Consider the following 56775-nt stretch of genomic DNA (forward strand, 5'->3'; position numbering starts at 1 on the left):
CGGGGCGGTACGGGTGCCGCCCGGTCGCGGCGAGCAGCCGTCCCACCGGACCGTCGGTCGGAATGGGGTAGTGGCTGGGCACGACGGTCCGGAACCACAGGCGGCCCTCGTCGTCGGTCCGGAAGAGGCCGCGTCCGTTGCCCCGGGGCTGGACGTCGGGCTGCTGCACGTCGTAGAAGCCGTCCTCGGTGCACTGCCACACGTCGACGCTCGCCGCGGCCAGCGGGCCGCCGTCCGCCGACGTGACGCGGAGCGACACGACGCACGGCGTTCCGGTGCCCATGAGATCGACGCTGTCGCCGGCTGCGCGCTGCGGGGACTCCACGACGTGGAACGGGCCCAGGACCGTGCTCTCGGTGCCGCCGCCCTGCTCGTTGACCGTCTCGACCAGCATGGAGACGCCCAGCACGTCGGAGAGCAGGATGAACTCCTGGCGGGTGGCGTCGCACGTCTGCCCGACGGCGGTCAGGTAGTCCACGGCGTGCTCCCACTCCTGCATGGTGGGACGCACCTCACGGACGTAGTCGTGCAGGTGACGCACGAGCCCTTGGAGCAGGTCACGCAACCGGGGGTCCGGGGTGTCGCGGAAGCTGTCGACGACCGCGGCGGTGATGGCCTTCGCGGCTTCGTCGGTGCCGGGCATGACGTACCTCCAGTGGGGACGGGCGTTCTCCGGCCGGAGCGGTGCGGCGGCCCGAGGGTCGTCCGCGTCCGACCGGCTGAGGCAACACTACGAAGGTACGGCCGGACGCGGCAGGGCGGAGCGCGAGCGGCAGCCGGATCACGCGACGAGATCCCTCACCGACCTGCGTCCTGGCCCTGCTTGCCCTGCGGATGCAGCAGTCGGACGGGCACTGGTTTCGCCGTCACCGGACCACGATCCGGTGCGCCCCGCGTTCGAGACGGGGCACATCCCCATCCCGGCCTGCCTGACTCCCCGCCCCGCCCCGCCCCCGCACGGACCCCGTCCTGCGAGCCCCTCAGAGCCCGTCGGCGTCGGTCAGCGCCTCGGGCTCGTCGGCCTCCGTCTCGGCGAGCCTGGTCGGCCGTCTCACGACGAGGCTCTGGACCTCGTACGACATCTCCTTGACGTGGGGCGCCGGCGGTGGATGGTAACGGCCCGCGGAGACCGACAGGTTGACAATGAGGTAGGCGTGCCAGGAACGTCCGACCCCCTGCCGGTCGGCGAACACCCGGCTTCCGTTCACCCACCAGACCACGGACCTTGAGCCGAACTGGACGCGCAGATCGACCCATCCGCCCGGACGGACGGCGGGGTCGCGGTAGTAGGAGTTCCCGCCGCGGACGTGGTTGGTCAGCTCCAGCAGGTCGGGGTTGTCGGGGTGGTACTCGAAGACGTCGATCTCCTGACCGCCGTCCCTCCAGGTCCAGATGGCCGGCCAGGCTCCGGCCTCGTGGGGCAGTCTCACCCGCGCCTCGAGCACGTCTCCCGTACGGACGGTGAAGTCCTCCTCGCTCCCTTCCGTGGTGAGCAGCCCCGTGTCCCACCGGCCGTCCTTGCGCAGGGTGGCGCGGAAGGTGCCCGAGCGGCTGTAGGCGGGGTCCGCCGTCAGGTGGTCCAGTTTGTTGTCGCCGGGGTTGACGGGTCCGCCGTTGGGATACGCCCACGACCGCCCCGCCACCCATTGACGGGTGGACGCGAAGTCCGCTGTGAAGACGACCTCGGGACCGGATCCGATCCCCTCTGCCGACGGTGTTCCGTCGAATGCAGCATTCTCCATGCGCGGATGCTGCTCCGCATATGACCTCGGCATGCAGATGCCGGGAAAACCGCGGAAAGGACAACTCGGACGAGTGAATCCGGGGCTGCCGTCACCGGGCGTACCGGGGGCTCCACTGGGCCGCTTCCACTGCCGCGCGCAGCTGCTCCTGCGTGGCCTTCGGGGCGACGCCGTCCTCCACCGCCGCCATCGCGGCGGCCAGTGCGATCTCCCGGGCGGCGTCCCGCATCTCTCCCAGCGGCGGCAGCAGCGGTGCGGGGGCGCCGCCGCCGTCCGGGGCGGACCGGGCGGCGCAGTCACCGACCGCGCGGGCGGCGGCCACCATCATCCGGTCCGTCACCCGGGTGGCCCGGGACGCCGTGACCGCCAGGCCGATGGCCGGGAACACGTACACGTTGTTCGCCTGTGCGACCGGCGTCTCACGGCCGTCGACCGTCACCGGCGGGAACGGCGAGCCGGTGGCGATCAGCGCCCTGCCGTCCGTCCAGCGCACCAGGTCGGCGGGGTCGGCCTCGGAGTGGGAGGTCGGGTTGGACAGCGGGAAGATCACCGGACGGTCGCAGGAGGCCGCCATCCGCCGCACGATCTCCTCCGTGAAGGCGCCGTGCGCGGTGGACAGCCCGATCAGCACGGTCGGTTCGGTCCGGTCCACCACCTCGGCCAGACCGTACGACTCCTGTTCGTCGTCGCGGGCGTAGACCCGCTGCTCGTCGGTCAGCCCGTCCCGGGCGCCGGTCAGCAGCCCGTCGACGTCCACGAACCAGAAGCGGGAGGCGGCCTCCTCCTCGGGAACGCCGTCGTCGACCATGGCGATGCGGATCATGTCGGCCACACCGACGGCGGCGGAGCCCGCGCCCAGGATGACGATCCGCTGGTCGGCGAGCCGGGTCCCCGCCACCCGTGTCGCCGTGGTGAGCGCGCCGAGGGCGACGGCGGCGGTGCCCTGGATGTCGTCGTTGAAGGTCAGCAGCCGGTCCTGGTAGCGGCCGAGGATGCGCCGGGCGTGCGCCGTCGCGAAGTCCTCCCACTGCAGCAGCGTCCCCGGCAGTTCGGCCTCCACGGCCGCCACCAGGGCCTCCACCAGCTCGTCGTACTGGGCGCCGGTCACGCGGCGCTCGCGGCGACCCAGGTAGTGCGGGTTGTTCAGCAGCTCCTCGTTGTCCGTCCCGGCGTCCAGCAGGATCGGCAGCGTACGGGCGGGATGGATGCCGCCGATCGCCGTGTACAGGCTGAGCTTGCCGATCGGGATGCCCATTCCGCCCACCCCCTGGTCGCCCAGACCGAGGATGCGCTGGCCGTCGGTGACGACGATGACGGCCACGTCGTCGTGCGGGCGGTTGCGCAGGAGGTCACGGAAGCGGTGGCGGTCCTCGTACGACAGGAAGAGCCCGCGGGGGCGGCGGTAGATCTCGCTGAAGCGCCGGCACGCCTCGCCGACCGTCGGGGTGTAGACGACCGGCAGCATCTCCTCCAGGTGGCGCGTGACCAGCCGATGGAACAACACCTCGTTGGTGTCCTGGAGCTGGCGCAGGTAGATGTGCCGGTTCAGTGGCTTGTCGTAGCCGAGAAACGCCGCGTACGCGCGATCGGCCTGGTCGTCGAGAGTCTCCATGGCGGGCGGCAGCAGCCCGTCGAGGCCGAACTCGGCCCGCTCCGTCGCGCTGAACGCGGTCCCCTTGTTGCGCAGAGGGTCGTACAGGACGGCGGCGCCTCGGCCGGAATCGTTCACTGTCATGCCTTCCCGCCTGCCCCGCATGTCCTGTCCCGCACGCCAAGCCACGGACAAGGCGTCGGCAAGGAACGGTCACCGGGCGGCGGGTGAGGAGTCACAGGCCGGCGAAGAGGTCGTCCAGCGGGGCGGGCACCCGGCCCGGGGCGAGGGCTTCGGCCAGGACCCGTCCGTAACGGATCTTGCGCCCCTTCTTCGTGCTCATGAAACGCCGCAACTGCTGTTCCCTCGGCCGACCGTGCTGGGCGGGCTGGCGCACGAAGGTCCGCCAGGCGCGCAGCTCGTCCTCGGCCTCGACGAGCTGCTCGACCCGGGCAGCGCCCAGGGCTCGGATGAGTTCGTCCTCCAGGTCCGCCGTGCACACGTGGACGTGCGGCCGCGGCGTCCAGGACGGGTCGAGGCCCCGGTCGAAGAAAGGCTTCTCGCGCGCGTCGCACAGACCGATCAGACGGAGGCCGAGACCGGCCGGCCCCAGGAGCCCCGCATAGCGGCCGACGCTCATGGCCCCGCCCATCGGCATCACGCACACCCCCTCGGCCGCCAGGTCCCGGCCCCGTCCCGCGGCCAGCGCCTCGACGGCGGCGAGGTCGCTCAGCCCTTCCACCAGGACCGCCGTACGCACCCGCAACAGCGCGGCCAGCTCCCCTGCCGGTCCACCGGGCCCACCGGCGGCCCAGCCGGCGACCTCGTCCCGGAACGTGCGCATGTCGACCATGCCGGGAAGTCTGCTACGTCCGTGGACGACGACGCACGCGATATTCGACGGCGCACGCCGGCATCACCGCACCGCTGGGCGCCCGGCGGGTCGGTCAGGCGGCGTGGCACAGCGCCTTCGGATCGGCCGGTGCCACGGTGCGGTTCGTCGGCACGGGCAGGGTGGCGGGGACGGCGGCCACCCACCGGGAGCGATCGCGCGCGAAGACGACCAGACGCAGGACCGCGAAGCGTGCGACGCCGGCGAGCGCGGAGGCGGACAGGTACACGGCCTGTTCGCACACCGCGCCCGGGGACTCGACCGACGCCCGCAGGGCGATCATCGCCACGCAGGTCATCGCATACGCCGCCGCCGCGGATCCCGCCGACTGAGTGTGCTGACGCCAGGTCGCCCGTCCGCCTGCGCCGAAGGTGAAGCGTGCGTGGAGGTCGGTGGCGACGAGGGTCGAGACAACGGTGACCAGAGCGTTCGCCAGAGCCCAGGGAACCCAGGAGGCGAGAGCGGCCACGGCGAAGCTCGAGGCCACCCCCACTCCCCCGCCGCACAGCACGAAGCGGGCGAACGCCACGACGCTGCCGGGCACGACGCGTTGCCGACTCCGCACTGCCTTCATGACCCCGCCCGCCCCTCTGACCGCCCCACAGTTTCCGATGAGCGAAACGCTACGTTGCGTTCACATGTTCAACAACTCATTTATTGCCAGGAATCGCCGAACTCGCAGGCAGTGACGTGGATTTCGTTGCAATGGCCAGGCGGATAACGCAACGTTCCCGTCATGCATCGTTGCAATGGCTTGAGGGTGAACGCTAGAGCGGGTGGAGCAGCTCATCGCCCTGGTACGGCTTGCCGGTCAGCGGTCCGGCATGGACGTGCGCAGCCCGCATCGCGGACCGCCCGGTGACGACGTGGGTTGCGTGCGCCTCACGGCAAGCCGATCTCCTTGCGGGCCTCCGTCGCCCAGCGCAGCACTCCGTACGAGTCGGTGGTCCGGGCGAGCTCGGTCGCTTCTTCGAGCAGCGCCGCCGCCTCGTCCCGCCGCTCCTGCTGGGCGGCGAGGTAGGCCAGCCCGATCAGGTTCGCCGCCACCCCCGGCAGGAAGCCCAACTCCCGGCGGAGCCGGGTGGACTCCTCGAGGTGACCTCGCGCCCGATCGAGCCGGCCGGCCATGTGCTCGGCGAAGCCGATGTGCCGCAGCGCGTAGGACGTCGTCAGGCGGTCTCCGGCCCGGGTGGCGAGGTCGAGGGCGCGCTCGAAGGCCGGGACGGCGGCTTCGGCGTCGCTGCGGACCACCTGATGGAAGGCGCCGATCCAGAAGACCGCCTCGCCCTCGCCGCGTATGTCACCGAGTCGCGCGTACAACTCCGCGGCACGCTCGAAGAGTTGGAGTTCGCGCGGGTCCGCGGCCCGCTCCTCCAGGAAGCGGGCGTGGACCACTCGGCCGCGGGCCAGCGCGAGGTCCGCCTCGACCGCGTCGAGACTCTGATCGGCGGAGGCCGGCGCACTGCTGTCACCGCCGAACACGGCACGCTCATAGAGGAGTTCGGCTTGCGCGAGTCGCGGGTCTGCAGTCATGTCCGTGATCGTATCGACGGCGTGTCCCGCGTGCGCCGAACGGAGTCACGGGCCGCGCACGCGTCAGGCCCCGGAGCGGCAAGTGCTCCGGGGCCTGACGAGGTTCGAGATCAGGCAGGCGTGATGTTCTCCGCCTGCGGGCCCTTCTGGCCCTGCGTGATGTCGAAGGTGACGGCCTGGCCTTCCTGGAGCTCACGGAAGCCGGAGGCGTTGATGTTGGAGTAGTGGGCGAAGACGTCCGGTCCGCCGCCGTCCTGGGCGATGAAGCCGAAGCCCTTTTCGGCGTTGAACCACTTCACAGTTCCGCTGGCCATGCTGGTGCCTCCCAGTCGTTGTCGGGAACCGCACCGCGCGGCCCCGGAGGTGATCGCCCTGGTCCGGCACTGCACAGCAAAACGCCCACGCAACGGCGCGGGCAGGTACTGCGAACCACGACAGCTGACGATGACGCTACACGGCGAGAGCGGCCCCCACCAGAGAGCAACGGTCATGATCCGCCGCCTGAGCGACGCCGGAGCGCCCACTCGGGGCATGTCCCGACCGTCCGCCCCCTCCCGCACGCCTCGAAAGCAGCTGCGACCTCGAAGGGTTCCGTCCGGTCGCCGGCGAGGGTGTGCCACCCGATTCCGGCTCACCGACCGCCCCCGCCGTCTCCCCGCCGTCACCCGGTCGGCGGGTGATCGGCCGTCCCCGGCGACCGTCCCCCGGACGGCACGGTCAGACGGGTTGCCACAGCTCCACACGGTTCCCTTCGGGGTCGGTGACCCAGCCGAACCGGCCGACACCGGCCATTTCCTGCGTTTCCTTTTCCACGGCCGCGCCTTTGGCGCGCAATTGCGCGAGCATCGCGTCGAGATCGCGGACTCGGAAGTTGAGCATGGTCCGCTGGGCGCGGGATCCGAAGTAGTCGGTCTCGGACTCGAACGTCGCGAACACCGTCGGTCCGGCTCCCTGACTCCACAGGCCGTTGTCGTCGGCCTCCAGACCGAGGCAGTCGCGATACCAGGCGCTCAGGGCCGCGGGGTCGGCCGCCCGCAGGAAATATCCGCCGATTCCAAGCACACGTTCCATGCCGTCATTTTGCCAGGGCGGCGATTCGGCCGAGGGCAGACCACGACCCGATCAGGCGTCAGTTCTTCTTGAGCTCCTCGGCGAGCATCACGAGGATGCCGCTGGGGCCACGGAGGTACGTGAGCTTGTAGACGTCCTCATAGGTCGCCACACCGCGCAGCGGACGGCATCCGTGCCTCGCGGCTGCCTCAAGGGCCTTGTCGATGTCGTCGACCGAGAAGGCGACGCGATGCATGCCGATCTCATGGGGCTGCGTGGGCGTCGACTCGATGGCCTCGGGATGGATGTACTCGAAGAGCTCGAGGCGACCGTGGCCGTCCGGCGTCTGGAGCATCGCGATGTTGGCGTGATTCCCGTCAAGGCCGACGGCGATGTCGGTCCACTCGCCGCTGACCGTGTCGCGGCCGATGACCGTGAGGCCGAGGTCGGTGAAAAAAGAGATCGCCGCCTCGAGGTCGCGAACAGCGATGCCGACGTTCTCAAGTTTGATGGCCATGCGTCGCATGCTACCGAGCCGGACCGATCGCATGCTCACGGCAATGACGCGGCCGAAATACGATGGCGCCGTCGCGGTGGTGCGACATCGGGCTCTTGATCGTGATCACGGCGCTTCTGTTTGCACCATCTCTGACATGGTCATATGCTGTCCGTAAGTGACATTTCACGCCCCCGGAACCGCCTCGCATTCCATGGCAGCGCGGCCGGGAGGGTCCATGATCTCCTGTGTGTTCGTGTCCATCAGGGGAAACCCGTATCGGGATTATCGGGATATCGCCCCGTACCCGGAACCACGGTTATCACGTCTCGGCGACATCTCCTCCCGGTCGAATGTTCCGGCCGATCCGCGGTGCTCGGTCCGACGCCGTGCATGCGCCATGCGGCCATGGCTGCTGAATCGACCAGCCATTGGGGCACCGGAAGTACCAGTGGGGGCACCGGAAGTAAAGGGGTGTCAGAAAATGAGAATGAGCCTGACCGAGCTGCGCGCCCTCGCCACCCAGGCAGGGTTCACCGGCAATGACATCAAAGTCGCGGCGGCCGTCGCCATGGCGGAGTCCAAAGGCGACCCGGGCATCATCGGAGACCAGGGCCTGGTCGACCACAAGTGGGGACCGTCCATCGGCCTCTTCCAGATACGCTCCCTCAGGCATCCAGGGCAGTTCTCCCCACCGGACAAGCTCAGGGTCGAGGGAAAGCTCAAGGACCCGCTCTACAACGCCAAGACGGCGAAGGCCATCAAGGACGCACACAACTGGAACCAATGGTCCACGTTCGTGAACGGGGCCTACAAGCACTTCATGACCGGCGGGCCCGCCGGCGCCACCGGCTCCGAGCCGTTCCCCGGTGCGTCGTTCTTCCACACCGGACGGAAGTCACCGATCATCGCCGCCATGCACCATCGGCTCGTCGCCGAAGGCTGCAACCGGTACCAGTCGAACGCCGCCCCCGACGTATGGGGCCCCGGCGACGTGAAGTCCTACGCCGCCTGGCAGGCAAAGCTCGGCTTCACCGGTGACAACGCCAACGGCACCCCCGGAAAGACCAGTTGGGACAAGCTACACGTCCCCGACGTCTGACCGTCCTACACAGAGCAAGGAAACCGAAGGGGAGGTGTCATCCCATGCCCGAGCAGAACTTCGACGACGAGGACGTGAAGGCGGCCCTCGAGAAGACCGACACCGGCGACGGGCCCGGCACCGACGACCTTGACGCCCTTCCGGACAGCGACTTCGTCGCCTTCGCCACGGACGGCGTCGAGAACGGATCGGAGGTCCCCAAGTGACCGCCACCATCGCTTACGACCGCACCGTCTCCAACCTCATCGACGAGCTCAGCGCGACGGGCCACGTCACCCACAGGCCCTACCGGAAGACGTCGGTCACGCTGCACCACAACGGCGGCCGGCTTTCGCACCAGGGTGTGCTCGACGTCTGGAGGAAACGTCCGGCCTCGGCCCACTTCGACGTGGACGCCACCGGCGCCGTCGCCCAGTACGTCAAGGTGAACGAGTTCGCCTGGGCCGTCGGCGACACGGCCGGCAACCGGAGCACGATCAGCATCGAAATGGCGGACGCGACGCTCGCACCCGGCTGGACGATCGCCGAGACGACCTGGAAGAGCGCCGCACGTCTCGCCGGCTGGCACTTCGCCAAGGTGATCGGCGTACGCCCCAGCAAGAGCAACCTCTTCTACCACCACCACTGGTCCTCGACCGCCTGCGCCGGCCCGTACATGGACAAGATCTACGACAAGGTCCTCGCGGCGGCCCAGGATGCGTACGACCACTTCAAGGACGCACACCACATCCCCGGGCCGGTCACCGAGCCGTTCCCCGGTGCGTCGTTCTTCCACACCGGACGGAAGTCACCGATCATCGCCGCCATGCACCATCGGCTCGTCGCCGAAGGCTGCAACCGGTACCAGTCGAACGCCGCCCCCGACGTATGGGGCCCCGGCGACGTGAAGTCCTACGCCGCCTGGCAGGCAAAGCTCGGCTTCACCGGTGACAACGCCAACGGCACCCCCGGAAAGACCAGTTGGGACGAGCTGCACGTCCCCGACGTCTGACCGTCCCGCACGACCCCTCAAGACACGGCGGCGCTCGTCCGGGGCGCGGCGGCCAGTCGGGAGGCGGTGGCCGGGCCGCCGAAGCGCAGGACGTCCAGCAGGACCTGTTGCAACGTTTTCTTTGCAACAGGTCCTTTGCAAGGGTGGGACCGGGTTCAGGCAGACTCAGGCAGGGTCCAGGAAGCGCAGCAGTACCGCGGCCTCGGCGCGTAGCCGTGCGGCTCGGTCGGCGTAAGCCGGGGCGGTCAACTGCGCTGCGGCTTCGAGCCGTTCGGTCGCCTCGGCGCGCACGATGTCCGCCACGTCGCCTTCGCTCAGCTCGCGTCGAACCGCCTCGGTGGCCCCCACGCCGACCGGTGACTGTTCGAGGGCCACACCGCGCAGGCGGGCTTGGTCCACGGGCACGGCCTCCGCGTTGTCCAGTGCGCCGAGCGTCGCGCGCAGCGCGCTCACCGCGGCCTTGTCACGGGTGCGCATCGCTTCAGGAAGGGCTTGACGCATCAGAACACGTAGAGACATGCCGGGACCTTACGGCCGCGCCCCCGGCCCCACAACGGGATATCGCGGCAGGAGCCGGGATCCCGCAGACCGCGAGGAGCGTCTCCCCGGTCCCGGCTCCGCCCGGCTCCTACGGTGCACGGCACAGGTCATGCATGGTCCGCGTCAACGGCTCGTCAGGAGTTCGTGGTGAGCGGGTTCAGGAACGTCAGCACGGAGGCGTCCTCTTCGATCAGCGGGACGAGCTCGGCGTTGAAGGGGCCGCCGTACGGGGCGTTCAGGTGCGCCTTGAAGGCGTCCTCGTCCCGGTACACCTCGAAGATCCAGAAGGCGCGGGGGGCGGCTTCTTTGGTGTAGACGTCGAAGACGAGGTTTCCCTCTTCCTCGCGCACCTTCAGGGCGTACTCGCCGATGAGGCGGGCGACCTCGTCCTGTGCTCCCTCTCGGGCGGTGAACTCGGCGAGCAGGGTCTTCTTCATGGTCGTGTCCTTGATCGTGGAGGGCCGGCCGGCGGTGGGCGCGGACCGGACGCCGGGAACGCCGCTCGTCGGGACCGGTGATGTCATCGTTGACTTGTGTCATCGATGACATCGGGTGGCCCGATCATGGACGCAATGCCGCGCAGGAGTCAACGGTGCGGGCGGGCGCATTCACCGGCGGGGTCCGCGCGGACCCGGTCAGACGCCGCCGGCGGGCGTGAGCTGTTCCAGCTGATCCCGCCACGGCGGGTTGGGACCGGCGACCGAGCAGGTCAGGGCCGCGACCCGGGCGCCGAACCGGCAGGCTTCGGCGACCTCGTCCAGGCTCAGGCCGTCCAGCCGGCCACCGAGGAGGCCCTGAGCGCCGAGATGGTGCAGCAGTCCCGCCGTGAAGGAGTCTCCCGCGCCGACCGTGTCGACGACCCGTGCGGCCACCGCGGGCACCCGGAGCCGTTCGCCGTCGAGCGAGGCCAGGGCGCCGTCGGAGCCGAGGGTGATCACGACGAGCCGCACCCCCGCCGCATGCCAGAGGTCGCATGCCTGCTCGGGCGCCACGCCGGGCAGCAGGAGTTCCAGGTCGTCGGCGCTCAGGCGCAGGATGTCGGCCAGGGCGCACCAGCGGGCCATCCGGGCGCGGTAGGCCTCGGGGCGCACCAGCAGCGGCCGGACGTTGGGGTCGATGCTGACGGTGGCCTGCGGAGCCGCTGCCGCCAGGAAGTCCTCCACCACCGCCCCGCCGGGCTCGCGGATCAACGCCAGCGAGCCGGTGTGCACACAGGCCGTGCCGGACAGGTCCACCCGCGCCAGTTCCGCCGGCGTCCACTGCCAGTCGGCCGTGTTCTGCGCGTGGAAGGAGAACGCGGCCTGTCCGGCCGGGTCCAGCTCGGCCACGGCGAGCGTGCTGGGCTCGGCGGCGTCGACTGCGTACGACAGGTCGACGCCGGACGCCTCGAGGTGTGCCCGGAACAGGCGCCCGAAGACGTCGCCGGACAGACGCGCCAGGAAGCGGGCCGGCGTACCGAGGCGGGCCAGGGCCACAGCCGTGTTCGCAGGTCCGCCGCCGGGAAGCACCCGCAGGGCGAGCTCGTTCGCGGCGGGCGCCGCTTCGGTGAAGGCGTCCGCGACGCACTCTCCCACCACGGTGATCTGACGCGGGTTCATGGGCTGCTCTCTCTCGAAAGGGCTCGGAAAGACCGGGCGAGGGGCGGTGCGGTGACACAGCCCTGACCGGCTGCGCGGAGGCGGCGGCTACGGACGTTGCCGATTTGTGACGAGTGGAAGGCATTGACGTTGCCGGGATCCGGAGTCCATCATCCTCGCCAGGCAGTGTCAACGATGACATAAGTCAACGATGACACCCCCCGGGCGGCACGCTCTCCTCCCAACCCCGGTGCCGCCCGCTATCCCACAGGAGTCGATCATGTCTCGCACCACTCGCCTGTCCTCCTCCCTCCTCAGAGCAGCTGCGGTCACGGGCGTCGCGGCCCTCACCCTGACGGCCTGCGGTTCCGGCTCCGGCTCGGGCTCCTCCGGTTCCGGCTCGGGCAGCGTGAAGGTCGGTCTGATCACCAAGACCGACACCAACCCGTTCTTCGTGAAGATGAAGGAGGGCGCGGAGAAGGCCGCCAAGGAGAACGGCGCCGAACTGTCCACCGCTGCGGGCAAGTTCGACGGGGACAACGCCGGGCAGGTCACGGCCATCGAGAACATGGTCGCCGCCGGCGTCAAGGGCATCCTGATCACCCCGAGCGACTCCAAGGCGATCGTGCCGGCGATCCAGAAGGCCCGCGCCAAGGGCGTCCTGGTCATCGCGCTGGACACCCCGACGGAGCCGCAGAGTGCGGTCGACGCCCTCTTCGCCACCGACAACCTCAAGGCCGGCCAGCTGATCGGCGAGTACGCCAAGGCCGCCATGAAGGGCAAGACGGCGAAGATAGCCGCCCTCGACCTGGCTCCCGGCGTCTCCGTCGGCGTCCAGCGGCACGACGGCTTCCTCAAGGGCTTCGGCGCCACCGAGAAGGACGTCGTGTGCGCCCAGGACACCGGCGGCGACCAGACCAAGGGTCAGACCGCGATGGAGAACTGTCTGCAGAAGTCGCCCGACATCAACGTCGTCTACACCATCAACGAGCCGGCCGCTCTGGGCGCGTTCACCGCGCTGAAGGCCAAGGGCCGCGAGAAGGACGTGCTGATCGTCTCCGTGGACGGCGGCTGCACCGGCACCCAGGCCGTCAAGGACGGCAAGATCGCCGCGACGTCGCAGCAGTACCCGCTGAAGATGGCCGCCCAGGGCGTCAAGGCCGTCGTGACGTACGCCAAGGACGGCAAGAAGGCGTCCGGTTACACCGACACCGGCGTCACGCTGATCACCGACAAGGCGCAGGCCGGGGTCACGTCGAAGGACACCGCCTTCGGCCTGGAGAACTGCTGGGGCTGAGCCCTCCCCGGCCCGCACTACACCGTCACTCCCCTCGGCGGGGCGGTCGCCCCACCTCCCGGACCAGGGACGACCGCCCCCCTTGTCCCGGCGGCAAGGGTTTCGGCCCTCGTCCTCCGCCAAGGACATCTGTCTTCCGACAAGGACTTCGCATGACAGCCACGACCACGCCGTACTCGGAGCTCAAAGCGCCGACCACGGTCCGCAGACTGCTCACGGCGCCGACCACCGGGCCCCTGGCCGCTCTCCTCCTGGCCTGCGCCTTCTTCTCCTTCTCGACCGACCAGTTCCTGACCGGCGGGAACTTCTCACTGATCGTGCAGCAGGTCATGGTCGTGGGCACCCTCGCCATCGGGCAGACCCTGATCATCCTCACGGCGGGGATCGACCTGTCGTGCGGGGCGGTGATGGCCTTCGGCAGCATCGTGATCGCCAAGACGGCGGCCGAGGGCTCGGTCCCGCCGCTCGTGGCGATCGCGCTCGGTCTGGCCGTCTGCGGCGGCTTCGGGCTGCTCAACGGGTTCCTCGTGCAGAAGATCCCGCTGCCGCCGTTCATCGTGACCCTCGGCATGCTCAACGTGGCCTTCGCACTGACCCACATCTACTCCGCGGAGCAGACGGTCACCAGCCTGCCCGGCCCGCTGACCGCGCTCGGGGAGACCTTCCCGATGGGGCACACGGACATCACCTACGGCTCCCTGGTCACCATCGGCCTCTTCCTCCTCCTCGCCTACGCGTTGAGCAGCACCGGCTGGGGCCGGCACGTCTACGCCCTGGGCAACAGCGCCGAGGCCGCCCGGCTGAACGGCATCCGCACCTCCCGCCTCACCATCGGCATCTACACGGTGGCCGGCCTCCTGTACGGCATCGCCGCCCTGCTGCTCATCTCCCGCACCGGGGTCGGCGACCCGCAGGCCGGGCAGACCGACAACCTCGACAGCATCACCGCCGTGGTGCTCGGCGGCACCAGCCTCTTCGGCGGCCGGGGCTCGGTCCTGGGCACCTTCATCGGCGTCCTCATCGTGGGCGTGTTCCGCAACGGCCTGCAGCTGATGGGCGTCGCCTCCATCTACCAGACCCTGATCACCGGCATCCTGGTGATCCTCGCGGTGACCGTCGACCAGATCTCCCGGAAGAAGGCCCGATGAGCGCCCCCTCCTCCCCCACGCCCGTGCTGCAGGCCCGCGGTCTGGTCAAGCGGTACGGACACGTCACCGCCATCGACGGGGCCGACTTCGACCTGATGCCCGGTGAGGTCCTCGCCGTCATCGGCGACAACGGCGCCGGCAAGACCAGCCTCATCAAGGCCCTCACCGGCGCGGTGGCCCCCGACGAGGGCGAGATACGCCTCAACGGTGAGCCCATCACCTTCTCGGGCCCGCAGAGCGCACGGGCGCACGGGATCGAGACGGTCTATCAGGACCTGGCCGTGGCCGCCTCCATGGACATCGCCTCGAACATGTTCCTCGGCCGCGAACTGCGTCGGCCGGGAGTCCTCGGCAGTGTCTTCCGCATGCTCGACAAGAAGCGCATGCGCCAGGAGGCGGCGGAGCACATGGCGGACCTGAAGATCGGTCTGCGCTCGCTGACGCAGTCGGTGGAGACGCTCTCCGGCGGACAGCGGCAGGCCGTCGCGGTCGCCCGTTCCGTCGCCTGGGCGCGATCCGTCGTCGTGATGGACGAACCCACCGCCGCCCTCGGCGTCAAGGAGTCCGGTCAGGTCCTGGACCTCATCCGCCGGGTCCGCGACAAGGGCATGCCCGTGGTGCTCATCAGCCACAACATGCCGCATGTCTTCGAGATCGCCGACCGGATCCATGTGCACCGGCTGGGCCGGCGCGCCGCCGTGATCAAGCCGTCCGACTACTCCATGGCCGAGGTCGTCGCCATCATGACCGGCGCTCTCACGGTCGACGCGGCCGGAGATACTGTCGTAGCGGATTCCGAGGCCGCCAAGGCCGCCGGAGTCCAGGCCACCTGACAGCTCGACCCCGCTCTCACAGTTTCCGGCCGAGGCCGCGGCCGGGAACGAGAGCCCTCAGGAGACGGTTTCCTCCATGGCAGCGAACCGCCGCCCCACCCTGGCCGACGTCGCCCGAGAAGTGGGCGTCAGCGCCAAGACGGTCTCCCGAGTCCTCAACGAGGACGGACCCGCCTCCGCTCAGACCAGGGAACAGGTACTGGCCGCCGTGGCCAAGCTCGGCTTCCAGCCGAACCTCATGGCCCGCAACATCCGCGTCGGCGGCCCCGACACCACCATCGGCCTGGTCATCCCCGACCTCGCCAACCCCTTCTTCGGAGCCGTAGCGCGTTCCATCGAGGACACCGTCCGCGAACGGGGACTGACGCTGCTCATGGGCTCCTCCGCGGACGAGCCCGACCGTGAACGCGCGCTGACGGACAAGTTCCTGGCCCGTCGTGTCAGCATCCTCATCGTGGTGCCGTCCGTCGGCGCCGACCACTCCCACCTCAAGTCCCACCGTACGGCGGGCCTGCCCGTCATCTTCCTCGACCGGCCAGGAGTCGGACTCGCCACGGACAGCATCGTCAGCTCCAACCGGGCCGGAGCCCACGACGGCGTCGCGCACCTCGTCGCCCACGGGCACCGGCGCGTCGGCTTCGTCGGCGACCTGCCGCTGAAGCTGTACACCCGTCGGGAACGTCTGGCCGGCTATCGCTCGGCACTGCAGGAAGCCGGCCTCCCCCACGACAGGACGCTGGTCACCAACGCCCACGACCAGCAGGGCGCCGAGGCCGCGACGGCCCGGCTCCTCGCTCTGGCCGATCCTCCGACGGCCCTCTTCGCCGGGAACAACATCATGGCGCTGGGCATAGTGGCCGAACTGGCCCGCAGCGGACGCAAGGACGTCGCCGTGGTCGCCTTCGACGACCTGTCGCTCGCCGAGGCCCTCGAACCCGCGCTGACCGTCGTCGCCCAGGACCCGGAAGAACTCGGCAGAACGGCGGCGACCACCGCGCTGACCCGTCTCGACGGCGACCGCTCCCGGGCCCGCACCATCACGGTCCCCACCCGGCTGATCGTCCGCGGTTCGGGCGAACTCCCGGTCGCCGTGCTGCAGGAGGCCTGAGCGGGCAGCCGTGCGCCGTGCCCACTCGCCCCGTGTCACGGACCGGACGCCGGTCCGGACGCCGGTCCGGACTCGGTGTCGCCTCAGCCCGTGAGGAGGGACCGGGCCCCGGGTCGCCTCAGCCCGAGTGGAGGATCCGGAATCGATCGGGGTGTGCCGGATCGCGGTCGACGACCTGGATCGGGGGCCAGGCCCATTGCCACACGCTGATGCCGTTCGTGCGGGAGAACCGGATCTGCCCGCGGGTGCCTTCCACCGCGACGCGCGGCCAGGAATCCGCGGTGCGCGCCCGGTCGACGCCATGCGAACGCAGCACGTCGGCGAGGACGGCGATCGTGTCGTAGCCCTCGTAGGCGACGAAGGACGGCGCTTCGCCCAGCCGCTCGCTCAGGGCCGTCCCGACCCGTGCTCCGAGTGGGCTCGGGCGCTCGGGGAGGTAGCGCAGGAAGGGGACGGCCGAGCCGTCGTCGCCCAGCGACGTGGCCCACCCGGAGAACTCCGGCTGTCCGGCCGGGGCGCCGATCAAGATGTCGGCGAGGCGCCGGTCCCGGCGGACGGACCTGACGATCGGCACGGCCGGGTCCGGGTGGCCGACGAGCAGGAGGAGGGCGGTCGCGCGCTGGTCGACGAGCCGGTCGCACACGGCCGTTGGCGCGAGCGCACCCACGTCGAGTTCCACGACGGCGCCGCCGCGAGGAGTGAGGCGGTCCCGCAGGATGCGGACCCCGGACGCCCAGTAGACACTCGGCTGGGTCGCCACGGCGATGCGGCGGTGACCCGCGCCGAGAAGGAAGTCCGCGAAGATCCGCCAGCCGCGGGACTGCGCCGGAGCGAGGCGCGCGACCCATCGCGTCGGCTGATCGGTCAGCGCGTCGAGCACCCCGGACGAGCAGAGGAACGGCAGGCCGAGCGCGTCGGCACGGGCGGCCGCGGCACGGGCGACGACGCTGTGGTACTCCCCCGCCAGGGCTGCCACGCCCATGCGGGCCAACTCGTCCACGGCGGCCGCGGCCCGCTCCGGGTCGGCCGCGGTGTCACGGACCACCAGTTCCAGCGGCCTTCCGGCGACCCCGCCGGCGTCGTTGACCTCGCGAACGCCCAGCTCGAGTCCGGCGAGCAGATGCCGGCCCGCCTCGACCCAGCCGGGCCGCGTCAGCGGCGCGAGAGCGCCGATCAGGACGGCCGGCCCGTCAGCCCGCTCCCCTTCCGGTCGCGACGACCGCGTGTTCACCCGAGTGCTCATGCCGGACATTGCATCCACGGGTCTCGCCGGCAGGCAACCCGTTTTCGCGAGGCGTCGCCGTCCCACGGGTGGCGGTTCGGCGCGCCGGAGTCGTCCTGGCCGACGAACGGCGGAACGCGCAGCACACTGCCCGCGCCGGACGGGAACGGCGTTGCCCCGGCCTGTGACGGTCACTAAGGTCGGTGGGGTGACTGCCGGGTCGGCCATGTGCCACGCACGAGTGAGGTTCCCGGCCTCGGCGTGAGCGCGAGGCGGGCAAGAGGCCCGCCCCCGACTCCGTGTCCTTGCTCCCGGCGCCGTCCACGGCGCCTCACCCCTGCGGATCCAAGACCCGGAGACACACCACTGATGCCCCATGCCCCTCAGTATCCGTACGAGCCCGAACGCCCACCTGTGGCAGTCCAGTTGAACCACACCGCTGTGTACGCCCGCGACCAGCGGCTGTCCGCCGAGTTCATCGCCGTGATCCTGGGCCTCGACGTCGGCGCCCCGTTCGGGCCGTTCCTGCCCGTCGACCTCGGCAACGGCGTGACGCTCGACTACTACGAGAAGCGCGACGAGCCGATCCAGACGCAGCACTACGCCTTCCTCGTGCCCGACGAGCAGTTCGACCTAGTGATCGCCCGCCTGGAAGCGGTGGGGGTCACCTATTACGCGGACCCCCGTCAGACCGAACCGGGGCGGATCAACCGTCTGTTCGGCGGTCGCGGCGCCTACTTCGCCGACCCGGCCGGTCACAACATGGAGATCATGACCCGCCCTTACGACCGGCCTTAGCGAGGCACGTTGCCGTCGGAGCGCCGGTCCAGGTCCCTCCGACGGCAACGTCGCCCCGCCACACGGCGTTTGGCCGATCTGCCCCCTGGCCCCGGCCCTGCGACGCGTCGCCGGACGACGCCAGGTCGGCTTCTTGATCGCTTTCCTTCGGTCCGCCGTGACTGGCAGCATCATGGGTGCCGACCACGTCGTCGACGGCGGAGCGATCCGCCTCGCCGGCTCAGCCCCGCCATCGCCACCGCCCTCGAAGGAGACAGGACATGACGGACGCCCCTCGCACGGCCGCCGCCGCGTTCGCGGAGATCCCCGTCACCACTCTCGCCGACGTCGTGGGTCGCGGGCAGGTCATGGACATCGGCATGCGCCCACTGTGGTCGCCGGTGCCGCGCGTGGCCGGGGCGGCATTCACCGTGAGGTGCCCTCCCGGCGACAATCTCATGCTGCACGCTGCCATCCACCGCGCGGAACCGGGCGCGGTCATCGTCGTGGAGTCGGGCGACCTGGACTACGCGCTGGCCGGCGGCAACGTGTGCGCGGTCGCTCAGCGGCGGGGCGTCGCGGCCTTCGTCGCCGACGGGGTCATCCGCGACCTGGCCGAGGTCCGGGAGCTGAGGTTCCCCGTGTTCGCCCGAGGGGTGATCCCCGTTCCCGGGAGCAAGAAGGCGGTGGAGCCGCTCAACGCGCCGGTGCGGTGCGCCGGAGTCACCGTGAACGCCGGTGACATGGTCGTCGCCGACGAGGAGGGCGTGGTTGTCGTCCCCGCCGCCCGCGCCGAGGACGCGCTGACCGCCGCCCGGGCCGGACTGGCCGAGGAGGCCGACGAAACCCTCGACGACTGGGAGAAGGCCCACCGCACCCGCATCGACGAGATCCTGCGCGCCCAGGGCTTCGAGGTGTGACGTGTCGGGCCCGGGGCGCCACCGTGAGCACCGCGGGTCATGTCAGGGATGCCCGGGCGTACGTCCCGGCCCTCGGCGGACACGTGTCCCACATCTCCATCGACGACCCGGCCGCCCGGTTCCCGGGAGTCGGCGAATGCTGAGCGGCCGGGCTCGTCCGGCGACGGATGGAGCGCCGCCGGCCGAGGCCGCCGGTCACGGGCTCGCGGAGATCACGTCCCGCACCGGCGGCGAGGCGGCTCAGCCCTCCGAGCGAACCGGCAGCCGCCATCCCGGGCGCGGGAAGTGGCAGGTGTAGCCGTCGGGGTAGCGCTCCAGGTAGTCCTGGTGCTCGGGCTCGGCCTCCCAGAAGGGGCCGACCGGCTCGACCTCGGTGACGACCTTGCCCGGCCACAGTCCGGACGCGTCCACGTCCGCGATGGTGTCCTCGGCGACCCGCTTCTGCTCGTCGTCCACGTAGTAGATCGCGGAGCGGTAGCTGAGGCCGATGTCGTTGCCCTGGCGGTTGCGGGTGCTCGGGTCGTGGATCTGGAAGAAGAACTCCAGGATCGCGCGGTAGTCCGTCTGCCGGGGGTCGAAGTGGATCTCGATCGCCTCGGCGTGCGTGCCGTGGTTACGGTACGTCGCGTTCGGCACGTCGCCCCCGGTGTATCCGACCCGGGTCGCCGTGACGCCCGGGAGCCGGCGGATCAGGTCCTGCATCCCCCAGAAGCATCCCCCCGCGAGCACGGCCCTCTGCGTCTGCGCTGCCATGTCGGCTCCTTCCCTTCCGTGGCCGCGGCCACCCTGTGCCGGTGGCCCGGGCCACCCTGCGCTGTCGCGCACATCCTCGGCCTCTCGGCCTTTGTCGCTACAGCGCGTACAACCCGCACGACCCCCCAACAATTCCACGCCCTCGCCACCGGCGCGCCCCTGCCGACGCGCTCCGGTCGCCGACCTCGGCCCGCGGCCCTCCCCCGGAGTTGACGTCGTCCCCTTTGAACACACATCAGGTCCCAGCCGACCGCTTCAGCGGGCCCGCCGTGCCGACGGTGGCCACCCCGCTCGACGCGGCGGGCATGCGTGACCGGGCCGGGGTCATCGGGCGCCGTCAGGCGTCGGGGGCCGCGTGGACGCGCGCTCCTTCCACGAAGGTCTCCAGCACCCGGGTGGTCGCGATCTCCTCGGCCGGTCCCGTGAACGGGTCGCGGTCGAGGACGACCAGGTCGGCGGCCTTGCCCACGGTGACGCTGCCGGTGTCGGCGTCGAGACCGTTCACATACGCGCTGCCCGCCGTGTAGGCGGCGAGGGCGGCGCCGAGGTCGAGGCGCTGTCCGGGCAGGAAGGCCGGGGTGCCGTCGGGGGCGTCCGGGGAGCGCCGGTTGACGGCGACATGGATGGCCTGGAGCGGGTCGGGGCTGCTGACGGGCCAGTCGCTGCCCGCAGCGAGCGTCGCCCCGGCCCGCAGCAGATCACCGAAGGGGTACTGCCGGGCGCCGCGTTCGGGGCCGAGGAAGGGCAGGGTGAGTTCGTCCATCTGCGGCTCGTGGGCGGCCCACAGCATCTGCAGGTTGGCGGTGGCGCCGAGGGCCCGGAAGCGTGGTACGTCGTCGGGGTGGACGACCTGGAGGTGCGCCAGGTGGTGGCGGGTGTCGTGGCGACCGTTGGCGGAGCGGGCGGCCTCGACGGCGTCGAGCGCCTCGCGTACGGCACGGTCGCCGAGGGCGTGGAAGTGGACCTGGAAGCCGAGGGCGTCGAGTTCGGTGACGTACTTCTTCAGCTCGCCGGGTTCGACGAAGCTGATGCCACTGCCGTCCGAGGCGCAGCCGCAGCCGGTGAGATAAGGGTCGAGCATGGCGGCGGTGTGGTTCTCGGCGATGCCGTCCTGCATGATCTTCACCGTGCCGGCGCGGAACAGGCCCCCGCTCAACTCTTCGCGCCGTGCGAGGAGTTCGGAGATCTGCTCGCCGCCGCGTCCACGGTCCCACCAAAGCGCGCCGACCACGCGGGCGGTGAGCAGTCCTCGGTCCTGGGCCGTGCGGTACGAGGGCGCGGGGTCGGTCATGTTGGCGTAGGCGCCGACGATGGCGTCCTGCCAGGCGGTGACGCCGTGGGAGTGCAGCACGGCCTGGGCGCGCAGCAGGGCGGCCAGTTGCTCCTCGGGGGTGGGGGCGGGCACCAGCCGGCCCACGAGGTGGACGGCGCCCTCCTGGAGCATGCCCGTCGGACTGCCTCCGGCGTCGCGTTCGATGCGGCCGTCGACAGGGTCGGCGGTGCGTGCGTCGATGCCGGCCCGTTCCAGCGCGAGGGTGTTGACCCAGGCGCCGTGGTGGTCGCGGTTGGGCAGGAAGACGGGCCGGTCGGGGACGACCGCGTCGAGGGCGGCGGCGGTGGGGGCGCCGCCGGGGAACGCCTCCAGGGACCAGCCGCCGCCGGTGATCCACTCGGCGTCCGGGTTGCCGTCCGCGTACGCCTTGATCCGCCGCAGGTACTCGGCGGGGTCGACGGTGTCGGCGAGGTGGCACAGGCCGAGTTCCAGGCCCGCGCCCTGCGGATGCACATGGGCGTCCTGGAAGCCGGGGATCAGCAGCTTCCCGGCCAGGTCGACGACCTCGGTGCCCCGCCCGATCAGGGCGTGCACCTCGTCGTGGCCGACGGCCGTGATGCGCCCGCCGTGGACGGCCACGGCGGTGGCACGGCTGCGGGCCGGGTCGACGGTGTGGACAGAGCCGCCGGTGAAGACGACGTCGGCGGGGCCCGTGGCCCGGGACTGCGGCATGGGGGTGAACTCCTGGGAGGGGGATGCGGACGGGTGCGGGCGGGCTCAGACGGCGGCGCGGTCCATGGGCAGGGCGATGGCCTCGGCGTCGGTGCCGTGGCCCGTGGTGAAGTACGGGGAGCGGCGGACGTACTTGGCGACCGCGGCCATGCCCAGGCCGGCCAGCACGATGACGGCGGGGAGGGAGAACATGAACCAACCGTTGTCGGGACTGAGGGCGAAGTGGTCGCTCTTGGTCAGGTAGGAGTAGCCGAGATAGGCGCCGAGGCCCAGCAGGACCGAGCCGGACACCGCCGGGACGGCCACGGCGAGCAGGGCCGTGCGGATCCCTTCGCGGCGGTCGGGCCAGAAGCGGACGGCGCACGCGATCGCGGTGAGGCCGTAGTAGAGGGCGACGAGCAGGCCGATGGAGTTGACGGCGGCCAGCAGCATGTCGCTCAGCCGCGGGATGGCGACGGCCAGCAGGGCGATCACGACGGCGATGGACAGGACGACGACCGTTCCCGCCGCGGGGGTGCCGTACCGGCGGTGCACACGGGTCCACACCGGCCCCATGGTGCGGTCCCGGCCCATCGCGAGCAGCCCGCGGGCCGTCGGGATCAGCGTGGACTGGACCGAGGCGGCGGCGGAGAACATCAGGGCGATCACGGGCAGGGTGGCCCAGGGCTCGGCGGCGAGCTTCTCACCGAGGTAGGGCAGGGCCTGCGGGCCGTTCTTGATGAGTTCGGTCAGGCTCATCTCCCGCTGGAAGGCGACCGAGCCGAAGAGGAACAGCCCCAGCATCGCGAACAGGGCGATCAGGCCGCCGCGGGCCGCGTCGCCCGGCCTCCTGGTCTCCTCGTTGACGCTGAACGCCGCGTCCCAGCCCCAGAAGAAGAACACCGCGAGGACCAGGCCCTGGGCGAAGGCCGTGCCGTCGGCGATCGCGAACGGGTTGAACCAGGAGAGGGAGAAGGACTGTTCGCCGGTGATCAGGGCCCAGCCGCAGAACCCCAGCAGCACGGTGTACTCGAAGACCAGCAGCACGGACTGGAATCGGGTCGTCGCACGCGTGCCGGTGACGGCGAGGGCGGTGAGGCCGACGAGCAGGACGAGTCCGACGCCCGTGGTGACACCGGTGGACGACGGATCGAGGGCGATGCCCGCCACGGTGTGCAGGCCGGCTCTGTTGGCGAAGATCAGGACGACCGAGCCCATGACGGCGCTGGTGTAGGCGCAGAAGATGACCGATCCGACGACGGTGACCCACCCGGTCAGGAAGCCGGGCCAGGGCCCGAGGGCCTTGCCGACCCAGGTGTAGCCGTTGCCGCAGTTGGGTTCCGAGCGGTTGAGGCGGGCGTAGGCGGTGGCGATGCCGAGCACGGGCAGGAACGCGAGCAGCAGCAGCGCGGGCGCCTGCAGCCCCACGATGGTGGCGATCGTGCCCATGCCGATGGCGATGCTGGTGGTGGCGGCCGTGCTGGAGGCCGCGATCGCGACGCCGTCGACGACGCCCAGAGATCGGCGCAAGGGAGTGGATGACATGGAAGGCTCCTCGCGGAGAGGGGAGGAAGAGGGAAGAGCCGCGCGGAATGCGATGGAACACGTGGCCGCCGCATTGCGTCAATCCTGTTGACATAAGGCCGCGGGGGCCCCTTCACTGCTGGAGCGCCGCCACACCGCCCGCAATGACAGGAGCCCCGGAATGACCACTCGTGTCCCGCGGGAGCGCAGACGCCGCCGCCCCACCCGCTCGGGGCTCCTGCTGTCGGAGGACCTGATCGTGGAGACCGCGCTCCGGCTGATCGGCGAGCACGGCCCGGAGGCGCTCAGCGTGCGGCGGCTCGGCACCGCCCTGGGCTGCGACCCCAGCGCCCTCTACCGCTACTTCCGCGGCACCGACGACCTAGTGCTCGCCATCGCCGACCGCATCATCGGCGACGCCATGGCGGGGTTCGCGCCGCGGGGCGACTGGGTGGCCGACCTGCGCGAGATGGCGGTGCGGGTGCGCGCCGGGTACCTCGCACACCCGCGCGCGGCGGCCTTCGCCTCGTACCGGGTGACACGGCGCCAGAACGAGATCCGCGCCGTGGACACGGGTGTGAGCCTGCTGCTGTCCGCGGGCTTCGAGCCCGTCGAGGCGGCGCGCCTGTATCTGACGTTCATCGACACCGTGCTCGGCCATGCCGCCATGGACGCCGCGTTCCAGGCGCTCCCGGCCCGGCAGCGCGAGGCCGACCGCCGGGCGTGGCACCAGGTCTACCAGCAGCTGGACCCGGCCTCGTATCCTGCGCTGTCCACGGTTCGCCAGGCGCTGCCCACCATGGGGAACAGCTCCTTCGAGGAGGCCGTCGACCTCATGCTGGAAGCCCTGGCCGCCCGCGCCGTGAGGGGGGCCGAGGGACGCGCAGTGCCCGGCGCGGCCCATTGATCAGCGCGCCGTCGCCTCACGGTGCCGCGGAGGCGGCGATGCGCCCGGGGCGGCGCGCCGGTCCGCGCCGGACGGGTTGCGTGCCGCCCGGCGCGTGAGGCCGTCACCCTCGGTGCCGACGCCCGTGGTCGCCCTTACCGGACTCCCGCGACGGCGCAGGTCGTGCCGTTGAGGGTGTACGCGTCCGGCGCGGCGCTGTCGCCGGTGTGGGTGGCCTGGTAGCCGATGGTCACGGACGCGCCGGGCGCGATGATCGCGTCGTGGGACAGGTTCCGGGCCGTCACCCGGCCGGATGCGGGCGCGTATGCGGCGTTCCAGCCGGAGGTGATGGTCTGCCCGCCGGGCAGGGTGAACACCAGCGACCAGCCGTCGATCGCGGTGGCGCCCGTGTTGGTGACGGTGATGTTCGCGGTCAGGCCGGAGTTCCACGCGCTGACGGCGCCGCTGACCCGGCAGTCCGCGTGGTCCGGCGGCGGGGTGGAGGTCTGGAACTGCGTGAAGAACTTCCACACCTCGGCCGGCAGCCAGGTCCGCGAGCCGCTGTCTCCGGGGGCCCCGTCCTGCGGGGCGGCGATGTGCCCTTCGTCGAACGCCGCCCAGACGACCGGATGCCCGGCCGAGCATCCGGAGTAGGCGGTGATCCGATGTGTCAGGCTGCCCTGCGCCGGCTCGGCCGGGTTCTGGGCGGCGCAGCCGTTGTTCCTGACGAACCGGTCACGCAGGGCGCGTCCGCCGGCGATGCCGAGGACGCCGTCCCTGACACCGTGCACGCCGAGGTAGGCGATGGGCTGGGTGCCGCCGCTGCAGCCGCTGAGCTGCCCGCCGCTCTGCACGGCCACCGCCCGGAAGACCGTCGCCCGGGAACAGGCGAGCGCGTACGACATGGCGGCGCCGTAGCTGAAGCCCACGGCGAACCGCTGTGTCGTGTCGACACAGAGGTCCGACTCGACCCGCTTGAGGATGTCGTCGACGAGGGTGACGTCCTCGCCGCCGGCGTTGCCCCAGCCGTTGTCGAGGCCCTGGGGGGCGATGAAGACGGCGCTGCCGTTCGCCAGGCGTTGGAGGCCGTAGTAGGCCCAGGTCCCCGTCTCCACCGTCCGGCCCGTCGCCACGTCGTTGGCGGTGCCGCCCAGCCAGTGGAACCCGAAGACCAGCCGGTACGCGCGGTTGCGGTCGTAGCCGTCCGGGACGCGCAGGATGAAGGTGCGGTTCTTGCCGTTGCTCCGGATCGTGTACGTGCCGCTGGTCAGGGTGGGCGCCTTGCCGCATCCGGCGGTCGGGGCCGCGGCGTCGCCGGGCGCGGCCGGCGCGTCGGAGGCCGTGAGCACGGCGTCCGCGCCAGGGCCGCCGCCCAGGGCGGTCCCTCCTGCGGTGAGGACGAGCAGCACCGCGATCACGGCGCCCCATAAGCGGAACCTCGGCCTTGTCGTCATGCGTCTCCCCTGATCGCGCCAGACAGGGGATGTCCGGCGCATGGACCGTCGTATGCCATGCATACGTCAGCAAGAAAACCGTTCGAAATTTCGATACGATTTCGGATCGCTGGCCCTACGGAGGCTAGAGAGAGTCCCCGGACTGTCAACCCCTTGCGGTGTATTGGACACCTCGATGCCACCCGGCGAACGCCACACAGGACATTCCCACCCCATCCGGCGACAATCGAGACTCGCCGAGCATCGAAACATTTCGGACTCCAAGCCGAATCATGCGAGACGTATTGACGGGAGCTATCAGCCTCCTATCATCCTGATTGCTCGGCAAATCGATTGATGTTCGCGATACCGAACACCGAAGGACCGGCCCCCACCCCAGCACTCCTTCGCAGAGAGATCGATACATGGCCATGTCATGCCCTGATCAACCCGTGGGTCGCCGCCGGGTGCTGGCCACCGCCACCGGCCTCGCCGCCGGCGCCCTGCTTCCGCTCGACCCGGCCCGCGCCGCCGCGTCGTCCTTCACCAACCCCGTGATCTGGCAGGACTTCGCGGACATCGACGTCATCCGGGTCGGCGCCGTCTACTACGCCTCCGCCTCGACGATGCACTACTCGCCCGGCGCCCCCGTTCTGCGCTCGTACGACCTGGTCAACTGGGAGATCGCCGGACACTCGGTGCCCACCCTCGACTTCGGCGCCAAGTACGACCTCAACGGCGCCCGTGGCTACGTCCGGGGCGTCTGGGCGTCGTCCCTGGCCTACCGGCCGAGCAACAGGACCTTCTACTGGCTCGGCCAGATCGACTTCGCCAGGACGTACGTCTACACGGCCACCGCGGCCGAAGGGCCCTGGAGCCGGCTGACGACGATCAGCACGCCGTACTACGACGCCGGCCTCCTCGTCGACACCGACGACACCCTGTACGTGGCGTACGGCAACACCACCATCAACGTGGCCCAGCTCTCGCCCGACGGGCGCGGACAGGTCCGTACCCAGCAGGTGTTCACCACGCCGTCGAGCGTCGGCACCCTCGAGGGCTCCCGGTTCTACAAGATCAACGGGCAGTACTACATCTTCCTGACCCGCCCCGCGAACGGCCAGTACGTCCTGAAGTCCTCGGGCGGTCCGTTCGGCCCCTACACCCTGCGCCAGGTCCTGCTCGACCTGCGCGGCCCGATCCCCGGCGGGGGCGTCCCGCACCAGGGCGGACTGGTGCAGACGCAGAGCGGCGCCTGGTACTACCTGGCCTTCGTCGACGCCTACCCGGGCGGCCGGATGCCGGTCCTCGCGCCCATCTCCTGGACCTCGGACGGCTGGCCCACCGTCCAACTGGTGAACGGCGCCTGGGGCACGTCGTACCCCCAGCCGGCGCTGCCCGCGCCGCCCCGGCAGGTCACCCCCATGACCGGCGTCGACACCTTCGACGGGACGACCCTCAAGCCGAGGTGGGAGTGGAACCACAACCCGGACCCCACCAAGTGGTCGGTGGGCGACGGACTGACCCTGCGCACCGCGACCGTCACCGACGACCTCTACTGGGCCCGCAACACGCTCACCCACCGCATCCAAGGGCCCACCTCCACCGCCACGGTCGACTTCGACGTCTCCGCGATGCGCGACGGCGACCGGGCCGGGCTCGCGCTGCTGCGCGACTCCTCCGCCTGGATCGGCGTCAGGCGCGACAGCGGCGTGACCCGGGTGGTGATGGTCAACGGGCTGACCATGGACGGCAGTTGGAACACCACCGGCACCGGCGTCGAGGTCGCCGCCGTACCTCTGGCCGGCAACCGCGTCCGACTGCGCGCCAACGCCGACATCCGCCCCGGCGCGGCCCGCCCCGCGGTCTTCTCCTACAGCACCGACGGCGCCGCCTTCGCCCGCCTCGGGCCCGCCTTCTCCATGGGCAACGACTGGCGCTTCTTCATGGGTTACCGCTTCGCCCTCTTCAACCACGCCACCCGGTCGCTCGGCGGAGCGGTCCGCGCCACGCGGTTCGAACTGTCCGTCCCCTGAACCGACCCACCCCCACCCTGTCCAATCCGCCCTTTCCTAGGGCACGTCCACCGCACCGACCACCCGCACCCAACCGTATGAGGAGAACCATGAACCCGCTGAAGCGGCTCGGCCTGCGCCGAGCCTCGGTGTTACCGCTGCTGGCCGTGGCCGGTCTGGTCACACCGGCGGCCGCGATCGCGGCACCCGACTCGCCCGACGCCGTCCGGGCCTCCACACTCGGCGCGCAGGCCGCCCAGTCCGGACGCTACTTCGGGGCCGCGGTCGCCGCCGGCCGGCTCGGCGACGGTACCTACACCAGGATCCTGGACCGCGAGTTCAACGCGATCACCCCCGAGAACGAGATGAAGTGGGACACGACCGAACGCTCCCGCGGCTCGTTCAACTTCGGTCCCGGCGACCAGATCGTCAGCCACGCGTCGTCCCACGGCCAGCGCATGCGGGGCCACACACTGGTGTGGCACTCCCAACTGCCCAGCTGGGTCAGCTCCATCAGGGACGCGAACACCCTGCGCAGCGTCATGAACAACCACATCACCACCGTGGCGAACCACTACAGGGGCAAGATCTACGCCTGGGACGTGGTCAACGAGGCCTTCGCCGACAACGGCAGCGGCCAGCACCGCAGCTCGGTGTTCCAGGACGTGCTCGGCAACGGCTTCATCGAGGAGGCCTTCCGCACCGCCCGCTCGGCCGACCCGGGGGCCAAGCTCTGCTACAACGACTACAGCATCGAGGACTGGAACTCCGCCAAGACCCAGGGCGTCTACCGCATGGTGCGCGACTTCAAGTCGCGCGGCGTGCCCATCGACTGCGTCGGCTTCCAGTCCCACTTCGGCGCCGGCGGACCTCCCGGCAATTTCCAGACGACGCTGTCCAACTTCGCCGCCCTCGGCGTGGACGTGCAGCTCACCGAACTGGACATCGCGCAAGCGCCGGCCGGCGCGTACACGAACACGGTGCGCGCCTGCATGAACGTCGCACGCTGTACCGGCATCACCGTCTGGGGCATCCGGGACAGCGACTCCTGGCGCTCCGGGGAGAACCCGCTGCTGTTCGACCGCAACGGCAACAAGAAGGCCGCCTACGGAGCCGCGCTGACCGCGATGGGCGGCACGCCCACGACCTAGGCGGTCGACAGCGCGCCGCAGCGGCTCGGACTGATCACCCGAGACCGACTCGACCTGCTGACCGGCCTCGAACTCACTGATGTCTGCGGGCCCCCGGCGTGCGCCGGGGGCCCGCAGACATCAGCAGGTCAGTAGGGCCGCAAGGAGGTGCCGGCGGCGGTCAACGACACCTCGATGTCGTCGCTCCACGAGCACACCTCCAGCCACGACAGATAGCCGCCCTGGGTGAAGACCAGGACTTCGCCGGGAAAGTCGCCCCCGTCGGTGACGATCTGCGCTTCCGCTGCCACCACGGTGCCGGGGCCGGTGGGCGCGGGCTCCACCTCGCCGGTGCGCACCTCGAAGAACGCGGTGCCGCAGCCGCAGGAGCAGCGGGACAGGACGCTGAGATGCGGGAGCTGCCGGCGAAGCGCTACGTGAACGGGACGCTCCGTGTCCAGCATGGCCTCCAGCGCCGCGGCCACGTCGGCGGGCAGATTCTCGGTCACCGCCCCACCGTATCCGTCCAGGGCTTTCCGCCGCCTCCCCCTTCCAGCGAGTCCGGTCGACCGGTGCGGTGCAGGGGCGTGCACGTGTGTCGCGGGCCCGTCGTTCCGACGCATCTCCCGAAGGCATGCCTTCGACGCAACTCACCAGCCTGGCCGGATCATCGACGTTCGCCGCATGCCGACGTCTGGCGGTGCCCGCGAAGCGGTGCGAGCATGGAAGTGGTGCTGGACACCACTCCGCGCTCTCGCCAGGAGGTGGTCATGGCCAAGCGCCTGGTCGTCTGTTGCGACGGCACCTGGAACTTCGCCGACCAACCGAGCAGAACCAATGTGGCCAAGGTCGCTCTGTCCGTACGGCCGGGGTTCGCCTCCGGCAAGGAGCAACGCGTCTACTACCACAGCGGCGTCGGCACCCAACGGTGGGACCGGCTGCGCGGGGGCGCGTTCGGCATGGGCCTGTCCCGGAACATCGTCGACGCGTACCGGTTCCTCGTCGAGACCTACGAGCCCGACGACGAGCTCTACCTCTTCGGCTTCAGCCGGGGCGCGTTCACCGCACGCAGTCTGGCGGGGCTCCTGCGCAACAGCGGGATACTGCGCCGGGACCAGGCCGACCGGATCCCGGAGGCGTGGTCGCTGTACCGGGACCGGATCGAGCATCCCAACGGCGCGGCGGCCACGCTGTTCCGCCGCTCCTACGCGCGCGAGACGGAGATCCGCTTCATCGGGGTGTGGGACACGGTCGGCGCCCTCGGCATCCCGCTCCCGGACGCCGCCGGGCTCCAGCCGGCGGTGAACCGGTTCAACCACCAATGGGCTTTCCACAACACGGAGTTGAGCAGTTGGGTCAGGGCCGCCTTCCACGCGCTGGCCGTCGACGAGCAGCGTTCGGCGTTCCGGCCGACCCTGTGGCACCAGCAGCCGGGGGCCGACCGGCAGGGCCAGGAACTGAAACAGGTCTGGTTCGCCGGGGTGCACTGCGACGCCGGCGGCGGCTACTCGGAGACCGGCCTGTCCGACATCACCCTGCTGTGGATGGTCGATCAGGCCCGCAGACACGGGCTGGAGTTCGACCCCGACGTGCTCAGCGAGGCCGGGCCCGAAGTGATGAGACCCCAGGACAGCACAGAGTTCCGGGTGCGGCCGGACAGCCTCGGCGAACTGCACTCCTCACGCACGGGTCTGTACCGGCTGGCCAAACCGCTGCACCGGCCGCTCGGAGAGGCGGCGAACGCCGAGGGCGTTCTCGACGGCAACGAGTTCCTGGCGGTGCCCGCCAAGGAACGCCGCGACCGCGACTCGCAGTACCGGCCGCCCGGGCTGGAACGGTACCTGGCCGTTCAGGAACGGGTGCGGCTGGAGCCGGTGCTGCTCCCGGACCTCGCTGCGGGCCTGCCGCCCCTGCCGTCGGCGCCGGCGGCAACCGAGCCGCAGTCGCCGCGGCCGGCCGATGCGCCCAAGGGGCTGCACGAAAACCCCTGACGCCCCGCTGGGATCGAGGCGACGGACCGTGCCGCCCTGAGGTCGTCATCGCACCGGACACCGGAGGGAGCACGTGTTCCGCTCCACCAGGTCGTCCAGGTCGTCCAGGTCGTCGACCGGCTCCAGGTCGTGTCCCGGCAGGGCCCGCGGGCGTCACCGGCGGCCGGACGTCTCCCGGCCGACCCGGTACAACTCCTGCGAGGTGGCGATCAGTTCGCGTCGCTCCTTCTTCGATCCCACCATCGGCTGGGAGCCGTGCAGGGAGACCTGGGCGCTCTCGGGCAGGAAGCGGACCGTGACCAGCCCGATGACGCCGGCCGCCATGAGGTAGAACGCGGGCACCATGTCGTTTCCGGTGACGCTCACCAGCGCCTCCGTGACCAGCGGGGTGGTACCGCCGAACGCGGCCACCGCGAAGTTGAAGCCGATGCCCATCGCGGCGTAGCGCACGGCTGTCGGGAACAGCGCGGGCAGGGTCGCGGCGCTCGGCGCGGCGAAGCACGCCAGCAGCGTGGACAGGATCAGCACGCCGAAGATCGGCGGCCAGGTCCCGTCCATCTTGATGAGCAGGAAGGAGGGGACGGCGAGCACGATCATGCCCGCCGCCGCGTAGCCGTAGAGGGGGCGTCGGCCCACGTGGTCGCTGAGCCGGCCCAGGAAGGTGATCAGCAGCACGATCCACACCATGCCCACCAGCACGAGCACGTCCGCGGAGCTGCTGGAGCGACCGAGGGTCTCGGTCTGGTAGGTCGGCAGGAAGCCCGTGACCATGTAGTTGGTGACGTTGTAGAGCAGCACCAGTCCCATGCAGATGAGCAGGGCCCGCCAGTGGTCCTTGACGATGGTCCTGAACTCGGTGCCCGCCGATTCCTTGGCAAGGCTCTGCTCGTGCTCGTCGAGCTGCTGCTGGAAGGCGGGCGACTCCTCCAGCTTGAGACGCATGTACAGGCCGATCACGCCGAGCGGGCCCGCGATGAGGAACGGGATCCGCCAGCCCCACGACAGCATCTGTGCGTCGCTGAGGGCGAGGTTCAACGTGGTGACCAGGGCCGAGCCCAGGGCGTAACCGACGAAGGTGCCGAAGTCGAGCCAGCTGGAGAGGAAGCCGCGACGCCGGTCGGGCGAGTACTCGGCGACGAAGGTCGTGGCGCCTCCGTACTCGCCGCCGGTGGAGAAGCCCTGCACCATGCGGGAGAGCAGCAGCAGGATCGGCGCGGCGATGCCGATGGTGGCGTAACTGGGAATGAGGCCGATGGCGAACGTGCCGACCGCCATCATGATCATGGTGGTGGCGAGCACCTTCTGCCGGCCGAGGCGGTCCCCGAGGGGCCCGAAGACCAGTCCGCCGAGCGGACGCACGACGAACGCCGCCGCGAAGGTGGCGAAGGACGAGATCACCTGCGCGGCAGGAGACGCCCCGGGGAAGAAGACCTTGCCGATGGTGGCGGCGAGGTAGCTGTAGACGCCGAAGTCGAACCACTCCATGCAGTTGCCGAGCGCCGAGGCGCCGACCGCCCGCCGGAGCAGTGGAGGCTCGACGACCTGCACGTCCTCATCGCGGAAGGGACGCTTGTTCCGCCTCAGCCTGCGGGTCAGGTCCTGGCGGACCTGAGTGGGGAGTCCGGTGATCTCGACCGGCCCGGACCGAGGTGGTTCGGGCTGCCCGTCGGTCAGTACGTCAGCCACTGCAGTTCCTTACTCGTCTTGCGTGAGATGCCCTGTGCGCACAGTGAGGCGCCAGATGCTTTCCGTGCGTAAAGACTCTGTTGCCCGCTTTCTCGAGGCTCACGCAGTGATGGGGGACACGCCGCCGCTCCCACATCCGGCGGAAGGATCGGCACCCCGTTTGCGGAAGGAACCGGAGAGATCGGGGTCTCGGAACATGCCTCCGACAATGCTCGCGCCCCGGTCCGGGTGCTCCGCGAACCATGCGCCGAGGTGTTCCCGGACGGCGTCGGCGACGCAGGCGCGTACGTCGGCGCCGCCGAGCAGGCCGTGAACGGGGCCGAGGAACTCGGGACGGTCCAGCTTCACCGACACGACCGCCCGGAGGCCCTCGCCGATCCGGTGGGCGCCGGAGCCGGCGTCCGTCGGCGCCGGCAGCCCCCGCTCGCTCGCGAATGCGGCGGCCGCGGCCGCGAGCCCGTCACGGAGGCCGTCCACATGCGCGCCCCCTTCGGGTGTCGGCCGGCTGTTGGCGAAGCTCAGCAGCCGCTCCTCGCCGGAGTCGCCCCATCGGAGGGCCACCTCCACGGTGCCCGCCATGCGTGGGTCCTCTTGTGCGAAGCCGATGACGTCCGCCCCGAGGAGGGCCCCCGCCTCCGCGTCGAGGGCGGCCACGAAGTCCCGTACCCCTTCGGGGAACCGGTACCGCACCTCGCGGTCCCCTCGCGTCGGGTGTTCGTCGGTCAGCGACATCGTCAGGCCCGGGTTGAGGAAGGCTACTTGACGGAACCTCTCCGCCAGGACGGCGAACGAGCACCGGGTCGTCTCGAAGATCTCGGGGTCGGGCCAGAAGGCGACGGTCGTCCCGGTCCCGCTCGCCGGACCCACGACGGCGGGCGGGGCGAGTGCGACGCCGCGGGCGTGTTCCTGGAGCCGGCGGACCCCGTCGCGCCGCACCTCGGCCGTCAGCCGGGCCGACAGTGCGTTGACGACGAAGGGGCCGACGCAGAAGCCACCCATGTACACGGTGCGTCTGTCGTCGATTGGCGGGCCGGTGTAGAGGGTCGTCAGTCGCGTTTGGAGACCGGGGTCGCCGGCGTCCTCGAAGGGCGCCCCCGGCCCGTCGTCCGCCACCCGGACGCCACCGTCCCGCGTGAGCGTGACGTCGACCCGGCCGCCGCCCTCGGCCAGTACGGCGTTCACCGCCGGGGCCACGACCTCGAACACCATGTGGTGCAACCCGCGTTCGCCGATCGAGCCGACATACATTCCGGGCCGCTTGCGAACGGCGTCCCGCCCCTGCAGAACCTCGATGTGGGCAGCCTCGTACTCCATGCCTTCTCCCCTCCCGCAACCCGTCCCGGCCGGTGTCCGGAAAGGCCTGCTCACCCTACGATGAATCCCAGAAAAGACCAGGCCAGAGGGGGTGCACCGGTGCCGCAGACGGGTTCGTGGAGCGCTTGCGCGAGCGGGTCGGGGCGCAACGCGCCCGCCGTTCCCGCTACGCCTCGGGCGGCCCTCCGAAGCCGCGCACTGCACTGTTCCCAGCGCTCCTGGGGCCACTGATTCACGCACTTTCCGGGTCGGTCCGCGGCGGCCTCCTGCGACGACCGACGGGTCGTCCGCGGCCTGTTCGCGATGGCGCGAGCGGAGCCGGTCACGGTCGTGAACCACCTCGCATGCCCGGGCCTCGAGTTGCGGCACGGGGTGGTGCGCATGATCGGATGAGGCGATGCGCACCCCCCATCGCACAGAGCCGCAGCACCGTCCCCACGACCGTTCCACGTCGCCGCACGACCTCTACGGGGAGCTCGGCGCTCTCGACGACGGACCGGTGGAGGACCTCCTCGGCGGGGACGCCACCGCGCGCCGGGCGCGGCAGGACGAGGCGCCGCAGTGGAGTGCGCCCGACCACCGCCGCGGCGGACGGAACGGCCGTCGAAGCCGGCGTCGACGCAAGCGGAATCGTTTCCCTGGCCCGTCGTTCGTGGTGAAGACGGTGGTCGGGCTGGTCGTCGTCGCCGCCTTCGTCGCCCTCGCCGACCGCTGGGCGTTGCTCTACGCGCAGCACAGGGCAGCCGAGACCCTCAAGGAGCAGCTGGGCCTGGCCGCCGCGCCCGAGGTGGAGATCGGCGGCTTTCCCTTCCTCACCCAAGTCGCCGACCGGCGACTGGACTCGGTGCGGGTGACCGTGCCGGACGTCGCCGCCGACCGGGTGTCGCTGGCGAAGGTGACGGCCTCGGCCCGTGACGTCCGGTTGGACACCGACGGGTTCACCTCCGTGCGCGGTGCGCACGTCTCCCGGCTCGACGGCGACGTGCTGCTGTCCTTCGCCGACCTCAACCGCGAACTCGGCGCTTCTCAGGTGCGGTTCGCCGGTGACGGCCGTGACCGGGTCCAGGCCCGCGGCACCCTGCCGGTCGCCGGACACGAGCTGAGGCTGCGCGCCCGGGCCACGATCCAGCGGCAGGGCGATCGGGGCATCGCCACGCGAATCGGCGGCATACGCCTGGACATCGGGGATCTGGCCACCTACCGCCCCGGCACGCGCGCGTCGGACGGCCTGCACCTGACGTCGAAGGGCTCGGCCGACCTGGCCCGGGAGAGGCGTAAGGCGAAGGCGCTGCTGTCCGTGCCGACGATCGTGCGACGCCTGGGGGTGCCCGAGACGACCGCGCGCAACGCGCTGAGCGACGACGGTGACCTCTCCGAGGTGACCGGTTCCCCGCGCTTCGCTCGACAGGCCCGCAGCCTGAACCTCATCGACCTGGCCGCGGACCATCCCGAGGCGCTCCGCGCCCTGGGCCTCGAACCCGACCTCCTCGACGCCCTGTCCCGGCTCACCCGCCCGGCCCTGGCTGAACGGCTGTCCCTGGCCTTCGAACTGCCCGAGCCGCCGCAGGGGAACGTGCGACTGCGGTCCGTCCGCGTGGAACGGGACGGCATCCGGGTCCGGCTGACCGGCTCCGAGCTGGCCGTAGGCGGTTCCTGACGCGACGGCCGACGCCGGCTCACCTGCCGGCCGGCGGTGCCCGCTCCCCCTCTCCCGGGCACCGGTACGGCGCCGCGGGCGGACCGTCTCAGACGGCCGTGAACTCCGGCTCCCACGGTCGCGGTCCCACGCCGTCCTGCCAGCGCAGGAGTTCCCCGCCGTCCACGCACACGATGCCGCACTGCTCGGCGTACTCGACCGCAGGAGCCGTGAAGTCGCTGGTGGTGACCACGACGGCGACGTCGGCCTCGTGGACGGTGAAACAGGTGCCGCCGAACCGCTGCATGTCCTGGGAGCCGACCCGGTTGGTGTCGCAGTACCGCTTGCACTGGATGACGACCAGCCGGCCGTCCGGCGTCCTCGCCACGACGTCGGCGCCCAGGTCGCCTGCCCCGCCCACGACGTCCACGTCGAGGCAGCCGTCGCGACGGCACAACTCGGCTATCGCCTGCTCGAACTCGTAGGGATCCAGCGCCTCGTAGCCGATCTCCTCGGTGTCCGCGCGGGCTTCGTCCAAGGGCGCGACGAGCGCGACGGTGCGCTCCACGTCGAGCTGTCCGCCGCCCGACTGCGCCCCGGCCGCCACGGGGACGGCTAACGGGGCGGGCACGGGGGCGTCGAGGGCGTCGACGGCCGTCATCGTGGCCTCGTCCAGGGCTCTCACGGCGCGGCGCGCGAGCCTCGCCGCCGATATCCGGCGCCCTCCGCGCCGGCCGGCCGCCACGCTGCCGACGCCGACGAGGACGAGCGCGACGGCCCAGGCGGGACGGTGCTCGACGGCGGCCGCCGCGGTACGCGCGACCGTGCCCACCAGCGTCAGGAGGACGGCGAGAAGGGCGAAGTACAGGGCTGTCGCCCGCAGTTCGAACCGACGGGAGCGGCGCGCGGAACGCGAAGCACGGACGGGTACGGCCATGGTGATGCTTCCTCCCGAAGACGCCAACGAAGATCAACAGGCGTCTTCCCAGGTACGGGAGGTTCTATCGAACCGGCGCGATCATCTCTGTCGCCGGCCGCCGCATCGCACGAGCACGCGCTCCTCGCTCCCTGCCTCGTTTCGGCCGTGCACGCCTCTTCCCGCCCCGACGGACCACGTGGCATGCTCACCGCCGACATGACTATGAACGTTGTTCATGCACATGAACAACTCCCTCTGCGCGACCATCTGTGGAGAGCGGGCGGACATGAGCGAGGCACAGGACAGCAAGAGCGGAGACCGACCCACCGGCGTCACGAGACGGGGGCTGCTGGGCAGCGCCGTGGCCGTGGCGTCCCGTGCGGTGGCGGGCGGCGGCCCCGCAGCCGCCGCACCCGCCAGACGGGTGGACGGACCCGCACACGGGCAGGACCGCGCTCGCGGCCCGGTGCAGGCGCCGGGGCGAATCCCCCGCCTGTGGCGCGAGTTCGTCCACCGCCCCTACACCCACCCGCAGATCCCCTACGTCGGGCGGGCGGGCTGCCGCGGCGGCGCGGCGCGTTTCCCGCACCACCCCCGCGTTCTCGACGTACGCGACTTCGGGGCCAGGGCCGACGGCGCGACCGATTCCGCCCCCGCGATCAACCGTGCCATCGCCGTCGCCGGCAGGGCCGGCGGTGGCACGGTCACCATCCCGCCCGGGATCTTCCGCATCGACGACGTGATACGCGTCGGACACTCGAACGTCGTCCTGCGCGGCGCCGGCAGCGGCCGTACGACGCTCTACGCGACGCGCAGCCTCACCGAGCTGATCGGCGTCTACGGCTCCCGCTACGGCGGCGACAAGTCGTCCTGGTCCTGGGCCGGGGGCCTCGTCTGGCTCGCGCCGGAGGCCCGCTGGAACTCGCTCGTGGCCGCGATCCGCGCCCGGGCATGGCCGTTCGAGGGCTGGACCGGCAACCGCCGCGACGAGTGGCGGACCCTCACCCGTGTCGCACCTGCCCGGCAGGGCTCCTGGACGGTGACGGTCGCCGACCCCGCGGGTCTGCGCCCCGGCGCGCTCGTCCTCCTGCGCCTCGCCGACGACCCCGCGCACACCCTCCTGGAGCACATGGCGGGCGGGGGCCCCGGCCCGGAGGCCTATCACTGGGACGACAAGACGAAGCTGACCTCCTACGTCCCCTACGAGTGGCCCGTGCGGATCACACGGGTCCACGGCCGCAGGGTCACGCTGGAACGCCCGCTCCCACTCGACGTACGCCCGGAATGGGACCCTCGACTCACCACGCATGTACCGGAGTTGACGGGCTCCGGAGTCGAGGGCCTCACCGTGGAGGCGGTCCTGACGCCGCAGCAGCCGCACCTTCTCGACAAGGGGTACAACGGCGTCGTCCTGCAGTGCGCCTACGACTGCTGGGTGGACGATGTCACGGTCCGCCATGTCGACAATGGCTTCGGCCTGGTGGCCGCCTCGGCCTGCACCCTGCGCCGGACCCGGGTCGCGGGCCGCGGATCCCACCACCCCTACTTCTGCCGGGAGGGGTCGCACGACAACCTCGTCGAGGATTTCACCGTCGAGGAGCGCACCGTCCCCGGGCGGCCCGACACGCAACTGCACGGCATCAACGTCGAGGGGCTGTCGTCCTACAACGTGTGGTCGCGGGGCGACATGCGGATGGGGACGTTCGACAGCCACCGCGGCATGCCCTTCGCCAACGTCCGCACCGACATCACCGTGAACAACGACGGCCGTCACGGCGGTGACGCGAGTGCGGGCCCCCTGTTCGGCGCCCGCTTCGCCCACTGGAACATCCGGGTCGTCAACGGCCGGGCGGGCCTGGTGAAGATCGACGGTCTGGCGCCGTACTCCGCCACCGTCGGCATCGACCAGGTCACGGAGTTCGACCAGATCGACGTCCCCGACTTCACCGGCGATCTGCACGCCCGACTGGAGCTGTACGGAGCGTCCGACGCGGTGCGGCCGCGCAACCTGCACGAGGCCCAGCGCGATCTGCACGAGAAGCGACGCGGCCGGTAGACGGCGGCAGGGCGACGAGCCTGGCAGCCGGCTCCGCGCCTGCGCCTCGTCGCCTCCGCCGACCCACTGGCCCCGCCGACTGTCATTCACATACATGATTCGAGGGGAGTCCCCTATGAGCGCCCGCACCCGACTGGGCGTCCTCCTGGCGGCCCTGGTCGCCTCGACCGCAGGCGTCGTGCCCGTCGCCTCGGCGCGAGCGGCGCATCCGGCGCCCATGGCCCCGCACACCGTCGTGCTCGACGGCGCCCGACTGCAGCAGACGAAGGTCCGGCTGGACCGTGGTGACCGACATCTACGGAGAGCCGCGCGGGCGTTGACGGCTCGCGCCGACGAATGGCTGGGCCAGGGACCCTGGACGGTCGTCGACAAGCCGAGGCCGGCGCCCGGCGGCGATGTCCACGACTACCTCAGCCAGGCGCCGTACTGGTGGCCTTCCGGGCCGCCGACCTCCGAGAACCCCTGGGGCTGCCCGTACGTTCAGCGCGACGGACAGCGCAACCCCGAGGTCGACACGGGCACCGACCGCCAGGACGTGGAGAAGGTCTTCGATTCGGCGTACGACCTGTCCCTGGCCTGGTACTACACCGGCGACAAGCGGTACGCCACCAAGGCGGGGCAGATCCTGCGCACCTGGTTCCTCGATCCCGCCACGCGGATGAACCCGAACCTCGACCACGCCCAGTTCATCCCCTGCAGGTACGACGGCCGCGCCATCGGCATCATCGACTTCTCCCAGTCGTACACCAGCGTCCTGGACGCGCTCGCCGTCCTGGACACCGGCGCCGTCGGCTGGACGAAATCGGACCACGCCGGCATGGCGAGGTGGAACTCCGACTTCCTGCGCTGGCTCACGGACAGCGACTTCGGCAGACAGGAGGGAGCCGCCGCGAACAACCACGGCACCTTCTACGACCTGCAGGTCGCCGCCCTCGCCTACGCGACCGGCGACGAGGACCTGGCCCGCAGGACGGCGCTGAGCGCACGGACCGCGCGCATCGCCCCGCAGATCGCCGCCGACGGCAGCCAGCCCCAGGAACTGGCCCGTACCCGCAGCTGGCACTACTCGACCTTCGACCTGGTCGCCTACACCCGCCTCGCTGCCGTCGGACGGCACGTCGGCGTGAACCTGTGGAAGTACCGGGGCCCCGACGGCCAGAGCCTGTTCAAGGCGGTGGACTATCTGTTGCCCGCCGCGACCGGAACCGCCGTCTGGCCGCATCCGGAGCTCGAGTTCGCCCGGTACGCGGCCACCGACGTCGTGCACGCGGCCGCGGACGCGGGCGACGGACGGGCACAGCGCGCCGTCCCCGCCCTGCAGGAACCGCCGGGCGGCGACCTGTGGGCCCTGCGACCTGCGGCGGAGCAGCTGGACTCCATCGCGGGCTGACGCGGAGGCGGCAAGCCAGGACGGGGCCGGCCGACGGGATCACGCATCCCGACGGGCGGCCCCGTTCGCCGTGCGCCCCGGCCGGGAGCGGGGCCGTCGGCCGGCCCGGTTCGAACCCGACGGCCGGCCCGACGGCCGGCCCGGGACCGCGCGCCCCGCCGCCCCCCGGATACGTCATGATCGAACCGGGGCCCGGCGGGCTGGACCGGGCGTCTTCGCCCATCGGCTTCGTTTCCGGGCTCCTGGGCAGTCGGGAAAGCGGACATCGTCCACCGGGGACGTCGCCGGTCGAGCAGGGAGATCATGGGCATGGCAGGTTCGGAGCGTTCGGAGACCCCCGGCACGCGGCGTCCGGAGGGGCCTGCCACCCCGCTCACGGAAGCGCTGGAAGCCATCAGGACCGGGGCCTATGTGGTGGACGAACAGGGCCGCGTCATCGCGACGAACTCCCGGACGGAAAAGCTTCTGGGGTGGTCCCCCGAAGACCTCTTCGGCCACGACGCGCACGACCTGCTGCACCGGGACGCCCACGGCCAGCCCCTGCCGAGGACCCAGTGCCGCATGCGGCAGGCCTTCCACGCCGGACGTCCCGCAGCGGCGGAGCTGGACCACTTCGCACGCAGGGACGGCTCCGTAGTGCCCATCTCGTGGCTGATAACGCCCTTCGACCTCGCCGGCCTCGAACGCAGCACCCTCGTCGTCTTCCACCCGCGGCACGTGGAGGAGACGGACGCACCGCCGGAGCCTGCCGCCACGCTGCTGCCGGAACTCGAACGCCTCGCCCTGCTGGCCGCGACCACCACCCAGCTGACCTCCACCCTCGACGTCGACGAGGCGCTGCGGCGGCTGGTGGCCCTGGTCGTGCCCCGGCTGGCGGACTGGGTCGTCGTCGACCTCATCACCGAGCGGGACGAGGTGTGGCGCACCGTCGTCGTCGAGGCGGACGGCGTCTCCCTGGTGCGCCACGACGAACTGCAGGGTCCGATGCCGCCGATCCCCGAGGAATCCCCGATGCCCTTGTCCAGGGCCCTGCGCGGGGTGGCCTCGACACTGGCCGGTCCGCAGACGTACCAGGGGGCGCCGGACTCCGGCATCGCGGTCGAGCAGCGCCGTCTGTTCGACGCCACCGGCATCCACTCCGCGGCCATCGCCCCCATCCGCAGCACCCGCGCGGTCCTGGGCGCCCTGACCCTGGGCCGCGCCGCACAGCCCGGGGACTACAACCCCGCCGACCTCCCGCTGATCGAGGACATCGCCCGCCGCGCCGGCCTCGCCCTGGACAACGCCCGCCTCTACCAGCGCCAGCGCAAGGTCGCCGAGACCATGCAGAACCATCTGCTGCCCCAGATGCCACGCGTACCCGGGCTGCAGATGACGGTGCGCTACCTGCCCGCGCCCGACGCCTCGCAGGTGGGGGGCGACTGGTACGACGCCTTCTCCCTGTCCGACGGATCCACCGCACTGGCCGTGGGCGACGTCGTCGGCCACGACCTGGAGGCGGCGGCCGGCATGGCCCAGGTGCGCAACATGCTGCGCGCCTACGCCTGGGCCCTGCAGGAGCCCCCCAGCCGGATCGTCGACCGCCTCGACGAAGCGGTCATGCACATCACGGACGTCGCCATGGCCACGCTCATCCTCGCCAAGGTCGAGGAGGCCGACGAGGGCCGATGGAAACTGACCTGGACCAACGCCGGTCACCCGCCGCCCCTGCTGATCAGCCACGACGGCCTGGCCGAGTACCTCACCGACGGTCACGGCATCCTGCTGGGCACCGGAGCGCGCAGACCTCGCGCCGACGCCACGGCCCTGCTGCCGCCCGGATCCACCCTCCTGCTGTACACCGACGGTCTGATCGAAGAGCCCGGCCACACCCTCGACGAGGGCCTGCACCGACTGCGGCAGCACGCGGCCGCCCTCGCTCACCGGCCCCTGGCCTCCTTCACCGACCAACTGCTACGACGGGTCCGCCCCGCCGCCAACGACGACGACGTGGCTCTCCTCGCCCTGCGAGCGCCCACCCGGCGCTGACCCGCACGCTCCGGTGAGCCCGTCATGGCCGAAGCCCGTCCCACGGTCCGTGGGACGGGCTTCGGCCGTGCGGGACGCTCCCCTGCCTCTCCCCTGCCGCCCGGCTCGCGCCGCGCCGGCAGTCCGTGTCATGCGACGACGCGACGACGACGCTGCCGGTCAGGAGTGGACGATGCGGCGCACGTTGTCCACGGCACCGCAGCCTGACTTCAGCTGACGCTCCCGCTCCTCCAGGAACTCCCCGCCCAGCTCCTCGCGTCGCTCCATGGCGACGTTCTCGCGGGCGCCGTTGAGGATGGTGCGCTCCTCCTCGTCGGCGTGGTGGGTCACGGCCTCGACGAGTTCCTCCAGCTTCTCGTCCCACTCCTCGGAGCCGACCTCGTCGACCTCCAGGAGTTCGAGGAGCGCCTTGTTGCCCTCCTCGTGCTCCTCCTCGCCGTGCTCGACCTCTTCGTCCTCGATCCTCTTGTAGCGCTTGAGGGCGGGGTACACCTTCGCCTCTTCCGCCAGCGCGTGTGCGATCAGCAGGTCGGCGAACTCCTTCAGGGCGGCGGCCCTGTCGGCTTCCACGCTGCGCATCAGGCGAAAGAGATCTTCCATTCTCCGGTGGTCCTGAAGAATGAGTTCGACGACGTCTCGTGTCTCGGCCATGGAACCGGCATCACTTTCGTACGAGGGGACCTTGCCGGAACCGTCTACCCCACCCTGCCGTGTTCAGTGATCGGGTCCTCGTCCGGCACGTCGTCTTCCCCCGTCCGGACGCACCGGACAGCCCGAGCGCTGAACGACCTCCTCGGCGGCGCCGGGCGCCGATCGGCTCGGGAGCGGGACACTGGAGGGGAGCGCACGCCCCCGCCTCCCCTCCCCAGGAGGAGTCATGTCCTCGACCAGCCTTCCTGTGCCCGCCCCGGCCCCGGCCCGTTCCGGTCGGTCCGGGGGGCGGCCCGGCGTCCGCCTCCTGGAGCGCCTGGGCCTGCGCCGCAGCCCGCCGCCCCGCCGTCCCGCTCCGGTCCGTCTGCCGCGCCCTGCCCAGCTTCGGGAGCTGCTCGCCGTGCTGGAGGAGGCGGTCGCCGCCCAGCGCCCCACCGACGCGGCGGTCGCCGCGTGCGGTGAGCCCGGCCCCGTCACGGACCGGGCCGCCCGGGCCTGCGGTGACGCCGCGTCGGCTCTTCTGCGGCTGCGGTCCCGGCTGCTGGAGCTGCCGCTCGCCGACGCCGACCTCGTACGGGCGCAGGCCTACGCGGGCCGGCTGCTCTCCTACGACCAGTGGATGGTGCGTCAGTCGGTCGACCTCGCGTACCGCGTGCACACGGACGCCCGGACCGAGGCGGCCCGCCTGCAGCTGAACGGTCTGGGCAGGCCGGCGGACGAGCTGCGACGGCTGCGGGACGCGCTCGGAAGGCAGGGCGAGGACGAGCCCTGAGGAGGGCCACGAAGCGCCGGGGCGTCGCCGCACACGGCCGCTCCCGGCGGTCAGGAGTGCGAGAGGGCGAAGGAGACGAGGAAGCCGCACACGGTGATGAGCCCGATGGCCAGGTGGGCCTCTTCGAACGCTTCGGGGATCATCGTGTCGGCGATCATGGCGAGGATCGCCCCGGCCGCCACCGCGGTGACCGCCGCGATCACAGCGGGCGAGAAGGAACCGACGACGGTGTAGCCGAGGACGGCCGACACGGTGCTGGCCGCCGCGATCGCCGCCCAGACGCCGAAGACGTACGCCCGGGTGCGGCCGGCCTTCTTCATTCCCGCCGAACTGGACAGCCCTTCAGGGACGTTGCTGATGAAGACCGCGGCCACCGTCACCAGGCTGACCGCGCCGCCGTCCAGCAGGCTGACGCCGATGACCGCGGACTCCGGCACCCCGTCGAGCAGCGCGCCGAGTGCGAGCGCCGTCCCGGACCCGCTCTGCTCGGTCTCCGAGGGCTGCGCCTGCGCCCGTGCGTGGCCCGAACGCTTGCGGTACCGCGCGCCCCGGCGGGCCAGCCACATGTTGCCGCCGGTGTAGGCCAGCGCGCCGAGCAGCGTGCCGACGGCCGCGGGGGCGAGCCCCGCCTCGTCGTACGCCTCCCCCACCAGCTCGAACGAGACCGCCGACAACAGCACGCCCGCGCCGAAGGCCATCACCGTGGCGATCACCTTCTGCGGGACTCTCAGCCCGTAGCCCAGCGCGGCGCCGATCAGCAGTGCCGAGCCCGCCACCAGTCCCCACAGTCCCGCCTGTACGACTTCAACCATGTCGAGCCGTCTACCCGTTCCGGATGTGGATCAACGAGTGACCGCGCGGTCGGCCTTGGCGCTCGACGGACGACATGCCGGGGCCGACTGCTCCAACCGTGTGTGAGAACCGCCCGATCGGACGCGTGTCGGACCCCGCCGGGCATCACCCGCCGCATCGACTCGCGAGGATGACCCTGATTCACGCATGTGCGGGGGCGGACCGCGGACACCTGGAGAAACTGGCTGTGACGATTCTGAACGACCCGGACCGATCGGCTGCCGCCGCCTACGACACCGAGGTGCCGGTCAGGGGCCGACAGCCCGGCAACGTCGTGGTGAAGTGGCTGACGACCACCGACCACAAGACCATCGGCACGATGTACCTGACGACGTCCTTCGCGTTCTTCCTCATCGGCGGCGTCATGGCTCTGCTCATCCGCGCCGAGCTGGCCCGCCCGGGCCTGCAGATCGTCTCGCCCGAGCAGTACAACCAGCTGTTCACGATGCACGGCACGATCATGCTGCTGATGTTCGCGACGCCGCTGTTCGCCGGTTTCACCAACTGGATCATGCCGCTGCAGATCGGCGCGCCCGACGTCGCCTTCCCCCGGCTGAACATGTTCGCCTACTGGCTGTACCTGTTCGGGTCCTCGATCGCGGTGGGCGGCTTCCTCACCCCGCAGGGCGCCGCCGACTTCGGCTGGTTCGCCTACACCCCGCTGTCGGACGCCATCCGCAGCCCGGGGCTCGGCTCCGACCTGTGGATCATGGGCCTGGCGTTCTCCGGCTTCGGCACCATCCTCGGTGCGGTCAACTTCATCACCACGATCATCTGCATGCGCGCGCCCGGCATGACGATGTTCCGTCTGCCGATCTTCACCTGGAACGTGCTGCTGACGGCCGTCCTGGTCCTCTTCGCCTTCCCCGTACTCGCCGCCGCGCTGTTCGCGCTGGAGGCGGACCGCAAGTTCGGCGCCCACATCTTCGACGCGGCCAACGGCGGCGCGCTCCTGTGGCAGCACCTCTTCTGGTTCTTCGGCCATCCGGAGGTGTACATCATCGCCCTGCCGTTCTTCGGGATCGTCACCGAGGTCATCCCCGTCTTCTCCCGCAAGCCGATCTTCGGCTACATGGGCCTCGTGGCCGCGACGATCTCGATCGCCGGTCTGTCCGTGACGGTGTGGGCGCACCACATGTTCGTCACGGGCGGGGTGCTGCTGCCGTTCTTCTCCTTCATGACGTTCCTCATCGCCGTCCCGACCGGCGTGAAGTTCTTCAACTGGATCGGCACGATGTGGAAGGGGTCGGTGTCCTTCGAGACGCCGATGCTGTGGGCGACGGGGTTCCTCGTCACGTTCCTGTTCGGCGGTCTGACCGGTGTCATCCTGGCCTCGCCGCCGATGGACTTCCACGTGTCCGACTCGTACTTCGTGGTGGCGCACTTCCACTACGTCGTCTTCGGCACCGTGGTCTTCGCGATGTTCGCCGGCTTCCACTTCTGGTGGCCGAAGTTCACGGGCAGGATGCTCGACGAGCGCCTGGGCAAGATCACCTTCTGGACCCTGTTCATCGGCTTCCACGGCACCTTCCTCATCCAGCACTGGCTGGGCGCCGAGGGCATGCCGCGCCGCTACGCGGACTACCTGGCCGCCGACGGTTTCACCACCCTGAACACGATCTCGACGATCAGTTCCTTCCTGCTCGGCCTGTCCATGCTGCCGTTCCTCTACAACGTGTGGCGGACGGCCAGGTACGGCAAGCCGGTCGGCGTCGACGACCCGTGGGGCTACGGCCGCTCCCTGGAGTGGGCCACCTCCTGCCCGCCGCCGCGCCACAACTTCACCACCCTGCCGCGGATCCGCAGCGAGTCCCCCGCGTTCGACCTGCACCACCCCGACATCGCCATGGCCGAGGCCGAGGCGCACGGGGTTCGCTGATGACCGGCCGGAGGCAGCGATGAGCGAGGCGGCGAGGCAGGGGGCCGCGCGAGCGAGCGGGCTCGGCGATCAGGTGGAGGGTTACCTGCTGTGGCAGGCCACGATCGCGGTGGCCGAGGAACGTGCGCAGGCGTTCGTGGAGCCGATGGAGTGGCTGACCACCTCTCAGCGCGCGGACGTCGAACAACGGTACGTCGCCGACAGCCTCCACCACGCCCAACGCGACCTGGAGCGGATCGCGGCCCGCTGCCGGTCGCTGCGCGGCGAGTACGAGCGGCGCTACCGGGAACTGCGCCTGCGCTGTGTGGGCTGGGCGGTGGCCGTCAGCACCTGCCTCGCCTCGGTGACCGCCGCCGCCCTGTCGTTGGTCCGGTGATGCCGACGACCGGGGCGTTCCAGGTCCGGTCGTCAGCGGTGCGTTCGAGGGGCAGTGCGGCCGGCCGGCCGCACTGCCCCTCGCTCGTCGCGCGGGCCCGCCGTGCCTCTCACGGCCCCGGTCCCGGAGCGGCCGCACCGCCTCGGGGCACGCGCCCGTCCCGGGCGATGCGAAGCTGACGTACTCCGTCCGACCTGGCCATGATCGAGCAAGTGCTACATCGCGTCGCCGGATACGAGACGCGGTTCCACGCGCTTTTCGAGGAGTACTTCGACACGTTGGGCGTCCGGCTCGACACGCCGTCGTTCAGCCGCTTCACTCCGGAGTGCCTGGCGCTGGTGCGGGATCTGGCCCTGCGCGGCGGCAAGCGGATGCGGGTGGTGCTGCTGCACGAGGCTGCTCGCCTGGTGTCCGAGGAGCCGTGCGAAGGGCTCGACGCGGCGGCGCTGAGCATCGAGCTGCTGCAGACCCACGGACTGATCCACGACGATCTCATCGACGACAGCCCCACCCGACGGGGCGGCCCCTCCACGTACTACGCCTACCGGGGCCGGTTCCCTCGTCACCCGCAGGCGGCCCTCGGCCTCACCGTCCTCGCGGGCGACCTCGCGTTCGCCCTGTCCCTTCAGGTCCTCCTCGACGCGAAGGTGCCTCTCGCCGTGCGGCAGGCCATGGTCGAGACGCAGACGCGGTCGGCCACCGACACGTTCATGGGGCAGATCGTCGATCTGGAGCGGGACTTCGGCACGGCGCCGGACGAGGACGTCCTGCACACCGTGGCCGACTACAAGTCCGCCCGATACTCGATTCTCGCGCCCATGAAGCTCGGTCTGCTGGCGGCGGGCGAGCAGCCCGCGCTCTTCGAACAGGAACTGCGCGGCTACGCGCGGCTGGTCGGGATCTGCGGGCAGATGCGTGACGACTACCTGGATCTGTTCGGGGACGCGACGACCATGGGCAAGCCGACCGGCGGCGACCTGCGCGACGGAAAGCACAGCTACACCGTGAGCGCCCTGCTGTCCGCCGTGAGCGGCGCCGAGCGTGCCGTGGTGGAGGCAGCGCTCGGCGACCGGTCCTGCACTCCGGAGACGGTCACCGTGGTGCGGGAGATCGCCGAGAGCAGCGGCGCGGCGGACAGGATGCGTGCGGACATGCGACGGCACGCCGAACAGGCCTGCGCGCTCGCCGCCAGGTGGCGGCCACGGTGGCGGGACGACGCCGTCGAGTTCTTCGAGCTCCTTCCGCTGTGGAGCGTGGATCGCGCCAAGTGACCCGCCCGCAGCAGGCGTTCAGGCACGCACGCGGGCAGCCTGCTCCCTGCCCTGCCCCGTCCCGGACCCGGCATCGCCGCCGTGTGCGGGCCGTCGCCCGCCGCGGCGCCGCCTGCCGCCTCGATCGCTTATCTTGGCGCCCATGCAGTCCTACACGATCGGCCAGGCCGCACGGCTCCTCGGCGTGAGTCCCGACACCGCGCGCCGGTGGGCCGACGCGGGCCGGATGGCCACCCATCGCGACGAGAGCGGACGCCGCCTCATCGACGGGAGGGACCTTGCCGCCTTCTCCGTCGAGTTGGCCGCGAGCGGCGGCGCCGCCGGGGAGGACGCCTCGTACACCTCCGTCCGCAACGCCTTCCCCGGCATCGTGACGGCCGTGAAGCTCGGGGACGTCGCAGCCCAGGTGGAGATCCAGGCGGGGCCGCACCGGCTGGTCTCGCTGCTGACGCGGGAGGCGGTGGAGGAGTTGGGGCTGGAGGTCGGGGTGGAGGCCACCGCACGGGTGAAGTCGACGAACGTGCACATCGACCGGGCCTGACACCGCCCCGGGCGGCTTCGACGCCGAACGGCTCGCCCCGGCGCTCCCGTGCGAACGCACATGCCATGCTCGCGGATCGACGTTCCGGCTTGTGCGAAGCGACTGCAGCTATTTGCCTGGCATCTGCGGCAGTATCATCAGCGCACGCACACCAGTCTGCCGACCAGCTCGGTGTCAGCGCCGACACCGCCGAGCGCCTGGTCGAGGTGTCGTGTCCGTGAGGACCGAAAGGGAGTGGCCCCGTGATGACCCGTACCGCGCGCCGGACTCGTCGGACCCTGCAGGCAGCCGGTGCAGGTGCTGCCGCGTTGCTGGCCCTGAGCGCCTGCTCGTCGTCCGGCGACGACTCTTCGGCGGCGACGTCGGACTCCTCGGCGTCCGCCTCCTCCACCTCCGGGGACAAGCCGTCCGGCACGGTGACCGTGTTCGCCGCGGCGTCCCTGAAGGAGAGCTTCACGGCTCTGGGCGAAAAGTTCGAGAAGGCCCACCCGGGCACGAAGGTCACCTTCAGCTTCGGCGGCAGCGACTCCCTCGCCGCGAGCATCACCGGCGGCGCGCCGGCCGACGTGTTCGCCTCGGCCAGCCCCAAGACGATGAAGATCGTCACCGACGCCGGGGACGCCGCCGGCCCGCCCGCCGCGTTCGTCCGCAACCAGCTGGAGATCGCCACCCTGCCGGGCAACCCCGACAAGATCGCCTCCCTCGCGGACCTGACCAGGCCAGGCCTCAAGGTCGTGCTGTGCGACAGGACGGTGCCCTGCGGCGCCGCCGCCCAGAAAGCGCTCGACGCCGGCAAGCTCACCCTCAAGCCCGTCTCCTACGAGCAGGACGTCAAGGCGGCGCTGACCAAGGTCGAGCTGAAAGAGGCCGACGCGGCCGTCGTCTACAAGACCGATGTGCACGCGGCAGGTGGCAAGGTGGAGGGCGTGGAGTTCCCCGAGTCCGCCGAGGCGGTCAACGCGTACCCGATCGTCCGGCTCAAGGACACGGACAACGCCGATGCCGCCGAGGCGTTCATCGCGCTGGTGCGGTCCGCCGAGGGCCAGAAGGTCCTGACGGAGGCCGGGTTCCTCAAGCCGTGACCCCCGTCGACGAGCCGGAGGCCGCGCCCGGCGCCCTGCGCGGGGGGACGCCCCGCCGACGCGTCCGCAGGGGCGGTGGCGCGCCGCTGCCCCTGCTGGTGCCCGCGCTGATCGGCCTGGCCTTCCTGGTGGTGCCGCTGGTCGCCCTGCTCGTAAGGGCCCCGTGGCGCAGCCTTCCCGGGCAGCTGACCAGCGCCGAGGTGTGGCAGGCGCTCCAGTTGTCGCTGGTCTGCGCCACGGCGGCGACCGCGGTGAGTCTGGTCGTCGGCGTTCCGCTGGCCTGGCTGCTGGCCCGTGTGGAGTTCCCCGGACGCGGCCTCGTACGAGCGCTCGTCACTCTGCCGCTGGTGCTGCCGCCGGTGGTCGGCGGCGTGGCCCTGCTGATGGCGCTCGGCCGCAACGGCGTCGTGGGCAGATGGCTGGACGCCTGGTTCGGGATCACCCTTCCCTTCACCACCGCCGGGGTCGTCATCGCCGAGGCGTTCGTCGCCATGCCGTTCCTCGTCATCAGCGTCGAGGGCACGCTGCGCGCCGCCGACCCGCGCTACGAAGAGGCCGCCGCCACGCTCGGCGCGTCCCGCTTCACCGCGTTCCGCCGGGTCACGCTTCCGCTGATCGCGCCCGGCATCGCGGCGGGAGCCGTCCTGGCGTGGGCCCGGGCGCTCGGCGAGTTCGGCGCCACGATCACGTTCGCGGGCAACTTCCCCGGCCGCACCCAGACGATGCCGTTGGCCGTGTACCTGGCCCTGCAGAGCGATCCGGAGGCGGCCATGGCGCTCAGCCTGGTCCTGCTGGCCGTGTCCGTGGCAGTGCTGGCCGGCCTGCGCGACCGGTGGATGACGACCGGTGGATGACGAAAGGGGGATGAGCGCAGGTGGATGACCGAAGGACGGCCGCACACCGGAAGGCCGCTCCCGCCCGCGCGGAGCCATTCGAGGCCTTCGACGCCTTCGAGGAGGGCCTGGACGCCCGTCTCGTCGTCGAGCGTGGGGTTTTCCGCCTCGACGTGGCGCTTCGCGTCGCTCCCGGCGAGGTCGTCGCCCTGCTCGGCCCGAACGGGGCCGGGAAGACCACGGCCCTGCGGGCGCTCGCCGGCCTGACCGGGCTCACCCACGGCCGTCTGCTGCTGGACGGCGTCGAGCTGGACGGTACACCGCCCGAGTCCCGTCCGGTGGGCGTGGTTTTCCAGGACTACCTGCTCTTCCCGCATCTGAGCGCCCTGGACAACGTGGCCTTCGGACCGCGCTGCCAGGGCGCGACCAAGGCGCAGGCCCGGGCGCGGGCCGCCGAGTGGCTGCGCCGGCTGGGTCTCGCGGACCACGTCGGCACGAAGCCGCGCAAGCTGTCCGGCGGGCAGGCCCAGCGCGTCGCCCTGGCCCGCGCGCTGGCGACCCGCCCGCGGCTCCTCCTGCTCGACGAGCCTCTCGCGGCGCTGGACGCCCGTACCCGGCTGGAGGTGCGCGCCCAACTCCGCCGCCACCTGGCGGAGTTCGAGGCGGTCGCCGTCCTGGTCACGCACGATCCGCTGGACGCGATGGTGCTGGCCGACCGTCTGGTCGTCGTCGAGGACGGCCGGGTGGTCCAGGAGGGCGTCCCTTCGGACATCGCCCGCCACCCGCGCTCGGACTACATCGCCCAGCTGGTCGGGCTGAACCTCTACCGGGGCGAGTCCGACGGCCACGTCGTGCGCCTCGACACCGGCCCTTCCATCACGACCACCGAGGTGCTGTCCGGCCCGGTGTTCGTGGCGTTCCCGCCGAGCGCGGTGACGCTCTTCCGGGACCGTCCGACCGGGGCCAGCGCCCGCAACCTGTGGCGCTGCGAGGTCTCGGGACTGGAGACCCACCGCGACCAGATCCGTGCCGACCTCTCGGGAGAGCTCCCGCTCGCCGCGGACCTGACGACGGTCTCCGCCGCCGAACTCGATCTGCACCCGGGCGCCGAGGTCTGGGCGACGGTGAAGGCCACCCAGACCCACGCCTACCCGGTCTGAGAGGGTGCCAGGGTCCGTTGGCGCCCGTCACCGCCCCGCCGCCCACACCACCGCGAACTCACCTCAGGAGTCGGCCAGTTCAGCGTTGGCCCGTTCCGTGACGAGGCTCAGCACACGGCCCGCGACGGCCAGTTCCCCGGCCGGGACGCCGGCGTACAGCCGGGCGGAGATCTCTGCGGTCTCAGCGGTGGTGCTCTCGCACAACCGCCGTCCGACGTCCGTCAGTCGCATCCGGGACGCCTGTACCGGGTCCTCTTCCAGGAGCCGCGCCTCCGTCAGCTCCCCGATGACCTCGCACACGAGCGACGCGTCGGTCTTCAGTGATCCGGTGACGTCGGCGACGAGCTGGTCGCGGCCCGTGGACTCTCCCGCGAGCACGACGGCCCGGAGCACCACACTCTGAGGGAACGTGAGGCCGTGACGGGTCAGGACGCCCTCCAGGAGGGACCGCCCGGCGTAGTGCGCCAGAGCGATGATCCGGCCGTCGACCGTGGGCGCGAGGGTCGTCATGACTGCTCCTTCTCGTGGTGGGACGTGGGGAGTCCATGGCCTTTACTGTACATGGCGACTATGTACATGGCTACTGTTTTCTCGGGCTCCAGCCACACCCCGGCGCGACATTGTTCTACTATGACGCTAACAATCTCGACTGGCGGGAGTCCACGTGCAGCGTCCCGGTCACGGCGCGGCCCTCGCCGCGCTCCCCTGTCTCGTCGCCCTGGCCGCCGACGCCGCAGTGTTCGCGGTGACGCGTCGTCAGCTGCCCGACCGGCTGGCGACCCATTTCCGACTCGACGGCACGGCCGACGGATTCACCGGGCGCGGCGCCTTCCTGGCGACGAGTGCACTGCTGCTCGCCGGGTTCGCCGCGGTCATGGCCGTGCTCGTCGGCCGGGCGACCACCCGGAGCGGGTGGCTGCTCGTGACGGGGTACGCGGTCGCGGGGCTCACGGGCTCGCTCCTCGTCTCCGTGCAGCTGGTCAACCACGCAGCGTACGGGGACGCCTCCGCCGTCCGGCTCTCCCCGTGGCACCTGGCCCTCGCGGTCATGGTGGCGGCGGTGTGCGCCGGAGCGGGGCTGCTGCTCGCCCGCACGCTCCCCTCCCCTGATCCGGACTCCCCTTCCGCGCACCACGCGCGCCTCGGTCTGGCCGACGGCGAACTCGCGGCCTGGGCCCAGGCCACCGGTTCCTGGCCGCTCGGTGCACTGGGTCTGGTGCTGACCGCCGCGGCCCTCGCGCTGTTCCCGTTCACCGGCCCGGCCGCCGCCGCCCTCCTGGCCGGCGGCCTGCCCAGCCTCTGCTTCGCCCGCCTGTACGTCACCGTGGGCCGGCAGGGGCTGACGGTGACCCCGGGGCGGCTCCCCTGGCCCAGGATCCGCCTGCCGCTGGAGTCGATGACCGAGGCCTCGCACCGGCATGTCGACGCCCTCGGTGACTTCGGCGGCTGGGGCTACCGGATCCGCTCCGGCGCCTCGGGCGTGATCCTGCGCTCCGGACCGGCGCTCGTGGTACGCCGCGCGGGCGGCCGCGAGTTCGCCGTCACGGTCGACGACCCGGCTACCGCGGCCGCGCTGCTCAACACCCTGATCGCCCGGCGAGAGGCGCACTGACATGCTGATCCGCGTCGACCCCGGCTCGAACGTGCCCCTCGGCGCGCAGATCGCCGCGCGCGTACGGCGGGCCATCGCCGACGCCGAGGTGTCCCCCGGTGAGCGGCTGCCGCCCGCCCGCACACTCGCCGAATCGCTCGGCGTCAACCTCCACACCGTGCTGCGCGGCTACCAGGAGCTGCGCGACGAAGGGCTGATCGAGCTGCGCCGCGGGCGCGGGGCGATGGTGCTCGCGGGCACCCCGGCCCGTGCCCGCCTCCTGGAACAGGTGCGCTCGCTCGTGTCCCAGGCGCTCACCCTCGGCCTCTCCGAGGACGAGGTGGTGGCACTGGTGCGCGACGGCCTCAGAGAGAGCGGAGCCTGACGCCCCCGGGCCCCGGGCCCGGCCTGGGCCCTCACACGTGTTCGGTCGCCGCGTCCAGCAGCCAGTCCGTCAGATAGCCGGCGAAGGACGAGCGGACCAGCACCCAGAACCCGGCTCCGGGGTCGTCCCGGGCGACCAGGACGACCTGGGTGCGGGCCAGCGTCGTCTGGGCACAGCGTCCGGCGCCGAAGGCGTACGGGTGGAGATCCAGCGCACAGCCGTGGGCCAGCAGATCGCGCGCGCGGGGCCCGGACACTAGCAGGGTGGTGCGCTGGGCGGAGACGTCGGTGACGGACACGGGCTCATCGCCGCCTCCGGCCCGGATCCGGCGCTCCAGGTCCCGCCGGCTGCCGGCCGGTCCCACGACCAGCCATTCGTCCGGGCCGAGCCACAGCACGTACAGCTCCCCGGCGCGCACGACGGTGTTCGGTTCGAGGGGCAGTTGCACGCCCAGCGCGAGGCCGACTCCGTCCGCCGCCGCACCCTTGGCGTCCAGACGGACGTCGATCTGGGCCAGGAAGGGGAGTTCGGCCAGCCGGACGGCGCCCCGGGAGGCGCGGGTGGCGGCGGCCAGGCGTCCGGCGGACCGGGCCAGCGGGCTGCGGAGCGGGGTGCTGGGGACGGTGTCAGCCATCGCGTCGGGCTCCCTCGGGGTCGTAGAGGACGGGGCTCGCGACGGTCACCGGGACCAGCCGGTCGCCGACGGGGGCGTACAGCCGCTCGCCGAGCCGATCGCGGCCGCCCTTGACCAGGGCCAGGGCGAAGGTCCGGCCGAGGACCGCGCTGCGGTAACTGGAGGTGACATGGCCGAGCATCGGGACGGGCGGGGCGGGCAGCACGCTCTCGGCCACCAGATGAGTGCCTTCGGGGAGGAAGTCGGCCGGGTCCTCCGGGAGGAGGCCGACCAGGTGCTTGCGGTCGGGGCGGAGCGTGTCGGCGCGGGCGAAGGATCGCTTGCCGATGAAGTCGGGCTTCTTCTTCGACACCGCCCAGCTCATCCCGAGGTCCTGGGGCGTGACGGTCCCGTCGGTGTCCTGGCCGATGATCGGGTAGCCCTTCTCGGCGCGCAGGACGTGCATGGTCTCGGTGCCGTACGGGGTGATCCCGTGGGGGGCGCCGGCGTCGTGCAGCGCCTCCCAGAGGGTGAGAGCCTCCCACGGCGAGACGTTGATCTCGTAGGCGAGCTCCCCGGAGAAGCTGATCCGGCACACGCGTGCGTCGACGCCGGCGACGGACGCCTCACGCCAGGCCATGAAGGGGAAGTCGTCGTGGGATACGGCCAGTCGGGGGGCGAGGGCGCCGAGGACCTCGCGCGAGCGCGGCCCGACCAGGGCGACCGTGGCCCACTGCTCGGTGACCGACGTGCAGTGCACGCGCAGGTCGGGCCACTCCGTCTGGAGCCACTCCTCCATCCAGTCCAGCACGGCGGCCGCGTTGCCCGTGGTGGTGGTGACCAGGAAGCGGTCCTGGGCGAGGCGGATGACGGTGCCGTCGTCGAGGAGCATGCCGTCCAGGCGGCACATCACGCCGTAGCGGATCATGCCGACCTTCAGCGTGCTCATCAGGTTGGTATAGAGCAGGTCGAGGAAGGCGGCGGCGTCGGGACCCTGTACGTCGATCTTGCCGAGGGTGGAGGCGTCCATGAAGGCGACGCCGTCGCGGGCGGCGGTGCACTCGCGCAGGACGGCCGCGTCCATGTCCTCGCCGTCGTGCGGGTAGTACCGGGGGCGCTTCCACTGGCCCACGTTCTCGAAGCGGGCGCCGTGCGCGACGTGCCACTCGTGCAGGGCCGTGGTGCGGACGGGGTCGTGCAGGGCGCCCCGGTCGCGGCCGGCGAGGGCGGCGAAGGAGACCGGGGTGTAGGGGGGACGGTAGGTGGTCGTGCCGAGGGCGGACACGTCCACGCCGAGCAGTTCGGCGACGACGCCGCTCGCCAGCACTCCGGAGGTCTTGCCCTGGTCGTTGGCCGTGCCGGCCGTGGTGTAGCGCTTGGTGTGCTCGACGGAGCGCATGCCGGCGCCGGTCGCGCGGGTCAAATCCTCGACGGTGACGTCTCGTTGCAGGTCGACGAAACGGGGGGCGCCGTCCCGGCCGGGGACGGTGAAGACCTGCATCGGCGGTGTGTGTGGTGCTGTGCTCACACGCGGGAGCGCAGGCGTGCCGGGGTCGTAGCCCTCGGCCTGCACCGCGCGGGCCCCGGCCGCCGCGCCCTGGGCGAGAGCGGCGGCCGGGTCGAAGACGCCGTTCGCGCCGCCCGCGACCTCGACGGCCTGGCGGCAGCCGTCCGGGACGAACGCGCCGAGCGTGTCGTCGTGGCGGAGCCTGCCGCCCGCCTGGCTGAACAGGTGCGCCACGGGATTCCAGCCGCCGGAGACCAGCAGGAGGTCGGCGGCGAACTCCCGTCGGGGCACCTGCTGTTCGCCGTCGTGTGCAGCCTGCTGTCCGGTTCCCCGGCCCGCCGGTCCTCCGTACGGCGCGACGGTCACCGAGGTGACCCGTGGGTCGCCCTGCGTGGCGGTGACGGCGTGGGCGGCGAGCACCTCGATGCCCGCCTGCCGTGCCCGGGCCGCCCACTCCCCCGGCTCGGGGCGGGTGTCGACGATGGCCGCGATGTCCGTGCCGGCCCCGGCCAGGTCCAGTGCGGCGGCGTACGCGCTGTCGTTGGCGGTGAACACGACCGCCCGGCGGCCCGGCAGCACGCCGTAGCGGTGGAGGTAGGCGCGGGCGGAGGCGGCGAGCATCACGCCGGGGCGGTCGTTGTCGGCGAAGGCCAGCGAGCGCTCGTGCGCGCCGGTGGCGAGGACGACGCGACGGGCCCGGATGCGCCAGACGCGTTCGCGCGAGACATGGGCCGGGGCCTTCGCGCCGAGGTGGTTGGTGCGGCGCTCGACGGCCAGGAGGTGGTTGTCGTCGTAGTAGCCGAAGACGGTGGTACGGCGCAGGACGCGCACCTCGGGGGCCGCGTCGAGCAGTGCGGCCGTCTCGTCCACCCAGTCGAGGAGTTCGCCCGTGCCGAGAAGGCTGCCGCCCGGTTCGGGCCGGTCGTCGGCGAGGACGACGCGGGCGCCGCTGTGGGCGGCCGCCGCCGCTGCCGCGAGGCCGGCCGGTCCCGCGCCGACGATCAGCAGGTCGCAGTGGGTGTGCACGGCGTCGTAGCGGGCGGGGTCCGGTTCGCCGGCCAGGCGGCCCTGCCCGGGCAGGCTGCTCGCGACCAGGCCGTCGTACAGCTCCACGGTCGTCGCGGGGAGCATCGGCTCGGGGAAGGGGGCCTCGATCTGGACGACCGCGTTGGGTTCTTCCACACCGGCCGAGAAGATGCCTCGGGGGCGGCCGAGTCTGATGCTGGTGCCGGCCTGGACGACACCGCTCGCGAGGAGCGCGGAGGCGAGGGTGTCGCCCCGGTAGCCCCGGTGTTCGGCGCCGTCGAAGACGAAGGTGAGGGGGGCGCCCCTGTCGACCCGGCCCCCCGTGGGCAGGCGGTAGGGCTGGGACTCGTCCCGTGTCGCGAGCTCCGCCTCCGCACGCCCGGCCGGCCCTGAAGGGGCGTCGGCTTCGGTCTCTGGCGCCGGACGGACCGGTCGGGCCGCCCGCGCCGGACGCGGCGCCGAGGTGACCGTTCGCGGTTCGACCGTCTCCGGGCGCTCCTCCCCCGCCCGGTACACCGTCAGGATCTCGTTCGTCGACGTGTCCCGCACGGCGTTGAACCAGCGGCGGCAGCCCGCCGCGTGGCTCCAGCGCTCCGCGAACGGGCCCTTGGGGTTGGCGCGGAAGAACAGGTACCTGGCCCACTCCTCGTCGGTGAGCTCCGCGGGGTTCTC

Annotated in this window: 52 protein-coding genes and 1 pseudogene (2 of these 53 cut by a window edge); 27 read left to right on the forward strand and 26 right to left on the reverse strand. The window is 71.4% G+C overall.

What is annotated here, in order from left to right; genetic code table 11:
* From BG482_RS06700 to BG482_RS06740, 9 genes are all read right to left on the reverse strand, one after another.
* Positions 1-643 carry the 5' portion of a dioxygenase gene (locus BG482_RS06700; RefSeq protein WP_069767938.1) on the reverse strand. The gene continues 254 nt to the left of window position 1, outside the view, so the window shows 643 of its 897 coding nt (coding positions 1-643); its start codon is at positions 641-643; the stop codon falls past the left edge of the window.
* 337 nt (positions 644-980) lie between these two features.
* Complete coding sequence (locus BG482_RS06705) at positions 981-1742, reverse strand: family 16 glycosylhydrolase (RefSeq protein WP_069767939.1); 762 nt, start codon at positions 1740-1742, stop codon at positions 981-983.
* Positions 1743-1833: 91 nt separating this feature from the next.
* Positions 1834-3477, reverse strand: a complete 1644-nt coding sequence (locus tag BG482_RS06710; RefSeq protein ID WP_069767940.1) for an NAD-dependent malic enzyme — start codon at positions 3475-3477, stop codon at positions 1834-1836.
* Positions 3478-3568: 91 nt separating this feature from the next.
* The gene (locus tag BG482_RS06715; protein WP_069767941.1) at positions 3569-4186 is read right to left on the reverse strand and encodes a TOPRIM nucleotidyl transferase/hydrolase domain-containing protein; all 618 of its coding nucleotides are present in this window, start codon (positions 4184-4186) and stop codon (positions 3569-3571) included.
* A 94-nt stretch (positions 4187-4280) separates the two neighbouring features.
* Positions 4281-4799 carry a GtrA family protein gene (locus BG482_RS06720; protein ID WP_069767942.1) on the reverse strand — a complete coding sequence of 173 codons (519 nt, stop codon included), beginning with the start codon at positions 4797-4799 and terminating at the stop codon, positions 4281-4283.
* Between the two features lie 308 nt (positions 4800-5107).
* Positions 5108-5758, reverse strand: a complete 651-nt coding sequence (locus BG482_RS06725) for a tetratricopeptide repeat protein (RefSeq protein WP_069767943.1) — start codon at positions 5756-5758, stop codon at positions 5108-5110.
* 110 nt (positions 5759-5868) lie between these two features.
* Entirely contained in the window at positions 5869-6072 is a 204-nt protein-coding gene (locus tag BG482_RS06730) for a cold-shock protein (protein WP_037751662.1), read from the reverse strand.
* Between the two features lie 403 nt (positions 6073-6475).
* Complete coding sequence (locus BG482_RS06735; protein ID WP_069767944.1) at positions 6476-6829, reverse strand: VOC family protein; 354 nt, start codon at positions 6827-6829, stop codon at positions 6476-6478.
* A gap of 58 nt (positions 6830-6887) precedes the next feature.
* A complete protein-coding gene (locus BG482_RS06740) occupies positions 6888-7325 on the reverse strand; it encodes a VOC family protein (RefSeq protein WP_069767945.1) in 438 nt (145 codons plus the stop codon).
* Positions 7326-7794: 469 nt separating this feature from the next.
* Between BG482_RS06740 and BG482_RS06745 the strand changes: the two genes are divergently transcribed.
* The 3 genes from BG482_RS06745 to BG482_RS06750 are packed head-to-tail and all read left to right on the forward strand — an operon-like array spanning position 7795 to position 9397.
* Positions 7795-8406: a peptidoglycan-binding protein gene (locus BG482_RS06745; protein WP_069767946.1), complete on the forward strand. Its 612-nt coding sequence runs from the start codon at positions 7795-7797 to the stop codon at positions 8404-8406.
* A 44-nt stretch (positions 8407-8450) separates the two neighbouring features.
* Positions 8451-8612, forward strand: coding sequence for a hypothetical protein (locus BG482_RS43795; RefSeq protein ID WP_176741319.1), 162 nt, complete (start codon positions 8451-8453; stop codon positions 8610-8612).
* Positions 8609-9397, forward strand: coding sequence for a peptidoglycan-binding protein (locus BG482_RS06750; RefSeq protein WP_069767947.1), 789 nt, complete (start codon positions 8609-8611; stop codon positions 9395-9397). Before BG482_RS43795 ends, BG482_RS06750 begins: the two co-directional genes overlap by 4 nt.
* Positions 9398-9562: 165 nt before the next feature.
* Here BG482_RS06750 and BG482_RS06755 read toward each other — a convergent pair whose 3' ends face one another.
* From BG482_RS06755 to BG482_RS06765, 3 genes are all read right to left on the reverse strand, one after another.
* Positions 9563-9874, reverse strand: a complete 312-nt coding sequence (locus BG482_RS06755; protein WP_069767948.1) for a hypothetical protein — start codon at positions 9872-9874, stop codon at positions 9563-9565.
* A 197-nt stretch (positions 9875-10071) separates the two neighbouring features.
* Entirely contained in the window at positions 10072-10374 is a 303-nt protein-coding gene (locus BG482_RS06760) for a putative quinol monooxygenase (RefSeq protein WP_069768046.1), read from the reverse strand.
* 198 nt (positions 10375-10572) lie between these two features.
* Positions 10573-11535, reverse strand: a complete 963-nt coding sequence (locus BG482_RS06765; protein ID WP_069767949.1) for a carbohydrate kinase — start codon at positions 11533-11535, stop codon at positions 10573-10575.
* A gap of 259 nt (positions 11536-11794) precedes the next feature.
* On the opposite strand from BG482_RS06765, the gene BG482_RS06770 reads away from it, so the two are divergent.
* The 4 genes from BG482_RS06770 (at position 11795) to BG482_RS06785 (ending at position 15900) form a co-directional block, all read left to right on the forward strand.
* Positions 11795-12811, forward strand: a complete 1017-nt coding sequence (locus BG482_RS06770) for a sugar ABC transporter substrate-binding protein (protein WP_069767950.1) — start codon at positions 11795-11797, stop codon at positions 12809-12811.
* A 152-nt stretch (positions 12812-12963) separates the two neighbouring features.
* Complete coding sequence (locus BG482_RS06775) at positions 12964-13959, forward strand: ABC transporter permease (protein WP_069767951.1); 996 nt, start codon at positions 12964-12966, stop codon at positions 13957-13959.
* Complete coding sequence (locus BG482_RS06780; RefSeq protein ID WP_069767952.1) at positions 13956-14792, forward strand: ATP-binding cassette domain-containing protein; 837 nt, start codon at positions 13956-13958, stop codon at positions 14790-14792. Before BG482_RS06775 ends, BG482_RS06780 begins: the two co-directional genes overlap by 4 nt.
* A 76-nt stretch (positions 14793-14868) precedes the next feature.
* Positions 14869-15900 carry a LacI family DNA-binding transcriptional regulator gene (locus BG482_RS06785; RefSeq protein ID WP_069767953.1) on the forward strand — a complete coding sequence of 344 codons (1032 nt, stop codon included), beginning with the start codon at positions 14869-14871 and terminating at the stop codon, positions 15898-15900.
* 118 nt (positions 15901-16018) lie between these two features.
* Here BG482_RS06785 and BG482_RS06790 read toward each other — a convergent pair whose 3' ends face one another.
* On the reverse strand, positions 16019-17152 hold the full coding sequence (locus BG482_RS06790) for an ABC transporter substrate-binding protein (RefSeq protein WP_370745756.1): 1134 nt from the start codon (positions 17150-17152) through the stop codon (positions 16019-16021).
* Positions 17153-17491: 339 nt separating this feature from the next.
* On the opposite strand from BG482_RS06790, the gene BG482_RS06795 reads away from it, so the two are divergent.
* Both BG482_RS06795 and BG482_RS06800 read left to right on the forward strand, forming a co-directional pair.
* Positions 17492-17920 (forward strand): VOC family protein, encoded by a 429-nt coding sequence (locus BG482_RS06795; RefSeq protein WP_069767954.1) that lies wholly within the window; start codon positions 17492-17494, stop codon positions 17918-17920.
* A gap of 260 nt (positions 17921-18180) precedes the next feature.
* The gene (locus BG482_RS06800; protein WP_069767955.1) at positions 18181-18819 is read left to right on the forward strand and encodes an RraA family protein; all 639 of its coding nucleotides are present in this window, start codon (positions 18181-18183) and stop codon (positions 18817-18819) included.
* A 240-nt stretch (positions 18820-19059) separates the two neighbouring features.
* On the opposite strand, the gene msrA is transcribed toward BG482_RS06800, so the two are convergent.
* From msrA to BG482_RS06815, 3 genes are all read right to left on the reverse strand, one after another.
* On the reverse strand, positions 19060-19572 hold the full coding sequence (msrA, locus tag BG482_RS06805) for a peptide-methionine (S)-S-oxide reductase MsrA (RefSeq protein WP_069767956.1): 513 nt from the start codon (positions 19570-19572) through the stop codon (positions 19060-19062).
* Positions 19573-19909: 337 nt separating this feature from the next.
* Positions 19910-21577: an amidohydrolase gene (locus BG482_RS06810; protein ID WP_069767957.1), complete on the reverse strand. Its 1668-nt coding sequence runs from the start codon at positions 21575-21577 to the stop codon at positions 19910-19912.
* A 45-nt stretch (positions 21578-21622) separates the two neighbouring features.
* Positions 21623-23101, reverse strand: a complete 1479-nt coding sequence (locus tag BG482_RS06815; RefSeq protein ID WP_069767958.1) for an APC family permease — start codon at positions 23099-23101, stop codon at positions 21623-21625.
* A gap of 160 nt (positions 23102-23261) precedes the next feature.
* Between BG482_RS06815 and BG482_RS06820 the strand changes: the two genes are divergently transcribed.
* A complete protein-coding gene (locus BG482_RS06820; protein WP_069767959.1) occupies positions 23262-23987 on the forward strand; it encodes a TetR/AcrR family transcriptional regulator in 726 nt (241 codons plus the stop codon).
* A gap of 134 nt (positions 23988-24121) precedes the next feature.
* On the opposite strand, the gene BG482_RS06825 is transcribed toward BG482_RS06820, so the two are convergent.
* Positions 24122-25375: a cellulose binding domain-containing protein gene (locus BG482_RS06825; protein WP_218108775.1), complete on the reverse strand. Its 1254-nt coding sequence runs from the start codon at positions 25373-25375 to the stop codon at positions 24122-24124.
* A gap of 455 nt (positions 25376-25830) precedes the next feature.
* Here BG482_RS06825 and BG482_RS06830 point away from each other — a divergent pair, with 455 nt between their 5' ends.
* Positions 25831-27435, forward strand: coding sequence for a glycoside hydrolase 43 family protein (locus tag BG482_RS06830; RefSeq protein ID WP_107450400.1), 1605 nt, complete (start codon positions 25831-25833; stop codon positions 27433-27435).
* A gap of 89 nt (positions 27436-27524) precedes the next feature.
* Positions 27525-28556: pseudogene (locus BG482_RS06835) on the forward strand (endo-1,4-beta-xylanase); the annotation flags it as partial.
* Between the two features lie 137 nt (positions 28557-28693).
* Here the strand turns inward: BG482_RS06835 and BG482_RS06840 are convergent.
* Positions 28694-29053, reverse strand: coding sequence for a hypothetical protein (locus BG482_RS06840; protein ID WP_069767963.1), 360 nt, complete (start codon positions 29051-29053; stop codon positions 28694-28696).
* A 261-nt stretch (positions 29054-29314) separates the two neighbouring features.
* Between BG482_RS06840 and BG482_RS06845 the strand changes: the two genes are divergently transcribed.
* Positions 29315-30535, forward strand: a complete 1221-nt coding sequence (locus BG482_RS06845) for a DUF2235 domain-containing protein (protein ID WP_079141640.1) — start codon at positions 29315-29317, stop codon at positions 30533-30535.
* A gap of 153 nt (positions 30536-30688) precedes the next feature.
* On the opposite strand, the gene BG482_RS06850 is transcribed toward BG482_RS06845, so the two are convergent.
* Both BG482_RS06850 and BG482_RS06855 read right to left on the reverse strand, forming a co-directional pair.
* Positions 30689-32221: an MFS transporter gene (locus BG482_RS06850; RefSeq protein WP_370745757.1), complete on the reverse strand. Its 1533-nt coding sequence runs from the start codon at positions 32219-32221 to the stop codon at positions 30689-30691.
* A 99-nt stretch (positions 32222-32320) separates the two neighbouring features.
* A complete protein-coding gene (locus BG482_RS06855) occupies positions 32321-33535 on the reverse strand; it encodes an ATP-binding protein (RefSeq protein ID WP_069767964.1) in 1215 nt (404 codons plus the stop codon).
* A 397-nt stretch (positions 33536-33932) separates the two neighbouring features.
* Between BG482_RS06855 and BG482_RS06860 the strand changes: the two genes are divergently transcribed.
* Positions 33933-35192: a DUF2993 domain-containing protein gene (locus BG482_RS06860; RefSeq protein ID WP_069767965.1), complete on the forward strand. Its 1260-nt coding sequence runs from the start codon at positions 33933-33935 to the stop codon at positions 35190-35192.
* An 88-nt stretch (positions 35193-35280) separates the two neighbouring features.
* On the opposite strand, the gene BG482_RS06865 is transcribed toward BG482_RS06860, so the two are convergent.
* Positions 35281-36108 (reverse strand): restriction endonuclease, encoded by an 828-nt coding sequence (locus tag BG482_RS06865; RefSeq protein ID WP_069767966.1) that lies wholly within the window; start codon positions 36106-36108, stop codon positions 35281-35283.
* A 268-nt stretch (positions 36109-36376) separates the two neighbouring features.
* Between BG482_RS06865 and BG482_RS06870 the strand changes: the two genes are divergently transcribed.
* The 3 genes from BG482_RS06870 to BG482_RS06880 all read left to right on the forward strand — a co-directional run bounded on the left by BG482_RS06870 (position 36377) and on the right by BG482_RS06880 (position 41564).
* Entirely contained in the window at positions 36377-38146 is a 1770-nt protein-coding gene (locus BG482_RS06870; RefSeq protein ID WP_069768049.1) for a glycosyl hydrolase family 28-related protein, read from the forward strand.
* 115 nt (positions 38147-38261) lie between these two features.
* On the forward strand, positions 38262-39536 hold the full coding sequence (locus tag BG482_RS06875; RefSeq protein ID WP_069767967.1) for an alginate lyase family protein: 1275 nt from the start codon (positions 38262-38264) through the stop codon (positions 39534-39536).
* A 309-nt stretch (positions 39537-39845) separates the two neighbouring features.
* Entirely contained in the window at positions 39846-41564 is a 1719-nt protein-coding gene (locus tag BG482_RS06880) for a SpoIIE family protein phosphatase (RefSeq protein ID WP_069767968.1), read from the forward strand.
* 159 nt (positions 41565-41723) lie between these two features.
* Here the strand turns inward: BG482_RS06880 and BG482_RS06885 are convergent, their stop codons facing one another.
* Complete coding sequence (locus tag BG482_RS06885; protein ID WP_069767969.1) at positions 41724-42215, reverse strand: hemerythrin domain-containing protein; 492 nt, start codon at positions 42213-42215, stop codon at positions 41724-41726.
* A gap of 226 nt (positions 42216-42441) precedes the next feature.
* On the opposite strand from BG482_RS06885, the gene BG482_RS06890 reads away from it, so the two are divergent.
* On the forward strand, positions 42442-42987 hold the full coding sequence (locus BG482_RS06890; RefSeq protein ID WP_256096288.1) for a hypothetical protein: 546 nt from the start codon (positions 42442-42444) through the stop codon (positions 42985-42987).
* Between the two features lie 50 nt (positions 42988-43037).
* Here BG482_RS06890 and BG482_RS06895 read toward each other — a convergent pair whose 3' ends face one another.
* Complete coding sequence (locus BG482_RS06895) at positions 43038-43799, reverse strand: ZIP family metal transporter (protein ID WP_069767970.1); 762 nt, start codon at positions 43797-43799, stop codon at positions 43038-43040.
* A 227-nt stretch (positions 43800-44026) separates the two neighbouring features.
* On the opposite strand from BG482_RS06895, the gene ctaD reads away from it, so the two are divergent.
* The 7 genes from ctaD (at position 44027) to BG482_RS06930 (ending at position 50981) form a co-directional block, all read left to right on the forward strand.
* Positions 44027-45718, forward strand: coding sequence for a cytochrome c oxidase subunit I (gene ctaD / locus BG482_RS06900; RefSeq protein WP_069767971.1), 1692 nt, complete (start codon positions 44027-44029; stop codon positions 45716-45718).
* 19 nt (positions 45719-45737) lie between these two features.
* Positions 45738-46094, forward strand: coding sequence for a cytochrome C oxidase subunit I (locus BG482_RS06905; RefSeq protein ID WP_069767972.1), 357 nt, complete (start codon positions 45738-45740; stop codon positions 46092-46094).
* Positions 46095-46294: 200 nt separating this feature from the next.
* Positions 46295-47365, forward strand: a complete 1071-nt coding sequence (locus BG482_RS06910) for a polyprenyl synthetase family protein (protein WP_069767973.1) — start codon at positions 46295-46297, stop codon at positions 47363-47365.
* Positions 47366-47507: 142 nt separating this feature from the next.
* Entirely contained in the window at positions 47508-47906 is a 399-nt protein-coding gene (locus tag BG482_RS06915; RefSeq protein ID WP_069767974.1) for a molybdopterin-binding protein, read from the forward strand.
* Positions 47907-48151: 245 nt separating this feature from the next.
* On the forward strand, positions 48152-48988 hold the full coding sequence (gene modA / locus BG482_RS06920; RefSeq protein WP_069767975.1) for a molybdate ABC transporter substrate-binding protein: 837 nt from the start codon (positions 48152-48154) through the stop codon (positions 48986-48988).
* The gene (gene modB / locus BG482_RS06925) at positions 48985-49842 is read left to right on the forward strand and encodes a molybdate ABC transporter permease subunit (protein WP_069767976.1); all 858 of its coding nucleotides are present in this window, start codon (positions 48985-48987) and stop codon (positions 49840-49842) included. The genes modA and modB overlap by 4 nt, the downstream gene beginning before the upstream one ends.
* Before the next feature lie 107 nt (positions 49843-49949).
* Positions 49950-50981, forward strand: a complete 1032-nt coding sequence (locus BG482_RS06930; protein ID WP_069768051.1) for an ABC transporter ATP-binding protein — start codon at positions 49950-49952, stop codon at positions 50979-50981.
* Between the two features lie 63 nt (positions 50982-51044).
* Here the strand turns inward: BG482_RS06930 and BG482_RS06935 are convergent, their stop codons facing one another.
* Positions 51045-51491: a winged helix DNA-binding protein gene (locus BG482_RS06935; RefSeq protein WP_069767977.1), complete on the reverse strand. Its 447-nt coding sequence runs from the start codon at positions 51489-51491 to the stop codon at positions 51045-51047.
* 154 nt (positions 51492-51645) lie between these two features.
* On the opposite strand from BG482_RS06935, the gene BG482_RS06940 reads away from it, so the two are divergent.
* Both BG482_RS06940 and BG482_RS06945 read left to right on the forward strand, forming a co-directional pair.
* Positions 51646-52593 (forward strand): DUF1648 domain-containing protein, encoded by a 948-nt coding sequence (locus BG482_RS06940; RefSeq protein WP_069767978.1) that lies wholly within the window; start codon positions 51646-51648, stop codon positions 52591-52593.
* A gap of 1 nt (position 52594) precedes the next feature.
* Positions 52595-52957, forward strand: a complete 363-nt coding sequence (locus tag BG482_RS06945; protein WP_069767979.1) for a GntR family transcriptional regulator — start codon at positions 52595-52597, stop codon at positions 52955-52957.
* 31 nt (positions 52958-52988) lie between these two features.
* On the opposite strand, the gene BG482_RS06950 is transcribed toward BG482_RS06945, so the two are convergent.
* Both BG482_RS06950 and BG482_RS06955 read right to left on the reverse strand, forming a co-directional pair.
* Positions 52989-53591, reverse strand: coding sequence for a sarcosine oxidase subunit gamma (locus BG482_RS06950; protein WP_069767980.1), 603 nt, complete (start codon positions 53589-53591; stop codon positions 52989-52991).
* Positions 53584-56775, reverse strand: partial view of a sarcosine oxidase subunit delta family protein gene (locus tag BG482_RS06955; RefSeq protein WP_069767981.1) — the 3' portion only. It continues 84 nt past the right edge of the window; the window shows 3192 of its 3276 coding nt (coding positions 85-3276); its start codon lies off the right edge, out of view — the gene reads right to left on this strand; its stop codon occupies positions 53584-53586. Before BG482_RS06955 ends, BG482_RS06950 begins: the two co-directional genes overlap by 8 nt.

The sequence above is a fragment of the Streptomyces sp. LUP30 genome (assembly GCF_001746365.1).
Lineage (GTDB): Bacteria > Actinomycetota > Actinomycetes > Streptomycetales > Streptomycetaceae > Streptomyces.

Bases quoted from the DNA above. Each gene is read 5' to 3' on its own strand.
- BG482_RS06705 (WP_069767939.1), bottom strand. From the start codon at position 1,742: ATGGAGAATGCTGCATTCGACGGAACACCGTCGGCAGAGGGGATCGGA.
- BG482_RS06710 (WP_069767940.1), bottom strand. From the start codon at position 3,477: ATGACAGTGAACGATTCCGGCCGAGGCGCCGCCGTCCTGTACGACCCT.
- BG482_RS06715 (WP_069767941.1), bottom strand. From the start codon at position 4,186: ATGGTCGACATGCGCACGTTCCGGGACGAGGTCGCCGGCTGGGCCGCC.
- BG482_RS06720 (WP_069767942.1), bottom strand. From the start codon at position 4,799: ATGAAGGCAGTGCGGAGTCGGCAACGCGTCGTGCCCGGCAGCGTCGTG.
- BG482_RS06725 (WP_069767943.1), bottom strand. From the start codon at position 5,758: ATGACTGCAGACCCGCGACTCGCGCAAGCCGAACTCCTCTATGAGCGT.
- BG482_RS06730 (WP_037751662.1), bottom strand. From the start codon at position 6,072: ATGGCCAGCGGAACTGTGAAGTGGTTCAACGCCGAAAAGGGCTTCGGC.
- BG482_RS06735 (WP_069767944.1), bottom strand. From the start codon at position 6,829: ATGGAACGTGTGCTTGGAATCGGCGGATATTTCCTGCGGGCGGCCGAC.
- BG482_RS06740 (WP_069767945.1), bottom strand. From the start codon at position 7,325: ATGGCCATCAAACTTGAGAACGTCGGCATCGCTGTTCGCGACCTCGAG.
- BG482_RS06745 (WP_069767946.1), top strand. From the start codon at position 7,795: ATGAGCCTGACCGAGCTGCGCGCCCTCGCCACCCAGGCAGGGTTCACC.
- BG482_RS43795 (WP_176741319.1), top strand. From the start codon at position 8,451: ATGCCCGAGCAGAACTTCGACGACGAGGACGTGAAGGCGGCCCTCGAG.
- BG482_RS06755 (WP_069767948.1), bottom strand. From the start codon at position 9,874: ATGCGCACCCGTGACAAGGCCGCGGTGAGCGCGCTGCGCGCGACGCTC.
- BG482_RS06760 (WP_069768046.1), bottom strand. From the start codon at position 10,374: ATGAAGAAGACCCTGCTCGCCGAGTTCACCGCCCGAGAGGGAGCACAG.
- BG482_RS06765 (WP_069767949.1), bottom strand. From the start codon at position 11,535: ATGAACCCGCGTCAGATCACCGTGGTGGGAGAGTGCGTCGCGGACGCC.
- BG482_RS06770 (WP_069767950.1), top strand. From the start codon at position 11,795: ATGTCTCGCACCACTCGCCTGTCCTCCTCCCTCCTCAGAGCAGCTGCG.
- BG482_RS06775 (WP_069767951.1), top strand. From the start codon at position 12,964: ATGACAGCCACGACCACGCCGTACTCGGAGCTCAAAGCGCCGACCACG.
- BG482_RS06780 (WP_069767952.1), top strand. From the start codon at position 13,956: ATGAGCGCCCCCTCCTCCCCCACGCCCGTGCTGCAGGCCCGCGGTCTG.
- BG482_RS06785 (WP_069767953.1), top strand. From the start codon at position 14,869: ATGGCAGCGAACCGCCGCCCCACCCTGGCCGACGTCGCCCGAGAAGTG.
- BG482_RS06790 (WP_370745756.1), bottom strand. From the start codon at position 17,152: ATGTCCGGCATGAGCACTCGGGTGAACACGCGGTCGTCGCGACCGGAA.
- BG482_RS06795 (WP_069767954.1), top strand. From the start codon at position 17,492: ATGCCCCATGCCCCTCAGTATCCGTACGAGCCCGAACGCCCACCTGTG.
- BG482_RS06800 (WP_069767955.1), top strand. From the start codon at position 18,181: ATGACGGACGCCCCTCGCACGGCCGCCGCCGCGTTCGCGGAGATCCCC.
- msrA (WP_069767956.1), bottom strand. From the start codon at position 19,572: ATGGCAGCGCAGACGCAGAGGGCCGTGCTCGCGGGGGGATGCTTCTGG.
- BG482_RS06810 (WP_069767957.1), bottom strand. From the start codon at position 21,577: ATGCCGCAGTCCCGGGCCACGGGCCCCGCCGACGTCGTCTTCACCGGC.
- BG482_RS06815 (WP_069767958.1), bottom strand. From the start codon at position 23,101: ATGTCATCCACTCCCTTGCGCCGATCTCTGGGCGTCGTCGACGGCGTC.
- BG482_RS06820 (WP_069767959.1), top strand. From the start codon at position 23,262: ATGACCACTCGTGTCCCGCGGGAGCGCAGACGCCGCCGCCCCACCCGC.
- BG482_RS06830 (WP_107450400.1), top strand. From the start codon at position 25,831: ATGTCATGCCCTGATCAACCCGTGGGTCGCCGCCGGGTGCTGGCCACC.
- BG482_RS06845 (WP_079141640.1), top strand. From the start codon at position 29,315: ATGGCCAAGCGCCTGGTCGTCTGTTGCGACGGCACCTGGAACTTCGCC.
- BG482_RS06855 (WP_069767964.1), bottom strand. From the start codon at position 33,535: ATGGAGTACGAGGCTGCCCACATCGAGGTTCTGCAGGGGCGGGACGCC.
- BG482_RS06860 (WP_069767965.1), top strand. From the start codon at position 33,933: ATGCGCACCCCCCATCGCACAGAGCCGCAGCACCGTCCCCACGACCGT.
- BG482_RS06865 (WP_069767966.1), bottom strand. From the start codon at position 36,108: ATGGCCGTACCCGTCCGTGCTTCGCGTTCCGCGCGCCGCTCCCGTCGG.
- BG482_RS06870 (WP_069768049.1), top strand. From the start codon at position 36,377: ATGAGCGAGGCACAGGACAGCAAGAGCGGAGACCGACCCACCGGCGTC.
- BG482_RS06875 (WP_069767967.1), top strand. From the start codon at position 38,262: ATGAGCGCCCGCACCCGACTGGGCGTCCTCCTGGCGGCCCTGGTCGCC.
- BG482_RS06880 (WP_069767968.1), top strand. From the start codon at position 39,846: ATGGCAGGTTCGGAGCGTTCGGAGACCCCCGGCACGCGGCGTCCGGAG.
- BG482_RS06885 (WP_069767969.1), bottom strand. From the start codon at position 42,215: ATGGCCGAGACACGAGACGTCGTCGAACTCATTCTTCAGGACCACCGG.
- BG482_RS06890 (WP_256096288.1), top strand. From the start codon at position 42,442: ATGTCCTCGACCAGCCTTCCTGTGCCCGCCCCGGCCCCGGCCCGTTCC.
- BG482_RS06895 (WP_069767970.1), bottom strand. From the start codon at position 43,799: ATGGTTGAAGTCGTACAGGCGGGACTGTGGGGACTGGTGGCGGGCTCG.
- BG482_RS06905 (WP_069767972.1), top strand. From the start codon at position 45,738: ATGAGCGAGGCGGCGAGGCAGGGGGCCGCGCGAGCGAGCGGGCTCGGC.
- BG482_RS06910 (WP_069767973.1), top strand. From the start codon at position 46,295: ATGATCGAGCAAGTGCTACATCGCGTCGCCGGATACGAGACGCGGTTC.
- BG482_RS06915 (WP_069767974.1), top strand. From the start codon at position 47,508: ATGCAGTCCTACACGATCGGCCAGGCCGCACGGCTCCTCGGCGTGAGT.
- modA (WP_069767975.1), top strand. From the start codon at position 48,152: ATGACCCGTACCGCGCGCCGGACTCGTCGGACCCTGCAGGCAGCCGGT.
- BG482_RS06935 (WP_069767977.1), bottom strand. From the start codon at position 51,491: ATGACGACCCTCGCGCCCACGGTCGACGGCCGGATCATCGCTCTGGCG.
- BG482_RS06945 (WP_069767979.1), top strand. From the start codon at position 52,595: ATGCTGATCCGCGTCGACCCCGGCTCGAACGTGCCCCTCGGCGCGCAG.
- BG482_RS06950 (WP_069767980.1), bottom strand. From the start codon at position 53,591: ATGGCTGACACCGTCCCCAGCACCCCGCTCCGCAGCCCGCTGGCCCGG.